The organism is Vibrio sp. NH-UV-68 (genome assembly GCF_042940635.1).
Lineage (GTDB): Bacteria > Pseudomonadota > Gammaproteobacteria > Enterobacterales > Vibrionaceae > Vibrio > Vibrio pacinii.
On the sequence record NZ_CP134976.1, the window covers coordinates 1,268,327 to 1,325,997 of the forward strand.

General features: G+C 44.2%; 53 protein-coding genes and 1 pseudogene (1 of these 54 cut by a window edge). 24 read left to right on the top strand and 30 right to left on the bottom strand.

Annotated elements, in window-relative coordinates; genetic code table 11:
* Positions 1 to 643, bottom strand: partial view of a DUF1566 domain-containing protein gene (locus tag ViNHUV68_RS19910; RefSeq protein ID WP_391090905.1) — the start only. It extends 1,649 nt beyond the left edge of the window; only the first 643 of its 2,292 coding nucleotides appear in the window; its start codon is at positions 641 to 643; the stop codon falls past the left edge of the window.
* 948 nt (positions 644 to 1,591) lie between these two features.
* Here ViNHUV68_RS19910 and ViNHUV68_RS19915 point away from each other — a divergent pair.
* Positions 1,592 to 2,703 (top strand): IS3 family transposase gene (locus ViNHUV68_RS19915; protein WP_391090223.1). Its coding sequence is split into 2 segments (ribosomal slippage): positions 1,592 to 1,844 and positions 1,844 to 2,703, totalling 1,113 coding nucleotides; the frame shifts between segments, so codons are not numbered across the junction.
* A gap of 434 nt (positions 2,704 to 3,137) precedes the next feature.
* Here the strand turns inward: ViNHUV68_RS19915 and ViNHUV68_RS19920 are convergent.
* Both ViNHUV68_RS19920 and ViNHUV68_RS19925 read right to left on the bottom strand, forming a co-directional pair.
* Positions 3,138 to 4,244 carry an outer membrane beta-barrel protein gene (locus ViNHUV68_RS19920; RefSeq protein WP_391090907.1) on the bottom strand — a complete coding sequence of 369 codons (1,107 nt, stop codon included), beginning with the start codon at positions 4,242 to 4,244 and terminating at the stop codon, positions 3,138 to 3,140.
* A gap of 627 nt (positions 4,245 to 4,871) precedes the next feature.
* On the bottom strand, positions 4,872 to 6,020 hold the full coding sequence (locus tag ViNHUV68_RS19925; protein ID WP_391090909.1) for a hypothetical protein: 1,149 nt from the start codon (positions 6,018 to 6,020) through the stop codon (positions 4,872 to 4,874).
* A 477-nt stretch (positions 6,021 to 6,497) separates the two neighbouring features.
* Between ViNHUV68_RS19925 and ViNHUV68_RS19930 the strand changes: the two are divergent.
* Positions 6,498 to 6,614 (top strand): annotated as a pseudogene (locus ViNHUV68_RS19930) (site-specific integrase); the annotation flags it as partial.
* Between the two features lie 64 nt (positions 6,615 to 6,678).
* Here ViNHUV68_RS19930 and ViNHUV68_RS19935 read toward each other — a convergent pair.
* The 3 genes from ViNHUV68_RS19935 to ViNHUV68_RS19945 all read right to left on the bottom strand — a co-directional run bounded on the left by ViNHUV68_RS19935 (position 6,679) and on the right by ViNHUV68_RS19945 (position 10,600).
* Entirely contained in the window at positions 6,679 to 7,722 is a 1,044-nt protein-coding gene (locus ViNHUV68_RS19935; RefSeq protein ID WP_038175970.1) for a GMP reductase, read from the bottom strand.
* A gap of 449 nt (positions 7,723 to 8,171) precedes the next feature.
* Entirely contained in the window at positions 8,172 to 9,800 is a 1,629-nt protein-coding gene (locus ViNHUV68_RS19940) for a methyl-accepting chemotaxis protein (protein ID WP_038175971.1), read from the bottom strand.
* 359 nt (positions 9,801 to 10,159) lie between these two features.
* Positions 10,160 to 10,600 (bottom strand): Lrp/AsnC family transcriptional regulator, encoded by a 441-nt coding sequence (locus ViNHUV68_RS19945; protein WP_038175972.1) that lies wholly within the window; start codon positions 10,598 to 10,600, stop codon positions 10,160 to 10,162.
* A gap of 144 nt (positions 10,601 to 10,744) precedes the next feature.
* Between ViNHUV68_RS19945 and ViNHUV68_RS19950 the strand changes: the two genes are divergently transcribed.
* From ViNHUV68_RS19950 to yghU, 11 genes are all read left to right on the top strand, one after another.
* Positions 10,745 to 11,329, top strand: coding sequence for a LysE family transporter (locus ViNHUV68_RS19950; RefSeq protein ID WP_391090911.1), 585 nt, complete (start codon positions 10,745 to 10,747; stop codon positions 11,327 to 11,329).
* Between the two features lie 73 nt (positions 11,330 to 11,402).
* Positions 11,403 to 13,082, top strand: a complete 1,680-nt coding sequence (locus ViNHUV68_RS19955) for a pseudouridine synthase (protein ID WP_391090913.1) — start codon at positions 11,403 to 11,405, stop codon at positions 13,080 to 13,082.
* Between the two features lie 113 nt (positions 13,083 to 13,195).
* Entirely contained in the window at positions 13,196 to 13,942 is a 747-nt protein-coding gene (locus tag ViNHUV68_RS19960; RefSeq protein ID WP_391091878.1) for a transporter substrate-binding domain-containing protein, read from the top strand.
* 78 nt (positions 13,943 to 14,020) lie between these two features.
* Complete coding sequence (locus tag ViNHUV68_RS19965; RefSeq protein ID WP_391090915.1) at positions 14,021 to 14,497, top strand: OsmC family protein; 477 nt, start codon at positions 14,021 to 14,023, stop codon at positions 14,495 to 14,497.
* Positions 14,498 to 14,591: 94 nt separating this feature from the next.
* Positions 14,592 to 15,791, top strand: coding sequence for a DEAD/DEAH box helicase (locus tag ViNHUV68_RS19970; protein WP_391090917.1), 1,200 nt, complete (start codon positions 14,592 to 14,594; stop codon positions 15,789 to 15,791).
* A complete protein-coding gene (yqfB, locus tag ViNHUV68_RS19975; RefSeq protein ID WP_157631177.1) occupies positions 15,785 to 16,102 on the top strand; it encodes a N(4)-acetylcytidine aminohydrolase in 318 nt (105 codons plus the stop codon). Before ViNHUV68_RS19970 ends, yqfB begins: the two co-directional genes overlap by 7 nt.
* Before the next feature lie 118 nt (positions 16,103 to 16,220).
* Entirely contained in the window at positions 16,221 to 16,805 is a 585-nt protein-coding gene (locus tag ViNHUV68_RS19980; RefSeq protein WP_038175980.1) for a TetR/AcrR family transcriptional regulator, read from the top strand.
* A gap of 75 nt (positions 16,806 to 16,880) precedes the next feature.
* Positions 16,881 to 17,912 (top strand): zinc-binding dehydrogenase, encoded by a 1,032-nt coding sequence (locus ViNHUV68_RS19985; protein ID WP_391090919.1) that lies wholly within the window; start codon positions 16,881 to 16,883, stop codon positions 17,910 to 17,912.
* A 9-nt stretch (positions 17,913 to 17,921) separates the two neighbouring features.
* On the top strand, positions 17,922 to 18,539 hold the full coding sequence (locus tag ViNHUV68_RS19990) for a glutathione S-transferase N-terminal domain-containing protein (protein ID WP_391090921.1): 618 nt from the start codon (positions 17,922 to 17,924) through the stop codon (positions 18,537 to 18,539).
* Positions 18,540 to 19,060: 521 nt separating this feature from the next.
* On the top strand, positions 19,061 to 19,711 hold the full coding sequence (locus ViNHUV68_RS19995; protein ID WP_038175984.1) for an HAD family phosphatase: 651 nt from the start codon (positions 19,061 to 19,063) through the stop codon (positions 19,709 to 19,711).
* Between the two features lie 165 nt (positions 19,712 to 19,876).
* Positions 19,877 to 20,734, top strand: coding sequence for a glutathione-dependent disulfide-bond oxidoreductase (yghU, locus tag ViNHUV68_RS20000; protein WP_391090923.1), 858 nt, complete (start codon positions 19,877 to 19,879; stop codon positions 20,732 to 20,734).
* 138 nt (positions 20,735 to 20,872) lie between these two features.
* On the opposite strand, the gene ViNHUV68_RS20005 is transcribed toward yghU, so the two are convergent.
* Positions 20,873 to 21,805 carry an endonuclease/exonuclease/phosphatase family protein gene (locus ViNHUV68_RS20005; RefSeq protein WP_391091879.1) on the bottom strand — a complete coding sequence of 311 codons (933 nt, stop codon included), beginning with the start codon at positions 21,803 to 21,805 and terminating at the stop codon, positions 20,873 to 20,875.
* Positions 21,806 to 22,080: 275 nt separating this feature from the next.
* Here ViNHUV68_RS20005 and ViNHUV68_RS20010 point away from each other — a divergent pair, with 275 nt between their 5' ends.
* The 5 genes from ViNHUV68_RS20010 to ViNHUV68_RS20030 all read left to right on the top strand — a co-directional run bounded on the left by ViNHUV68_RS20010 (position 22,081) and on the right by ViNHUV68_RS20030 (position 30,563).
* Positions 22,081 to 24,570, top strand: coding sequence for a cache domain-containing protein (locus ViNHUV68_RS20010; protein ID WP_391090925.1), 2,490 nt, complete (start codon positions 22,081 to 22,083; stop codon positions 24,568 to 24,570).
* A gap of 198 nt (positions 24,571 to 24,768) precedes the next feature.
* On the top strand, positions 24,769 to 25,014 hold the full coding sequence (locus ViNHUV68_RS20015) for an EF-hand domain-containing protein (protein WP_391090927.1): 246 nt from the start codon (positions 24,769 to 24,771) through the stop codon (positions 25,012 to 25,014).
* 490 nt (positions 25,015 to 25,504) lie between these two features.
* Positions 25,505 to 26,146 (top strand): TetR family transcriptional regulator, encoded by a 642-nt coding sequence (locus ViNHUV68_RS20020; RefSeq protein ID WP_391090929.1) that lies wholly within the window; start codon positions 25,505 to 25,507, stop codon positions 26,144 to 26,146.
* A gap of 5 nt (positions 26,147 to 26,151) precedes the next feature.
* Positions 26,152 to 27,465, top strand: a complete 1,314-nt coding sequence (locus ViNHUV68_RS20025) for an efflux RND transporter periplasmic adaptor subunit (protein ID WP_038175990.1) — start codon at positions 26,152 to 26,154, stop codon at positions 27,463 to 27,465.
* Positions 27,462 to 30,563, top strand: coding sequence for an efflux RND transporter permease subunit (locus tag ViNHUV68_RS20030; RefSeq protein WP_391090931.1), 3,102 nt, complete (start codon positions 27,462 to 27,464; stop codon positions 30,561 to 30,563). The genes ViNHUV68_RS20025 and ViNHUV68_RS20030 overlap by 4 nt, the downstream gene beginning before the upstream one ends.
* A gap of 122 nt (positions 30,564 to 30,685) precedes the next feature.
* On the opposite strand, the gene ViNHUV68_RS20035 is transcribed toward ViNHUV68_RS20030, so the two are convergent.
* The 5 genes from ViNHUV68_RS20035 to ViNHUV68_RS20055 all read right to left on the bottom strand — a co-directional run bounded on the left by ViNHUV68_RS20035 (position 30,686) and on the right by ViNHUV68_RS20055 (position 38,558).
* Positions 30,686 to 33,829 (bottom strand): efflux RND transporter permease subunit, encoded by a 3,144-nt coding sequence (locus ViNHUV68_RS20035; protein ID WP_391090933.1) that lies wholly within the window; start codon positions 33,827 to 33,829, stop codon positions 30,686 to 30,688.
* Between the two features lie 3 nt (positions 33,830 to 33,832).
* The gene (locus tag ViNHUV68_RS20040) at positions 33,833 to 34,978 is read right to left on the bottom strand and encodes an efflux RND transporter periplasmic adaptor subunit (protein WP_038175994.1); all 1,146 of its coding nucleotides are present in this window, start codon (positions 34,976 to 34,978) and stop codon (positions 33,833 to 33,835) included.
* Between the two features lie 450 nt (positions 34,979 to 35,428).
* Positions 35,429 to 36,037 (bottom strand): YitT family protein, encoded by a 609-nt coding sequence (locus ViNHUV68_RS20045; RefSeq protein WP_391090935.1) that lies wholly within the window; start codon positions 36,035 to 36,037, stop codon positions 35,429 to 35,431.
* A gap of 156 nt (positions 36,038 to 36,193) precedes the next feature.
* Complete coding sequence (locus ViNHUV68_RS20050; RefSeq protein WP_038175996.1) at positions 36,194 to 37,558, bottom strand: diguanylate cyclase domain-containing protein; 1,365 nt, start codon at positions 37,556 to 37,558, stop codon at positions 36,194 to 36,196.
* A gap of 4 nt (positions 37,559 to 37,562) precedes the next feature.
* On the bottom strand, positions 37,563 to 38,558 hold the full coding sequence (locus ViNHUV68_RS20055; RefSeq protein ID WP_038175997.1) for an ABC transporter substrate-binding protein: 996 nt from the start codon (positions 38,556 to 38,558) through the stop codon (positions 37,563 to 37,565).
* A gap of 230 nt (positions 38,559 to 38,788) precedes the next feature.
* On the opposite strand from ViNHUV68_RS20055, the gene ViNHUV68_RS20060 reads away from it, so the two are divergent.
* Entirely contained in the window at positions 38,789 to 39,496 is a 708-nt protein-coding gene (locus ViNHUV68_RS20060; RefSeq protein WP_038175999.1) for an SDR family oxidoreductase, read from the top strand.
* 6 nt (positions 39,497 to 39,502) lie between these two features.
* Here ViNHUV68_RS20060 and ViNHUV68_RS20065 read toward each other — a convergent pair whose 3' ends face one another.
* Positions 39,503 to 39,667 (bottom strand): DUF2256 domain-containing protein, encoded by a 165-nt coding sequence (locus tag ViNHUV68_RS20065; protein ID WP_391090938.1) that lies wholly within the window; start codon positions 39,665 to 39,667, stop codon positions 39,503 to 39,505.
* A gap of 243 nt (positions 39,668 to 39,910) precedes the next feature.
* Here ViNHUV68_RS20065 and ViNHUV68_RS20070 point away from each other — a divergent pair, with 243 nt between their 5' ends.
* Positions 39,911 to 40,390 carry a peptide-methionine (S)-S-oxide reductase gene (locus tag ViNHUV68_RS20070; protein ID WP_038176001.1) on the top strand — a complete coding sequence of 160 codons (480 nt, stop codon included), beginning with the start codon at positions 39,911 to 39,913 and terminating at the stop codon, positions 40,388 to 40,390.
* A gap of 17 nt (positions 40,391 to 40,407) precedes the next feature.
* Here the strand turns inward: ViNHUV68_RS20070 and ViNHUV68_RS20075 are convergent, their stop codons facing one another.
* Positions 40,408 to 41,097, bottom strand: coding sequence for a flavin reductase (locus ViNHUV68_RS20075; protein ID WP_391090940.1), 690 nt, complete (start codon positions 41,095 to 41,097; stop codon positions 40,408 to 40,410).
* A gap of 74 nt (positions 41,098 to 41,171) precedes the next feature.
* Positions 41,172 to 41,654, bottom strand: coding sequence for a fasciclin domain-containing protein (locus ViNHUV68_RS20080; RefSeq protein ID WP_391091880.1), 483 nt, complete (start codon positions 41,652 to 41,654; stop codon positions 41,172 to 41,174).
* A 290-nt stretch (positions 41,655 to 41,944) separates the two neighbouring features.
* Between ViNHUV68_RS20080 and ViNHUV68_RS20085 the strand changes: the two genes are divergently transcribed.
* Entirely contained in the window at positions 41,945 to 42,820 is an 876-nt protein-coding gene (locus tag ViNHUV68_RS20085; protein WP_391090942.1) for an AEC family transporter, read from the top strand.
* Here ViNHUV68_RS20085 and soxR read toward each other — a convergent pair.
* The 9 genes from soxR to ViNHUV68_RS20130 form a co-directional block, all read right to left on the bottom strand.
* Positions 42,791 to 43,258: a redox-sensitive transcriptional activator SoxR gene (soxR, locus tag ViNHUV68_RS20090; RefSeq protein WP_391090944.1), complete on the bottom strand. Its 468-nt coding sequence runs from the start codon at positions 43,256 to 43,258 to the stop codon at positions 42,791 to 42,793. The genes ViNHUV68_RS20085 and soxR overlap by 30 nt on opposite strands.
* A gap of 270 nt (positions 43,259 to 43,528) precedes the next feature.
* On the bottom strand, positions 43,529 to 45,442 hold the full coding sequence (locus ViNHUV68_RS20095; protein ID WP_391091881.1) for a methyl-accepting chemotaxis protein: 1,914 nt from the start codon (positions 45,440 to 45,442) through the stop codon (positions 43,529 to 43,531).
* Positions 45,443 to 45,824: 382 nt separating this feature from the next.
* Positions 45,825 to 46,115: a YkgJ family cysteine cluster protein gene (locus tag ViNHUV68_RS20100; protein WP_084185996.1), complete on the bottom strand. Its 291-nt coding sequence runs from the start codon at positions 46,113 to 46,115 to the stop codon at positions 45,825 to 45,827.
* A 201-nt stretch (positions 46,116 to 46,316) separates the two neighbouring features.
* Positions 46,317 to 46,796, bottom strand: coding sequence for a DUF1456 family protein (locus ViNHUV68_RS20105; RefSeq protein WP_038176010.1), 480 nt, complete (start codon positions 46,794 to 46,796; stop codon positions 46,317 to 46,319).
* Between the two features lie 306 nt (positions 46,797 to 47,102).
* A complete protein-coding gene (locus ViNHUV68_RS20110) occupies positions 47,103 to 47,942 on the bottom strand; it encodes a PAAR domain-containing protein (RefSeq protein ID WP_391090947.1) in 840 nt (279 codons plus the stop codon).
* A 152-nt stretch (positions 47,943 to 48,094) separates the two neighbouring features.
* Entirely contained in the window at positions 48,095 to 48,946 is an 852-nt protein-coding gene (locus ViNHUV68_RS20115) for an IS3 family transposase (protein ID WP_391090949.1), read from the bottom strand.
* Positions 48,943 to 49,251 (bottom strand): transposase, encoded by a 309-nt coding sequence (locus ViNHUV68_RS20120; RefSeq protein WP_038887895.1) that lies wholly within the window; start codon positions 49,249 to 49,251, stop codon positions 48,943 to 48,945. Before ViNHUV68_RS20120 ends, ViNHUV68_RS20115 begins: the two co-directional genes overlap by 4 nt.
* Before the next feature lie 310 nt (positions 49,252 to 49,561).
* Positions 49,562 to 50,137 (bottom strand): hypothetical protein, encoded by a 576-nt coding sequence (locus ViNHUV68_RS20125; RefSeq protein ID WP_258428509.1) that lies wholly within the window; start codon positions 50,135 to 50,137, stop codon positions 49,562 to 49,564.
* 138 nt (positions 50,138 to 50,275) lie between these two features.
* On the bottom strand, positions 50,276 to 50,563 hold the full coding sequence (locus ViNHUV68_RS20130; protein ID WP_391090951.1) for a YciI family protein: 288 nt from the start codon (positions 50,561 to 50,563) through the stop codon (positions 50,276 to 50,278).
* 182 nt (positions 50,564 to 50,745) lie between these two features.
* Between ViNHUV68_RS20130 and ViNHUV68_RS20135 the strand changes: the two genes are divergently transcribed.
* The gene (locus ViNHUV68_RS20135) at positions 50,746 to 50,982 is read left to right on the top strand and encodes a winged helix-turn-helix transcriptional regulator (protein WP_391091882.1); all 237 of its coding nucleotides are present in this window, start codon (positions 50,746 to 50,748) and stop codon (positions 50,980 to 50,982) included.
* A gap of 139 nt (positions 50,983 to 51,121) precedes the next feature.
* On the opposite strand, the gene ViNHUV68_RS20140 is transcribed toward ViNHUV68_RS20135, so the two are convergent.
* Complete coding sequence (locus tag ViNHUV68_RS20140; RefSeq protein ID WP_391090953.1) at positions 51,122 to 51,604, bottom strand: tetratricopeptide repeat protein; 483 nt, start codon at positions 51,602 to 51,604, stop codon at positions 51,122 to 51,124.
* Between the two features lie 1,217 nt (positions 51,605 to 52,821).
* On the opposite strand from ViNHUV68_RS20140, the gene ViNHUV68_RS20145 reads away from it, so the two are divergent.
* Both ViNHUV68_RS20145 and ViNHUV68_RS20150 read left to right on the top strand, forming a co-directional pair.
* Positions 52,822 to 53,106, top strand: a complete 285-nt coding sequence (locus tag ViNHUV68_RS20145) for a type II toxin-antitoxin system RelB/DinJ family antitoxin (RefSeq protein ID WP_038177585.1) — start codon at positions 52,822 to 52,824, stop codon at positions 53,104 to 53,106.
* Positions 53,103 to 53,381: a type II toxin-antitoxin system mRNA interferase toxin, RelE/StbE family gene (locus tag ViNHUV68_RS20150; RefSeq protein ID WP_038177584.1), complete on the top strand. Its 279-nt coding sequence runs from the start codon at positions 53,103 to 53,105 to the stop codon at positions 53,379 to 53,381. The genes ViNHUV68_RS20145 and ViNHUV68_RS20150 overlap by 4 nt, the downstream gene beginning before the upstream one ends.
* 137 nt (positions 53,382 to 53,518) lie before the next feature.
* On the opposite strand, the gene ViNHUV68_RS20155 is transcribed toward ViNHUV68_RS20150, so the two are convergent.
* From ViNHUV68_RS20155 to ViNHUV68_RS20175, 5 genes are all read right to left on the bottom strand, one after another.
* Positions 53,519 to 53,995 carry a GNAT family N-acetyltransferase gene (locus ViNHUV68_RS20155; protein WP_391090956.1) on the bottom strand — a complete coding sequence of 159 codons (477 nt, stop codon included), beginning with the start codon at positions 53,993 to 53,995 and terminating at the stop codon, positions 53,519 to 53,521.
* 146 nt (positions 53,996 to 54,141) lie between these two features.
* Positions 54,142 to 54,426: a YciI family protein gene (locus ViNHUV68_RS20160; RefSeq protein WP_391090958.1), complete on the bottom strand. Its 285-nt coding sequence runs from the start codon at positions 54,424 to 54,426 to the stop codon at positions 54,142 to 54,144.
* 73 nt (positions 54,427 to 54,499) lie between these two features.
* A complete protein-coding gene (locus tag ViNHUV68_RS20165) occupies positions 54,500 to 55,351 on the bottom strand; it encodes an IS3 family transposase (RefSeq protein WP_391090960.1) in 852 nt (283 codons plus the stop codon).
* A complete protein-coding gene (locus ViNHUV68_RS20170; protein ID WP_038887895.1) occupies positions 55,348 to 55,656 on the bottom strand; it encodes a transposase in 309 nt (102 codons plus the stop codon). The genes ViNHUV68_RS20165 and ViNHUV68_RS20170 overlap by 4 nt, the downstream gene beginning before the upstream one ends.
* Positions 55,657 to 56,907: 1,251 nt before the next feature.
* Positions 56,908 to 57,303, bottom strand: coding sequence for a DUF3465 domain-containing protein (locus ViNHUV68_RS20175; RefSeq protein WP_391090962.1), 396 nt, complete (start codon positions 57,301 to 57,303; stop codon positions 56,908 to 56,910).
* Positions 57,304 to 57,671 lie beyond the last annotated feature (368 nt).

The window sequence follows — 57,671 nt, forward strand, 5'->3', positions numbered from 1 at the left end:
TGATGCCATCTCCATCACTGTCGAGATTGCCTTCTTGCACGGGGTTGTTGGCATCGTTGTCATCCCAATTATTGATGCTTTCCTGACCTTTTTTGATGCCATCTCCATCACTGTCGAGATTGCCCCCTTGTACTGGGTTGTTGGCATCGTTGTCGTCCCAGCCTTCTACCGTTTCCTGACCATTGTTGATGCCATCACCATCACTGTCGAGATTGCCCCCTTGCACTGGGTTGTTGGCATCGTTGTCGTCCCAGCCTTCTACCGTTTCCTGACCATTCCTGATGCCATCACCATCACTGTCGAGATTGCCCCCTTGTACTGGGTTGTTGGCATCGTTGTCATCCCAACCTTCTACTGTTTCCTGACCATTCCTGATGCCATCACCATCACTGTCGAGATTACCTCCTTGCACTGGATCATTTGGGTCGCCTGGGTTAGTGCCATTATCAATTTCTTGTTGATCACTGATACCATCACCATCACTGTCACATGCTCTATACGTTGAACAGACAGAGCCTTCCCCTTCTCCCTTAATTTGCTGCTGAGTAAGCAAACTATTCCCATCGTTTCGACAAGCACTCATTAACAACGCCACCAATAACGGCGCCATCATTTTCATTTGTTGTTGATTAATGAATTTCATACTAAAACCTTACTGCTTATGGGTGGTTTAAATCACCACCTCTGAAATGTCCACTTCAATTCGAATCTGAGTGCTACCACTCAAGATTTAGTTCGAGGTGGTTTAATCTAGATGACCATCTAAGACATATTGCTTCCGATTGATTGTTCACAGCTTGTGAAACTGACTTTATGTAGGCGTCCCTGCTTAACTTGAAGCCCGTTTCCACTAAGCTGACTAAATTTTCACAGGATAATGACACCCTGCCAATCAAACAGTATGTTTAATTGATAGAACTAAAAATAGATTGACAATGACGTTAAAAGTTCGCTTTTCAAACACTGAGGCAGTTATAGGCAAAAGTAGTTAAATCATATTTAAAATATAAATAACAACAACTTAATGAAACTGCATATTGAGATGACATGACTCTGGTATTGTTAATTCACCGATAAAATGAATTGGCTACAAGGCAAGCTGAATAAGCATGATGCAAATCAATAAATAATCATAGGGAGTGAAAAACACAGTGTTAGTTGGCCGAAACTCCCCAAAATATTATGAGCGCGTACTAGGTCGCTAATAAAAAACCCTACTTACAAGTAGGGTTTATTTTTGATCTGTGGCAAACTTGAACTACCGCTTTATTTTTAAATTAATACTTAAAGGCATATTTAGGTCTTTCTATTACTGATTTACAAAGCTCTAAAACTATACTCAGATTGTTGACAACCAGTAAAACTGACTCCAGTTACACTTACTGAAGCCAGGCCCGTTTTTACCTCGTAACGAAACTGTTACAGGACCGAGGCAGCTTGACTATTGAACAAAGCGTTCACTGTTTGGAGGGGCAGTTTTTACAGGGTCATTTGGGTCTTTGGGGTTAGTGCTATTGTAACCCTCCCCAAAAAACTGGTCATTAGCTATTAGAGTTTTTCCGTTTACACTGAAACAAACGGAGAACGCATGATGAAAAAATCACGCTACACAGAAACGCAAATCGTAAAGATCCTGAAGGAAGTCGAAGCAGGACGAAAGGTTAACGAAGTCTGTCGTGAATATGGCATCTCTGATGCGACATACTACAACTGGAAGTCCAAGTATGGTGGTATGGAAGCGTCAGATGTTAAACGGCTCAAAGAGCTCGAGGATGAGAATCGGAGGCTCAAGCAAATGTTTGCAGACCTCAGCCTCGAGCACCGTATCGTTAAAGATATCCTGGAAAAAAAGCTGTAAGGCCAGCGGTTAAACGCGAGCTCGTCGATTACGCTCGCAAACACTATCAGGTCAGTTTGCGAATGGCCTGCCGCGTAGTTGGCATTAGCGACTCAGTCTATCGCTACCGACCAGAGCCTCATCGAGATGATGAGGTTATCGCTAAATTGCAAGAGGCAGTAGAGCGGTACCCTGCATACGGTTTTAGCAAATTATTTAAAGTACTTAGGCGCTGGGGACACCGATGGAATCATAAACGAGTCCATCGAGTGTACTGTTCGCTCAAGCTAAACCTACGGCGCAAGGGCAAAAAGCGCCTACCTAAACGAAATCCAGCGCCACTGGTATGCCCAGAGTCGATCAACAGTTGCTGGTCTATCGATTTCATGAGTGACGCATTGCTCTGCGGCAGACGCTTTCGTACGTTCAATGTCGTGGACGATTTCAACCGTGAGGTGCTAGCGATTGAAGTAGATCTCAATCTGCCTGCACCACGCATTATAAGGGTGCTAGAACGCATTATTGCCTGGCGAGGGTACCCCAGTAAGCTGCGCATGGATAATGGCCCTGAATTTATCTCGACCACTCTGGCTGAATGGGCTGAAGAAAACGCAGTTGAACTGGAATTTATTCGCCCAGGCAAACCAACGGAGAACTCCTATATAGAGCGATTTAACCGAACTTATCGGACAGAAATACTCAACATGTACGTGTTCAAAACCTTGAGCGAAGTCCGAGACCTGACAGAAAAATGGATGAAGGAATACAACGATGAACGCCCTCATGATTCACTCGATGATCTGACTCCTTGGGAGTATTTAGCAAGGCATGAAAGTAGGAAAAACTCTAATTTAGAGTGCCACTAAAACAGGGAGGGTTACACTATTAGCAATTTCTTGTTCATCCCTGATACCATCGCCATCACTATCACATGCTTTGTAAACGGAGGTTGAGCAGGCGCCTCCCCCTCTTCCTGTGAAGATAAGCCACTTCCACCCAAACTAGGTGTGAAAATACAGAGAGGCTAAAATAAAAAATTAATAATCCATTGAATTATATTTACAAAGCAAAAAATTAAATTAATAAACCAATAAATAGTATTAACCTAGTAATATTAAGTCTATGAACCAATAGAAAGGTGTATATGCACGCTAAATGAACATGGTGTAAATCAAGAAAAGAGGCATCGTGGGTGTAAAAAAAGGGCTCTAGCCATAATGCTAGAGCCCTTATATTAATTTCTACGATAACTGCTATGCCACGATACAATGGCATACTAAAACCTAAACTGGTATGTTTGTTACTGAACTGGTTTAGTGGTTTCGGTTTCGATCACCACTTCTGGCATAACGATTTCAACACGGCGATTGTGCGCACGGCCACTGACTGTCTTATTCGACGCAATAGGTCGCAGCTCACCAAAACCTTTCACTATGATGCGAGAACGGTCAATTCCTTGAGCGGCCAAGTAATCCGCCACGCTTTGCGCGCGTACTACCGATAACGATTGGTTGTAGTTAGCGTCACCAACACTGTCAGTATGGCCTGTGACCTCTACCGTCGTATCTGGATACTTCTGCAAGCGCGCCAACACTGGCATCAACTGCATTTTTAGAGCTGGAGTAATTTTTGTACTGTCACTCTCAAACAAAGCCTCACTGTTTGTAGCGCTCAGTATCTGAGTATAGGTCTCTATTACCTGTTGCTTAGGTGGCGACACGGTTTCCTTCACCTCTGGTTTTACTTCTTGTTGCACCTTCTCAACTACAGGCTCACTAACAACGAGAGGGGTATGTGTGCTCGATGCACCAAAGCGGTAATTCAAACCTAAACTGACAAAGTGAACATCCGATGAACCAGTCACATCATCACCTACCCCATTGATGTATTGATACTCTAATCGAGTGGTCCAATTCGGTGACAAACGGTATTCCGCTCCTGTTCCCAACATCAATGATGCTCCAGTGCCACTATCACTTACCGAACCCACTACTGGCTCATTAGCCTCCTTGTCTAACTGCCACAAGAAGGTACCGCCTTTACCAAATACGACCACTCGATCATTGAGTGCATAATCCGCCTTTAGGCCTAGCTCAATCCCCTGAACCAGCGCGTCATAATCCACCGAACTCGAGGGTTGGCCAATGGCTGGATACGTCGCCAATGGGCCACCTAAATAGTCATAGCCACCTTCAACCGCTAGCCAATCATTGAGCTGATAGCCACCATATACACTGGCTCCTCCACTAACGTCATCACACGACAAACTGTTCGCCGAACAAGGATCATCAAATATAGCCGCTCCCAATTTGCCGCCAACATAAAATTCACCCGCTTCGGCAAAACCCACCGTAACCCCTGTGGACAGCAAGACACTGACCAGTATTGCAATTTTGTTTTTCTGCATTTCCACTACTCCTTGTTATAGCCACCCATAACGTTTGGCTATAAATTTAAATTTATGCGATGTGATTACTTTGTTATTAATTAATGACCGACAGTGGAAAAACTGTGCAGCCACCGGACTTAGACCGCCCAAGGAATACATCTGTGATAATCTCTGTTGAGTATCCCAACCCATATGTGTACGTTTGCGCTAAATCTTGTGAAAGTATTGCAAGCTAACGGACACCTGCCAATTAAACAAAATGTTTCATTGGTAATGAGTTTTGTGCCCAACAGCTGCGGTTAGACGTGAAAATGCCGCGAGTTCAGAGGCAAGACTCGCTTATTAAATGTAGTTGTCTGATGAAAAACAACGGCTTTTAAAAACCGTTATTTGTTTGTTGTAGACATGAGTCTCTACCGGCAAAAGTCGGTTGTAGGTATTCTTGCTTATACCGATATCAGTATGATAATGCGCTATGCTCACTTGCACCCGATCACCAATCGTAATTTGTCGCCACTCTGTCGCCACTTTCCATTTTTTAGGCAAAAAAAGAGCCACTAAAGGCGTATTCCCGATCAGTTAAGCTGACTGGCATTACGCTAAAAAGCGGCTCTTATACTGAAACTATATCTTCAAATTTTATGTTTACTTGCTCAACTCTAAGATGTCTTGAACAAAATTCTTAGATAGGCTTACTTTATAATCTGTAACCATTTTCTTCTTCTTGGCTTCTTTAAGGGCAGAGTTCGTGGCATCTAGTGAAATTTGCTCATACTTATCTGCCCCTTGCACCAATCCATGATTGTTTGGTCGTTTAAACTCTGCTTCAATCTTCCCATCTTCTTTAACTTGAATGGACTCTAGCTCAACTCCAGTAGGACGTAAAAAGTTAACTATGTGGATCCTCATCATTTGTTGAAGTGTGTAAGCTGAGGTCTGTGCAGTACGATTAGCAATTCCTTTTACAAACCATTTTAACCACGGTGTAGCCATTAGTTGATTTTCAGTAGAATCTTTTGCTGATTTTCTGGTCATCAGTTCAACAAGTGTTGCATGAGAGGATGTTAAGTTTAAGTGTGATTCAACTAAATTGTTTAGCACATTTGAGCTAAGCATTAAGCTCGGCGCACCTGGCTCTATATCCCATGTTCCATCAACACGCAGAGTTACGGTGCACTCATTTCGAATATCGAAATCCTTTTCAGTTACATTAGCTGCCTCTTTAGAAATTTGGTTCATGTCTGCGAGCACGTTACTTTCAAACGAACCAGTACTAACGTAGAAACTTACTTTAGGAACAATATCGTACTCGTCACTCGGATCTGGCACCCATGAGTAACCGATAAACCCACTCTCGCTTTCAACGCCAAAAGTCATACAGTTGTACCAACTAAATCTCATTTGATCATCTGGGTCGAATGCATTTGTCTTAACCATAACTTCCTTAACATCAGCTTGATCACCAGCTTCAATGAGGTGGGGGTTCCGATGCTCTTCACCAGGGAAAAACTCTGCATCCCAACTCATCCCCAAATCTGTATCTGTCATGGCTCGAGTCATTATTTTTGTGTCCAGTCCTACAGCGTGGTTTGATGCACTGGCTTTCAACTTGTACTGTAAAGGAATGGTAAAGTTACTTAGGTCTCCAGGGCCTGTCTTATCTAATGTCATATATGCAGAGGAATTCGCGAAAACCTCCTTTCCGGCCGCTTTTTCTGGTTCACTTAGGAACAACCAAAATTTACGAGATTTAGACTGTTCATTTACGATATTGATCTTGTATTCTGTAGTCATGTTTTAAGCCTTATATTTAACTAGTAATATTTAATTTATCAGTATAACTATCTAACTGACCGGTTCAGTGTAGAAGCAATCACTACATGCACAATATGAATCATATTGCATTTATCATATATTAAGCATGACTCACACAAGCCATGAATCCAAAGAGACTTCTCAAATTTTATTTGTGATAACAAAGGCACATTTAGAACGTTTCAATGCTAAAAATTCAATCCTATACTACTCACGTCCAAATTCAGCTCTGCCCCCTTCTCGCTCTTAGCTTTGTATACTGTGACAGGCTTATCTGACTTAATTCGGAGTTCTACTTCGGATTTGCTTTTTAAGGTTGACTCGTTAGTGGTTGGTTGGCTTGGTATTGCTTTGGCGTAGTCAGATTTCCTGACTGATAAGCATGGTATTGTGAGCTAGTCGTTTCTCGGCGGTTTTGTCTTTAATGCCATCCAGTTTATTGGCATGGATGGTTAGATTTGTTTTGTCGATTTACGTTGGCAGAAAGGCGCCCCTAGTATTGCGACATTGAACTCTGAGTTCGCCCGATTTAAAGCCATGTTTAGTAAGTTGAAAGAGCTAAAAGAATGGAAAAGGCAAAAAAAGGAGCCGCAAAAAGCGGCTCTTAATCATTCGGAATTTACGAAACGTTCTAGTTTCACTCTTTACCGAATACGTTGTTCTCTTGCTCTTGTACACGGATAAAAGTCGTACGCTTAGTTAGCTCTTTAAGCTTTGCTGCGCCTACGTAGGTACACGTTGAGCGGACACCGCCGAGGATGTCAGAGATCGTCTCATGAACGCTACCACGGAATGGCAATAGTACGGTTTTTCCTTCAGCTGCGCGGTACTTAGCCACACCACCAGAGTGCTTCGCCATGGCTGACTGAGAAGACATGCCATAGAACTTCATGAACGTTTGTCCATCCTTTTCGATACGTTCACCGCCCGCTTCTTCGTGGCCAGCAAGCATACCGCCAAGCATAACGAAATCAGCGCCGCCACCAAATGCTTTAGCTACATCGCCAGCACAAGAACAGCCACCATCACCAATGATCATACCGCCAAGGCCATGCGCTGCATCACCACATTCAATGATTGCCGAAAGCTGCGGATAACCGACGCCAGTTTTGACTCGCGTGGTACAAACCGACCCTGGGCCGATACCGACTTTGACGATATCTGCGCCCGCAAGGATAAGCTCTTCACACATATCCCCTGTCACGACATTGCCCGCTGAAATGACCTTATCAGGGAACGCCGCGCGAACTTTTTCTACATACTCAACAAGGTGCTCTGAGTAACCGTTAGCAATGTCGATACAGATAAAGATCAGCTCATCACTTAGCGCCATAATATCTTGGGTTTTCTGAAAATCCGCTTCAGACGTCCCCGTTGAGACCATCACATGCTTTAGCGTCGCGCTGTCGGCCCCTTTAACAAAGTCGGCCCAATCTTCAACGGTATAATGCTTATGCACAGCCGTCATGACATCATGCTCTGCAAGTGCTCGCGCCATTTCAAAACTACCGACTGAATCCATATTAGCGGCGATTACGGGGGTCCCTGACCATTGACGCCCGCTATGCTTGAAGGTAATATCGCGGGTTAATTCAACTTGAGAGCGACTTTTTAACGTTGATCGCTTAGGGCGAAATAGCACGTCTTTGAAGCCTAACTTAAGTTCTTGTTCGATACGCATTAATACAGTTCCTTTCTCGTAAAAATCGGAGTGTCGGTGCGTTTTCAGTCAGCGTTGGCAGACGCTTTACTGAGTTTCGGACACAAAAAAACCGGAGCGTTGGCAGACGCTCCGGTTTTCAGCATTATAGGTCGCAATTTAATTCTCGCAAGACTGATATTCCTCATTTTTTTATGCTACAGTTCGGTTAAGTTGCATACCTACACAACGCCCCCTTCCTGATTCAATCTCACTAAAAAGATAATAAACAATTACTTACCGTATATTTTAGCAAGCGTTTGCGCACCCTTTCACGATTTGACTGCTGACGTCTATTTGACCTATTCAATGACTAAAGTGAGTATCTGTGAGCCAAAGCATCACTTAATCATGATTTTTATCGGTTTTTAAATGAGATAAATAAACAAAAAAGCAGCGATTGACGCTGCTTTTTATCTAATAAGCTTAGATTACAGCTTAAAGAACGCCAGTTGTGCTTTTTGCTTTTCAGCCAGAGTCGATAGCTCTTGGCTCGCACTGGCACTTTGGCAAATACCTGATACGTTTTGATTTACCAGTTCTGACATATTAACAACGTTACGGTTAATATCTTGCGTCACTTGGGATTGCTGCTCGGCCGCTGTCGCGACCTGCGCATTGGCATCATTAATGTTGGCTACCGATTCAGTAATCCCCAGTAACGCACTATTAGTCTGCTCTGCAAGCTGATTGTTCTTAGCTAGAACGTCTAAGCTCACCTGCATACTGTCGTTAGCGCAACCTGACTGTTTTTGCAGATCTTCAATAATGGTCTGGATTTCACCTGTCGATTCTTGCGTGCGCGCCGCAAGCATACGCACTTCATCGGCGACAACGGCAAAACCACGCCCCGATTCACCCGCACGCGCGGCCTCAATAGCGGCGTTCAATGCAAGTAGGTTCGTCTGTTCAGAGACACTGCGAATAACTTCAATCACATCACTAATCTGCTCTGATTGCTGTTTCAGATTCATCACAACTTGCGCCGCCTCATTCAAGGCATTGCCCATCTGCACACTGGTCTGTTTGCTTTCTTCAAAAATATTCAAACCTGACTGAGCAAGCTGATCGGCCTCACGAGCTGTTGAATCAGCAATTTGAGCATTATCACTCACGTTATCAGCGGTACTCGATAGCTCGTTCACCGCCGAGGCGACTTGCTCAATTTCAGCCAACTCTTGCTGCGCGTTAGCTTGGGCTTGCGTCATTACTGCGGCCAACTCGGTTGAGGCCGAGGCCACTTCTTCACTAATTCGGCTCAGTTGTTCAACCGTGGTGTGGAGCTGTTGTGCCGTCAGATTGACATCTTGACCCAATTTGGCAATTTCATTTTGCCCCTCAACATTGGCGCGAATAGAGAGATCTCCTTGTGCCAGCTTACGCATCACTTCTTGCAACGCAAAAATTGGGTTGACGATAAGTCCAGACAAGATCCAAGCCACCATCAAAGAGATAAACAATACCACCAGCACCAATATCATCGCGGTCGTTTTAACTTTGGTGTTTTGCGCGTCACTGCGAGCCATGGTATTTGCCGCGTAATCGTTCACTTTAACCGAAAGTGCGTTGAGCGCTGCGATCATCTCGATACCCGACTGACGATATTGACTGATGAAACGGTTGTATTCCTGATCGGTCACTTGACCAAGATCGCGTCTAGATAATGTTTCAACCGCTCGATGGGAAAATTGAATGTAGTTTTCAATGACACTGCGCGTTACGCTAACGTCTTGACGAAATTCAGCGTTATTCGCCATAAGATCAAGAGCTTTATCAATACTGCTTAGCGTTGTTTGCAATTCATCAACGAACTGCTTACGTCTTGATGAGTCATAAATCGCATAAACCGCACTGATTCGTAAAGGATAAAGCTGATCACCAATTTCAGCTAATGTATCTTTATAGACAATCAACGAGTCGATACTCGCATTTACCGTTTTTTGCTCTTGTTCGAGATTCACTTTGGTTATCCACAGGGTGACAAGTAAGGTCAACGTGGTGAATAAGACAGGTAAAAGTACCTGAGTACGTATTGATAAGTTTTTCAGGGAAATATTCATTATTTTGTTCTCATGACGTCGTTGCTGCCGAATTATAATCAACGGCTTTTCTTGGGATAATCGAGTCAAAGAGTGTAAATCTCATTCGACTACTCGCGCTGCAGTGATCGATTAAGTTACATAATCCATAGACTGAGTAAGGATACTCAAATCAAACTATGCAATCAATTTATAAAATAGATGCAGAGCACTAAAGTGACTATATACTAATCAATCAGTTAGGTATTTCTTGTCTGGAATGCAGAGCACTAATAAAAACAGCGGCAAAGAGCCACAAACTTTAGCTATTATTTGGCTGCTTAATCTCAATGAAGGCTGTCAGTAGATGCTATTTAACCTGAGGGGACAAAGGGACTGTGTTATCGCTCGTCTTTTGGTGAGTCCATCACGACCATGGTTGTGATCGATTGCACTTGAGTACACTCACCGAGCACATCAGCATGAAACTTTTTATAACTGGCAAGATCTTTAGTTTCTACCCTCAACAGATACTCATTAGCACCAGTAATGTTATGACATTCAACTACCTGTTCGACAAAACGAACGTGGTCTTCAAACTCTTGCTGAGACTGCTTTTTGTGACTACACAACCCGATAGAAACATAAGCGATAAAACCAACACCTAGCTGTGTATTATCCAATACCGCACGATAACCTTTGATCACCGCGCGCTTTTCTAGCTCTTGCACGCGTCTTAACGTCGCCGAGGGCGATAACCCAATGCGCTCAGCAAGCTCAACATTCGACACTTTTCCATCGGCTTTAAGCTCGTGCAATATTCTTTCGTCAAACTTATCCATAATTAACCTTTGTTGTGCAAATACGTAAAATCATGCAAATAAAAGCACATAATTGCCCAGCTTTCTACATAAGATAATCATTATTCAGTTATCCGCTATTAGCACGCAATATTATTGCGCTTACTTTGACATTAGGAACATGCCATGGAATTTGAACAGCTCGGTGCTTTGATTGTCTTTGCTTTTGTCTCAACGTTTACCCCCGGACCGAACAATCTAATGTTAATGACGTCCGGAGCAAACGTGGGGTATCGCCGCACCCTTCCCCACATGTGTGGAATCGCGTTCGGCTTTGCATTTATGGTGCTACTGATTGGGCTTGGGTTATCAGCACTGTTTAATACTTATCCAATTGTTCATATGATATTGAAATACCTCAGCTTGGCTTACCTTGCGTATTTGGCGATAAAAATTGCACTAAGTGGTCAGGCCAAAGATGTCGATAATTTTACACCTATGACGTTTATGGGTGCAGCCAGTTTTCAATGGGTCAATCCTAAAGGTTGGTCAATGGCACTCAGCTCTGTGGCCTTGTACAGTAATAGCGGTGGTTGGGTTGAATTGATGATCATTTCTATCACGTTTCTGGTCGTCAACTTCCCATCCGGCACCTTTTGGATTTTGGCCGGAAGGGAGTTACAACGGTGGCTGACAAGTGCACTGCGTATCAGAAGTTTTAACATCATCATGGCGTTACTACTGGTTGGCTCGACACTACCGATGATTTAAAGCTTCACTAGTAATCCACCGCTAAACAGGTAAAATCACGCTTTGTTGAGTTTACCTGTTTATGAATGACCAGATGCACCATCCAGACCGCTTATTTACCCGTTTTAACACATCGATAGAATCTTATTCACTGCCAGAAAAGTTTACCTATCCGTTTTACTATCAACCACATCCCTTGTGCGTTGAGGCAGCGAAACAATTGCAAGATTACCTGCGACAACAACAAGAGTGGCAGCATAATTTCGGCCTATCTAATGACGCGTCAGCAAGTGGCAAAATGTTCGGTGTATTACTGGTTGAAAGCCCCCAAGGTGAAGTAGGCTTTTTGGCTGCATTTTCTGGTAAAGTCGCCGACAAAAACCTATTACCCGGATTCGTTCCACCAGTGTTTGACATGCTCACTGAACAAAGTTTTTTTCGCCGCGAGCTGGCCGAGATCACCGATTTGAATCATGAGGTTAACCAGCTAGAAACCAGTCTCGAATTAGCGCAACTTAAACAGGCGTTAAGTACCCTACAGCAACAATATGCGATTGAGGAGTCTCAACTTCGAGAGCAGATGATCAACGCACGAGCAACACGTAAGGCGCAGCGGCAAAAAGCGCAACAGAACATGACCCCACAAGCCTTTACTGAGTTCAATGTTGAACTCAGTAAGCAAAGCGTGGCCGATAAAAATTCACTGAAGTACTTAAAGCTTGAGTGGGAACAAAAAATTGCTCAAATACAACATCAATTCGATAAACTCGACACAAAGCTTTCAGCGTTTAAAAATCAGCGCGCGACGCTTTCCAACCTACTACAAAATAAACTGTTCGATCAATACCGTTTCTTAAATGCACTTGGCGAGCATCAATCACTGAAAGCTATTTTTGCAAACACCAATTCGCCTACCCCTCCAGCAGGCGCTGGTGAATGCGCGGCACCTAAACTGCTTCATTTTGCCTTCAAGCATGGCTTTAAGCCGCTTGCCATCGCTGAGTTTTGGTGGGGGGCATCACCTAAGTCAGAAATTCGACAACACGGACAGTTTTATCCTTCGTGTAACAGTAAATGTCAGCCAATATTGGGTCATATGCTGAAAGGGCTTAACGTCGACGATAATCCTTTAGAAGATAACTGGGCGCAAGACAAAGAGCTCGAGATCATCTACCAAGACGAGGCAATCGTGGTCGTCAACAAACCTTCTGGGCTGCTTTCTGTTCCGGGCAAGGTGATCAACGACTCGGCCTATACTCGCTTGCAAGCGCGTTACCCAGACGTTGAAGGGCCGTTTGTTATTCATCGCCTCGATATGGCGACCTCGGGGCTGTTGGTGTTTGCACTCACCAAGCGTGCCAACAAAAGCTTACAACAGCAATTTATGTCTCGCAGTGTTGAAAAACGTTATGTCGCTCTCCTTGAAGGGACGCTAGAACACAGCGAAGGCGAAATCCATTTGCCGATGCGTGGCGACCCGATTGACAGACCTCGTCAACTGGTGTGTTTTGAACACGGTAAACCTGCCCAAACTTCGTGGCAGACCATTGAACAGCAACAAAATCGCACCAAACTTTATCTGTATCCCAAAACGGGCCGTACCCACCAATTGCGTGTTCACTGCGCGCATCATTTAGGACTGGCGACGCCCATGGTTGGGGATACTTTATATGGTGAAAAAGCCGATCGTTTGCATCTGCACGCCGAACGACTAGAACTTTTTCACCCCTACAGCAAAGAGCGAATGACGTTTCAGGTTGCAGCGGAGTTTTAAGTCACGACAAAGAGTGAGTGGATAACGGTGAGTATGTAAACTTTTTGCTGATAATTTCATCATCATCTATCCTTTATACAATATGCAAGACAAACAAGGATAGAAACATGCTCATGAGAATCATTTCTTTACTTTGTATTACTGCTATCGCGTCACTCAGCAGTGTTGTTAGCGCCAATACCATCACCCTCGCCAATGGTGAGTGGGCACCTTACATGTCAAAATCACTCAAACAAGGTGGCTTTATGACACAAATAGTCAAAGAAGCTTTCGAAGCAGAAGGATACCAAGTTGAGTTTACTTACCTACCTTGGAAACGTGGTTTTGAAGAAGCCAAGGCTGGCAAATTTGATGGCTCGCTAATTTGGGGCCGTAATTCAGAACGCGAGCAATTCTTCCACTTTACTGACCCTGTTATTACCTTAAGTACCGCCCTATTCCAACAAAAAAACAACCCTATTTCATGGAGCGACCCTAGCGATCTCGGCAAGCTCAAAGTTGGTGGTGTCACTGGTTATGCTTATGGTATTGAAGAATATGAAAAGTCTGGCCAAGTTAAGATTCAACGAATTGCCAGTGCAGACAACAACTACAAGAAACTGAGCGCAGGTCGCTTAGACGTGGTACTAGAAGATAAAGATGTAGGCATGGAACTGATTACCCAATTGAACCTAGCCGACAGTATTGAGCCAAATGCAAAAACGCTCTCAGACCGTGATTATTTTGTGATTATTTCTAAGCAATCGCCTCGCGCTCAAGAACTGATTGACGCTTTCAACCGCGGCCTAGCCAAACTAAAAGCAGAAGGGAAACTGGACGCTTACCGTGACGCATCATTCCGAGGTGAATATAAGATGTAGCGCACGACGTTAGAGGTGAATTTTACAACTTGGGTCGATAAAGGTTAACCTCCATGGCAACACTACATGGAGGTTAATATGTCTGATTATCGTGCAACAATACAATGGCAACGTGCACACAACGAAGCGTTCAATGACAATCAATACAGCCGAGGCCACACATGGCACTTTGATGGTGGGGTTGTCGTTCCAGCCTCATCTTCACCTCATGTCGTTCCATTACCTTTTTCGGTAGCCGAAAATGTTGATCCAGAAGAGGCCTTTATTGCCGCTATATCCAGTTGTCATATGTTGACTTTCCTTGGCATTGCGGCCAAACAACGCTATGTCATTGATCGCTATATTGATAATGCCGTAGGTGTAATGGAACAAGACCAACACGGTCGAACGGCAGTCACCAAAGTCACCCTAAGGCCCGAAATTGTCTTCGCCGGTGAGAAACAGCCAAACTTAAAACAGCTTGAGAAACTGCATCACCTTGCTCACCAACACTGCTTTATTGCTAACTCAGTGAAAACCGAAATTACCACAGAAATAGTGACTCAGCGACCATAAACAAAGCTGCTCATTATCGTCATCTTCATGCTACACTCTGCTTCAATTAAGGGTGTTATTTGCCCTCGTCACTATCAAGATCCAGAGTGTAATCATGTCATTCGCAAAACTTGGCCTCAGCCAACCTATTGTCGACGCTATTTCCCAGCTTGGCTACCCAAAACCGACCTCCATTCAGAACCAAGCGATTCCCGTTATTCTCAAAGGAGAAGACCTAATCGCAGCGGCGCAAACAGGAACCGGTAAAACCGCGAGCTTTGTCTTGCCTATCTTGGAGAAGCTAAGCCAAGGCGAAACTCAGCGCAAAAAACGCATTCGTGCGCTTATTCTTGTACCAACTCGCGAACTGGCGGTACAAGTTGAACAGAAAGTGCAAGAGTACGGGCAGCATCTGCCTTTAACCTCATTGGCAATGTACGGTGGCGTTGATGAAAAAGCACAAAAACAAGCCTTGATCGAAGGCGTTGATATTTTAGTCGCCACTCCGGGTCGACTGCTCGACTTGTATGGCAAGCGAGCGCTGCATTTTGATGAAGTCGAAATATTAGTGCTTGATGAAGCCGATCGTATGTTGGATATGGGCTTTATCGATGACATCAATAAAGTGTTGGATCGATTACCAACTGACATCCAGAATTTGCTGTTCTCTGCGACGTTATCGAATAAAGTTCGCGATCTCGCTAAAAGTGCAGTCCACGACCCTTACGAAATCTCAATTGCGGCCAATCAAGCTTCAAAGAAAAACATTGAGCAATGGCTTATCACCGTCGATAAAGATCAAAAGTCTTCACTGCTCAGCCATATGATTAAAACTAATGACTGGGATCAAGCGCTTATTTTTATTGAGACCAAACATGGTGCAGCAAAACTGGCTGCTCAGTTAGAGAAGCGTGGCATTGTTGCAGAAGCATTCCACAGCGGTCGTAGCCAAGCAGTACGTTCACAGTTATTGGCCGACTTCAAAGCAGGAAAAATCCAATATATGATTGCAACTGGGGTTGGTGCTCGTGGTATCGACATCGAAGGGTTATCACGTGTCATCAATTACGATCTTCCTTTCCCAGCGGATGAATACGTTCACCGGATTGGGCGTACTGGCCGCGCCGATGCCAGTGGTGAGGCCATCTCATTTGTGTCTAAAGATAATTTCAAAAACCTGTGCATGATTGAAAGTCGTCTAGGTCATTTGATTGAACGTCGTGAAATAGAAGGGTTTGAGCCGCGTAAACCCATTCCGGTTTCCGTACTTAATTACGTTCCCAAAAGCAAACGTCAAAACCAGGAGGAATCATGAGCGCACCAAGCAAAATTACTTTTTTTGAGTTTTTGACGCCGTTAATCACCTCTGGCCAAAAGACCATTACCATTCGAGACGAATCGGAGTCGCATTATGTGCCCGGAACCACGGTCGAAGTCTATACCTTAGAGACCGACCAAAAGGTATGTAACATTCGTATTTTGTCGGTAAAGCCCCTTCGCTTCGATGATATCAATCAGTTTCACGCTAAGCAGGAAGCGATTGAACTGCCAAAACTCAAGCAGCTGATCCGTGAAATCTATCCAAATACCGATAGATTATTTGAAATAAGCTACGAGCTAATTTAACGTTCAAGTTCACCAACCAAGCGATCATTAAACGATCGCTTGGTGTTTTGATTAATCATCCTGTTGGTTTGTTTTTTAGCCACTAGACGACTGGTCTAATTTAATTTATAGTCTCGCCATGAACGCAAAAACTCAAGACACTCGCCAACACATACTCGCCATTGGTTACCAGTTAGTGGTGACCAAGGGCTTTACTGCGGTTGGTTTATCTGAACTACTTAAAACGGCCAATGTACCGAAAGGCTCTTTCTATCACTACTTCAAGTCAAAAGAGCAGTTTGGTCAGGCATTAATTGAAGAGTATTTCCGCACCTATATCGCTCGTCTTCATTCAGTACTCAATACTGGGCAAGACACAGGCTTAATACGTGTATTAGACTATTTTTCAAAATGGCTTGAGATAGAAAATGGGGTATGTAACGCCAACAAGTGCTTAGTGGTTAAGTTAAGCGCCGAAGTCTCGGATTTATCCGACACCATGCGTATAACGCTCGCGCAAGGTGCAGAGAAAATCATCAGTCAGTTAGCCACCAGCATACAAGTGGGTGTCAATGACGGTTCCATCCAAGCCCTTGATGCCGAGATGACGGCAAGACTCTTGTATCAACAATGGTTGGGTGCCAGTTTGCTCAATAAACTCAATCAAGATCAAACCAACTTACAACACTGTTTTGTGGCAACAAAACGTTTATTAACCGCTTAATAACTCCCGTCAAATACAATGACGGGATTTTTTAAAGACCATGCTAGACGACTGGTCTAATAACGAGGAATAACCATGACAAACTCTACTAATCGACGCATTGTGCTTGCTTCACGCCCTGTAGGCGCACCGACAGACACCGATTTTCGTCTCGAAAACAGCGACAAACCAGCGCCTGGCGAAGGTGAAATGCTGCTGCGCAGTGTATACCTATCACTTGACCCTTACATGCGCGGCCGTATGAGTGATGCTAAATCTTATGCTGAACCCATCGCCATTGATGACGTGATGGTCGGCGCTACCGTCTGTCAGGTTGAAGCCTCTAATCACCCAGAGTTCGAAGCAGGAGAATGGGTTCTTGCTTACACAGGTTGGCAAGATTACGGTATTTCAAATGGTGAAGGTCTGATCAAATTAGGCAAGACCCCAACTCATCCATCGTATGCACTTGGTGTGATGGGTATGCCTGGTTTCACCGCTTACATGGGGCTACTTGATATTGGCCAACCAAAAGCAGGGGAAACGTTAGTCGTGGCCGCAGCAACTGGCGCAGTCGGCTCTATGGTCGGTCAAATTGGTAAACTTAAAGGTTGCCGTGTCGTTGGTATTGCTGGCGGTGAAGAAAAATGTCGTTTTGCTAAAGAGCAACTTGGTTTCGATGAGTGTATCGACCATAAAGCTGACGATTTCGCCGAACAACTAGCGAAAGCCTGCGACAACGGCATCGATATCTACTTTGAAAACGTCGGTGGTAAGGTATTTGATGCAGTCATGCCACTGCTGAACACCAGCGCACGAATTCCGTTGTGTGGCCTGATCTCACAATACAATGCAACCTCACTACCTGAAGGCCCTGACCGACTGTCAATGCTGATGGGACAATTGCTCGTTAAGCGTATCAAGATGCAAGGCTTTATTATTTTTGATGACTATGCACATCGTTACAACGAGTTTGCCAACGATATGGGTCAATGGTTAGCAGAGGGTAAAATCCACTACCGTGAGCATTTAGTCGAAGGGCTAGAAAATGCACCACAGGCATTTATCGGTCTGCTTGAAGGGAAAAACTTCGGCAAGTTAGTTGTTCAAACCAACCAGCCACTATAGGAAACCAACATGATTAAACTTCATCACCTCAACCAATCACGTTCAATGCGCATTATTTGGTTGCTTGAAGAGTTAGGCCTTGAATATGAAATTGTGCCTTACAAAAGAGACAGTGTCACTTTTCTTGCACCGCCAGAACTTAAGTCCGTGCATCCATTAGGTAAATCACCTGTGATTGAAGAAGACGGCCGTGTGATCAGTGAATCTGGTGCTATTACCGAGTACTTAATTGACAAGTACGCTCAGAAAAAATTAGCACCTGAAAAAGAAAGTGCAGCCTATATTGACTACTTGCAATGGTTACACTTTGCTGAAAGCTCAGCGATTTTGCCTTTGCTGTTAAAAGTTTTTATTGCCAAAGATGGCGCTCCAACTAACTTTATCGCCGATTACGCCGATGCAGAAATCAAAAAAGTGATGAGTTATGTTGAACAACAACTCGAAGGAAAGACATATCTGGTTGAGGAGCGTTTAACTGGCGCGGATATCATGATGTCATTTGTGTTTGATATTCTCGCTAAATTTGGGTTACTTGAGCACTATCCGAACATCCATCGCTACAGCAAGCAACTGGCTAGTCATGATGGCTATCAAAAAGCACAAAAACTAGAAGCGCAATACGGTTAATATCAAGGGGAGCATCACGCTCCCCTTATTGATTGTTCTCACCTATCAATTTAATACCAATAAGCGATTATTCTAAATACCTTTAGCCTTGTATCGTGTTTGTAAAACATCTACCAATCTTGTGGCGCAATAATCAATCATGCACTAACTTTAACAAAGGTAGTAAAAATACGAGCAAAGGTGCATATCGGCGCTTTGCTAGATGAGCATAATGATAGAAGGAACTGGCAATGAGCGACTTTAACTTCTTTAAGCTATTTGATACCAAAGAACTGTTTATTTTCTACTAAGGTCTTACCAAGCCTTCAATACATACTGAGGTGTCAATTTTAATAATCAAGTGCCGCGCCATTTTCAGCGCAGCCACTGTTTACTCACCTTACAAACTAGGATTGAGTATGCGAATATTCCGAAGCGAAACCATCACCTTAACCCAGTAGATAACTCAAATCGGGAGCTTTTACTATCGCGAGTAAGTATGCCAAAATGCGGTAACTTTTGTTGTAGATGAAGCTGTTGCTATGAAATTCCAAGCCGCTATCTTTGATATGGATGGCCTATTACTCGATACAGAGCGCCTATGTATGCGCGTATTTAAACAAGCCTGTCAGAGCGTCAATGTCCCCTTCTACCAAGAGACCTACCTCTCTATTATTGGCCGTAATTCTGCCGGAATTGAAACGATTTTTCGCCAAGCTTATGGGGATAGCTACGACAAACTTCATCAAGAGTGGCGCACCCAGTACGATGCAGTCGTTAAGCATCAAGCGATTCCGGTCAAAGCAGGTGTTGTCGAACTACTTGAGTGGCTAAAAGCCCAACATATCCCCGCCGTGGTTGCGACATCGACGCATAGAGAAGTGGCGCAGGTAAAGCTTGATTTGGCAGAACTGAGCCACTATTTCAGCGGCCTAACCTGTGGATGTGAAGTCTCTAATGGTAAACCAGATCCTGAAATCTATTTATTAGCGGCGAGCCGACTTGGGGTTGATGCTAAGCAGTGCATTGCCTTTGAAGATTCTAACAACGGCGTTCGTAGTGCCATTGCAGCCAATATGGCCACCTTCCAAATCCCTGACCTGGTCGAGCCTTGTGAACAGGTCAAAGCGCTCAACCCAATGATCATGCCGTCGCTGCACGATGCACTTAGCTATTTAAAACATCCAGCATAGCCAAGATAAGCATGGCCATCCGACATGCTTTTAACTTTTCTTTATTCCGCTTTGTCGCTGACCAATAACCAAGCGTTCTAATAAATCCGAGCAAAACGGGGTTTTATCTGCTTTATTGATCCCAATATCAATAAAAGAAAGATAATAACTGCAAAAGGATTCACAATGACAAACCAATACGTACCACCGAAAGTTTGGGTTAATGACATCAGTGGTGGCAACAAGTGGGCGAATATCAACAGCCCAGAGTCAGGTGCCCGCTTCGAACGTGATCTCCCCGTAGGCAAGCACGCGCTGCAACTTTTTTCATTGGGCACACCCAATGGCCAAAAAGTAACCATTATGCTTGAGGAGCTGTTGGCATTGGGCATTAAAGAAGCCGAGTATGATGCCTTCTTGATTAACATCGGTGAAGCGGACCAATTCTCATCCGGCTTTGTGGGAATTAATCCAAATTCGAAAATACCCGCTTTGCTTGATAAGTCGGGAGACGAAGAGGTGAATGTATTTGAATCAGCGTCTATCTTGGTTCACCTCGCTGAAAAGTTCGGCCAGTTTTTACCGAGCAGCGGGCCATCGCGCACTCAAACGTTTAACTGGTTATTTTGGGCACAAGGTTCAGCGCCTTTTCTAGGTGGCGGTTTCGGCCATTTCTACGCATACGCAGATGAAAAGCAACAGTATCCAATCAATCGCTTCGCCATGGAGGCCAAACGCCAACTTGACGTACTGGATAAACAATTAGCCAAACATAGCTATGTTGCGGGAGAGGAATATACCATTGCAGATATGGCCATATGGCCATGGTATGGCAATCTCGTTCTTGGCAAGCTCTATGACGCCGCTGAGTTTTTGCAAGTCGACGCCTACACTCATGTTGTGCGTTGGGCAAAACAGATTGAAGCTCGAGAAGGTGTACAGCGTGGTCGTATCGTCAACCGCACGTTTGGAGAAGAGTGGGAACAGCTGGCTGAACGTCATGATGCTAGTGATATTGATGAAGTGCTAAAGCGTAAACCTTAATAGTTGAAAATTAGCACACTCCCTTGTGTGGTGTGCTAACTCCAAACGAGAGAGCAGCAAAGATAGCAAAGCCAACAAAGGCCACTTTGCGGCTCTACTCCTTCATACTGCATAACTCCAAACACAAGTTTGGCATTTTTAGTAACCTATCGTCGTTAACACGAATTTATGATCCGAGCCTTTAGGCAGCGGATCACTGTGGCGTTGGCAAATTTTACGCCCCGTTTGAATAGCTTTTAGCCACAAGTGATCGATCGCGATTTGACTAAAGCTTGGTGTATCGATGCTACGATGCCAATTGGGCCAGCTAGCAACTGGGGCTGTTTGGAAACTCGGTAATATCTTGCTAAAACGTAAACTGACGGATGATAGGTTAAAATCGCCGACCACCAGCATTTCATCATTCGGGTAAATATCGATGAGCGATTCAATGGTTCGAATCAACGCATTACGCCGATACCATAAAGCCTTTGTTCTTGGTGATGGTGGGTGAGCGGCGATAAAAGCGAGTGCCTTTTGGGTATTTGGGTACCATAAACCACGAATAATTGCTTGCTGATCGGGCGTCATGTAAACGGATACCTGCTTTAAAGGAAAGCGGCTCAAAATCATCTGACTGGATGGGTACCCGACCCCTTCTTGCCCACCGTAATAATATGGATAAACGTCGTCGAGTGTTTTTAGTTTTTCTCCTACTTCTGGGGCCACCTCTTGCAACACCACCAAGTCACTGGGTGAGGTAAGCAGACGATTAACCAACGCGTTGATATTTGGGTTCTGGTAATAAAGGTTGTATTGCGCGACCGTAATAGAGTTCACGCAGTTAGCGACTAAGTGGTGACTGCGGTGTGGGCTGAGCAGTAAAAAAAACGACAGCAATACACCACACAAAATCAACGGTGCCCAAGCCTTTAAAAGTAACATCCCCACGGCTAACACAATGTAAGTGACAATAAATAGCGCTGGGAATGCGACGATGTTTTCGATCCACCACACCGCTTCATAAAAGCTTAAGCTCACCCAGATTACAGCAGGGCTAAAAACAACCAGCCAAATAAGTCCACGTTTAATCAAATGCCATCTCCTAACTTATTCACTTCAGTATGGGTCAAAAATGACGTGGAGAAGAGGATATGCTGCACAATGATGGGCAGAACTTATCTATCATCCAACCCACTCCGCATCTCATAGTTGAGACGCTGCACAAAAGTGACACATATTATTGCCCTTTACTTCAAGTTCTTAAAACCAATCGCCTACATTTAACAAATAATGTAATAATGTAATAATGTAATAACTCACTATTACAAAAATCGACGACTTATCTTTCATCTTCATGGAGCTCTATGACCAAACTCACCGACAAGAAGTTGCTCAACCTCATTACTTACGCTCCAGCGTTGATTGTCGCCGTTTTTACTTTGGTCTGGGTTTTGGTTGCCGCACGAGATCAAGTGCTCAGTTCCCAACAAGAGCTGCTGTCACTAAGAGAGGAAGCAAGGCAGCGCCAGTTTGTTACGTTGACCAACCGAGTCGATTATGTCCAACAACAGATAACCCACGCACGCGCTCAAACAGAGCAACAACTTGAGAGCACCATTCAAGCGCGCATCTACGAAGCACACAACATCGCCACTCGGTTGTATCAAAACAACAAGCACTTGCCAGAAGAGCAAGTCACTAAGCTTATCACCGACGCTTTACGTGATATCCGTTTCAATAATGGCCGTGGTTACTTTTTCATCTATAAAACTGAGGGTATGAGTATCATGCACCCTCTTCTACCACGAGTCGAAGGCACCTCTCTGTGGGACTTTAAAGACGTTCGTGGTAGTTATATTGTTCGTGAAATGGGTGAACAGGTAAAATCAAGCGGTGAAGCCTTTTATCGCTGGTGGTTTGTTAAACCGGACAATAAAAATAAAGAGTTCGAAAAAATAGGCTTCGGTAAGTACTTCGAACCCTATGACTGGTTTATCGGAACCGGTGATTACGTGGTCGACGTGGAAAACGACATCAAGGCAACGGTGCTTTATTGGTTAACGAATCTTCGCTTTGGTGAGTTTGGCTATATTTTTGTTTTAGACAAAGATGGAACGATTCTCTCGCACATCAATCAAGACCTATTAGGTCAAAACGCATTGCAAGTGGGAAGTGAAGCCAATATTAGCGGTGTAAAGAAGCTCATGTCAGCCGATCAGGAGCTGGTCCATTACATAGCACCGATAGGCCCAGCGGAACTGACCAACCTAGCGAAGACCAGCTATGTAATACAAGACCCAAGCTGGGGCTGGACTATCGGCGCTGGTGTATATGATGAGCTCAGCCAGCGATATCTTGCACAACGTGAAGAAATCATCAAGCAAGAGCAGCAGCAAAGCATGCAACAGATGATCGCAATTGGACTGGTGACGATACTGTTTGTCGGCGTATTTTCTATTGCGCTGAGCCGCATGATTGCCGCGCGCTTTAAACGTTTCGAAATACGTATCAACCGCGACTTTGCGCGCCTTCAAACCACCAAAGACAAGCTAGAGTTTTTGGCCAATCATGACGAACTGACTGGTCTGCCCAATCGTTCTCAATTACACCATAAAATCGTCCAAGGCATAGCGCATTCTAGTCACAACTGTCAGCAACTAGCGGTTATGTTCGTTGACCTTGATGACTTCAAAAAAGTTAACGACCTCTACGGCCATTCTGCCGGTGACAAGTTACTAAGTGAAATAAGTCATAAATTTGAAGCCTTCATCGGCCCTAATGATTATGTCGCCCGATTTGGCGGTGATGAGTTTATTTTCTGCTTTGCGGGTTTAAATAATCTTGCCGAAGCCAAAGTGAAAGTTGAGCAAATAAAATCCGTCTTTAAACAACAATTTGTCATCGATGGCAAAGTCTTGTTTGCCAGTTGCTCAATTGGTGTGTCAATGTTTCCAAGCGATGGCGATGATCCAGAGGCACTAATCTCTAAAGCCGATATTGTGCTCTACAAATCGAAAGCTCGTCAAAAAGGCGATGTTCTGTTCTTTGACTCATCCATTAACAAACAAGTTCAGTATGATTTCCTATTAGAAAGAGAGCTACGCGGCGCGATAGAGCGTAATGAGTTATCTCTTGTCTACCAACCTCAAGTTTATGCCGACAGCGGTGAGATCTACGGCGCAGAGGCATTAGTTCGTTGGTATAACCGTCAATTGGGCCATGTCTCTCCACTTGAGTTTATTTCATTGGCTGAAGAGATTGGCTTAATTGGTGAGCTTGGTCGCTTCGTCCTCGATAAAGCGTGCGAGGAATTCAGCCACATGTTTCCATCTCCACAGCATAACTTGATGTTGTCTATCAATATTTCGCCTGCTCAGCTGATGTGTGATGGTTTTGTCCATGAGTTGAGTACTGTGGTTGCCAAACACAAACTTGCTAATCGTAGGATCACCTTAGAGATAACTGAAAATGTTTTAATTAGTGACTTACCCAAAGCAGGCCCTATTATCAACCAACTTAAAGAGCTTGGTTTTACCATTTCACTGGATGACTTCGGCACTGGCTACTCATCACTCAGTTATTTGAGCAGTTTGTCGTTAGATGAGCTCAAAATTGACCGCGTCTTCGTTGATAAAATGCTCAGCTCAGAGCATAGCGACTCCTTGGTTAAAGCCATTATTGCCATCGGGAAATCAGCTAAGATGAGGATCGTTGCCGAGGGGGTCGAAACTGAAGCACAAAAACAGGTTTTGATCGATTATGGTTGTGACGTGTTACAAGGCTATCTTATTGAGCGCCCGATTAACGCAGATCAACTTGCGCAAAAATATTCTCCGATCAACATAGAGACATAATGTGTCTTACTATTAAGAGAATGGGCACGTCAATGGCACCTTTACATAACCTTACACTTTTAATGGTTATTTGAGCGTATACTTAAAGTGAAACCTAAATGACCGGAGGATGCCATGAAACGCTATCTCGTATCTGCTTTGCTCGTCACTGTCTCACTTTCAATACCGTTTGCGCTCCAAGCGAAAGGGAACGGCCCAATGAGCATGCAACAACCCCCTGTATTCACTGATATTGACCTTAATCAAGACGGATTCATTTCTCAGCAAGAATTTGAACAATTCCTGCAAGCAAGACAACAAGCGCGTCAAGCCGAGGGGCGTTTAATGAAAAACGCGACTCAGAGTGAGCAAATGTTTGAACTGATAGACACCAACCAAGATCAGTTGATTGATATGCAAGAGTTCCAATCTCACCGTGGGTTTATGAGACGTCCAAATTCATAACCCTATGACAGAGAGGCCAAACACGCCTCTCTGCCTTATTATCTCTGCTTGAATATCAGTTATCACGACTCACTGAGATAGGCGGTGTCAGCACAGCTTTGCCCTCGGTTATCGGACCAATGCTGTAGCCCGAACTTACAATTAATGAAAGTTATCTTTCCATTTTTACTATTTAACCACTCGTGACAAAAGTGTTACTTTAAGCAGCATTGGTTACACTGATATAAACTTCCTTTAAAGACCGAAGTGAGTTGATAACAGTTAAGATAAGGATATTGGACCAACAATCTCCAAACAATCATAAAGAATTGTTGCCCATTTTTTGCCCATACGGTTGCCCACTGTATGGGTTTTTCTTTCTTGAGCGTCACATTTTAGCCACACACACTAGAAATTAATCATTTGATTAAATATCGATTAATTTATGTCATATCACACCGCTCAAGCGCACACTATAATTAACCATCGATTAATATTTGAGAGCAATACCTTGAATCGCAAAGTAGGTCGCCCCAGCAAACCAGTTGATGTCAGACAAGCGCTTATTCACCACGCTCGCGAACTCTTCATGGTCATGGCCTATGAAAAGGTTTCCATCCGTTTGATCGCGAATCGAGCCGAGGTCAATGCCGCCATGATTCGCTATTACTTTGGCAGCAAAGAAGGATTATTTGAAACTATGCTGCGTGAAACCTTAGCACCGATGAAGCGCCAGATGCAGTTGCTAGTCAAAGAGAGTTCACAAAAGAATTTTTTAGACCTGATGAAAACTTATTATCACGAGATGGTGAAGGTACCTCAGTTCCCGCGCCTTATTGCGCAAGTGATGAATATGAACCCTTCAGAAACCCAACGTAAGTTGCTTGAGAAAGTATTCATCGATATCAGCCAACCGCTGCAAAAAATGATGTTCGAACATTTTATTGGCAGCGGTATTCTCCGAAAGGATGCAGACCCACAATTGTGTCGGGTTTCTTACATTAGCTTAATGGTGTTTCCCTTTATTGCCCCACCGGCTTTGTTAGCGATTCATGGTATTGAGATAAACGAAACCTTTCTTAACCAATTGCTTGAACACAATATTAAATTAATGACCCATGGATTTCTTCAAACCGGCGACAACCAGGAATAGTCACGATGAAAATAAATAAAAAGCTACTGTTTTTCCCCGCCGTCACTATTGGCGTTGTGGTTTTACTCACTGCTGTCGCATTAAAACCGGATCTACCCGTTAAGCCAGCTAGCGATCGCGCTCGGTTAGTTGAGACCATACCGCTGAATTTACGCGCCATCGCACCAGTAGCAATTGGCTTTGGTAAAATCACGCCAAAAATTGAGTGGAAAGCCATCGCCGAGGTGAGCGGAAAGGTGGTTTACCGTCACCCTGAATTAGAAAAAGGTCAGGTACTGAAAGCAGGCACCGAGATCTTACGCATTGATCCCCTCGACTATGAACTTAAGCTAGTTCAGGCTCAGGCAGATTTGACCTCGGCGCAAACATCTCTGGCAAAGTTGAGCCAAGAAGAGAGCAATCTTAAACTGACCTTAGAGATTGAACGCAATCGACTTGAGATCGCAAACAAAGAACTGGAGCGAAAGCTCAACCTGCGCAAGAAAGGGCTCAACTCACAATCGGATGTCGATCAACAACAACAAAGCGCATTATCACAACGCAAATTGGTCCAAGATATTGAAAACCAAATCGCCTTGCTTCCCGATGAAAAACGGGTTGCCCAAGCACTCGTAAAAGTGAACACCTCCAAAGTCGATGAGGCAAAGCGCTCATTAAGCAAAACCATTATTACCCTGCCCTATGATCTGCGTATCGCGTCTGTCGATATTGAGCAAGATCAGGTGGTTAATCTTCAACAAACCATGGTCAGTGCGCATGGGATGGCGGTCATGGAAGTCGAAGCACAGCTCTCTATTCATGATATGCAAACCCTCGCGTCAAGTTTGGGTGAAATTAGTCGCGATGAGTCTGGCATTCCTCGACCTGACATGACTTTTATTAACGCCAGTATTGATTTAAGCAGCGGTAACTTACACGCAACCTGGCCGGCGAAAGTAAGTCGTATTAGTGAAACGGTAGACCCTAATCAAGCCACCGCAGGAGTAATTTTAGAAATCGCCCAAGATTATCGCCATCTTGATCCGACCAATGCACCGCCGCTAGTGAATGGTATGTTCGTTCGCGCCACTATCGAAGGTCAAGCCAATCCAAGCTGGGTGATCCCTGAACGTGCTTTGCATGGTGACACCATTTATCTGATGGACGCGGACAACCGCCTCGTATTCAAATCTGTTGACGTGTTATATCGCCGAGATAATCACGTGATCATTGACGGCGAGTTAGAGCAAGGGGACAAGCTAATTATCAATGACTTGTTGCCCGCGATTGAAGGTATGTCACTGAAAGAAGCGACCGACAACGGGGAGTCACCGCAATGATTCGATTCTTCGCAAAACACCCGACCGCCGCTAACCTGCTGATGCTTGGGCTATTGGTACTAGGGGTCACCTCGCTAACTAATATTAAACGCGAAACCTTTCCAGAATTTGATCCCCCATACATTATGGCGGGCGTGGTCTATCCCGGCGCTTCACCACAAGAGGTCGAAGAAAGCATTTGTGTACGCATGGAAGATGCCGTCGATGGCTTGGCGAATATTGAAGAGACGCAATGTGAAGCCACTGAAGGTTCTGCTCGCCTGATCCTCAAACTTAATCAGAAAGCAGACATCGGTCGCATGCTGGTCGATGTGCAAACCCAAATTAATTCGATCAACGATTTTCCCCAAGAGATTGAATCACCCATTGTACAAGAGCTTGACTGGAATGAACCTGTGGTCGATGTTGCGATTACCGCCGAAACCACTTGGCCTGAATTAAAAGCATACGCAGAGCAGCTTAAACAGACGTTAAAGTTAGACTATGACGTATCACTGGTGAGTGTTACAGGGTTTTCCGATCATCAATTTAGTGTTGAGCTTGACTCGCAAGCCATGCGCCAACTTGGCTTGAGTGTCGGAGACATCGCCGACCAAATCGGACGACAGAACATTAAATTACCCAGCGGTAATGTTGAAACGCCAGACAAAAATTTCCTTATTCGCTTTGATGAACGTCGTATCACTCCACAGCAACTCGAAACTATCGTGGTAGCGTCTGGCGCTAACGGTTCATTAATTCGCTTAAAAGATATCGCCACTATCACCGACCGCTTCGAACTTGATGAGCAGAAAGTATTGTTTGATGGGCACCCATCGGCACTGCTCAAAGTGAGTAAGAACAAAGAAGATGATGCACTCAGAATCAAAGAGCGCGTCGAACAGTTTGTTAACGACCAACAAGCACTGGCGCCAATGGGAGTCAAACTAGAACTGACCAACGATTTATCATCAGTGCTCTGGGATCGCTTAACTATGATGGTTCGTAATGGTTGGCAAGGGATCATCTTGGTGTTTGCCACCATGTGGTTATTCTTTTCGCTGCGCTACTCGTTTTGGGTGGCGGCAGGTCTGCCGGTAGCTTTTCTTGGCGGCCTATTTTTAATGGCGCAGCTTGGCCTTTCGATCAATATTATGTCGTTGGTTGGCTTACTGATGGCTATCGGGATCATGATGGATGATGCCATTGTGATCGCCGAATCTATCGCCGCCCACCTCGACCGCGGTGAAGAGATCGATGACGCAGTCGTAAAGGGCGTAAAAAAAGTACTTCCGGGTGTGATTTCCTCGTTTCTTACCACAGTTTGTATTTTTGGCAGCTTGTTATTTTTAGAAGGCGAGATGGGTGCGGTGCTCAAAGCCGTTCCCCAAGTATTAATACTGGTGTTAACGTTGAGCTTGGTCGAAGCCTTTTTAATTCTACCAAACCACTTATCTCACTCATTACACAAACAAAAAAGCGACAAACCGACAGCGAAATTCAAGCAAAAATTACTCGATAAATTTGAGTACTTTCGCAACACCACCTTAGTCAATGGCGTTGAACGAGTGGTTGAGTTTCGTTATGCGTTTTTAGGTAGTGTTGTCGCGCTGTTGCTTATCTCTATCGCAACGATTGCTAGCGGCTTGCTAAAGTTTCAACCCTTTCCCGAACTGGATGGTGATATCGCAGAGGCTAGAATTATTCTACCGCCAGGCTCATCGTTATCGCAAACAGAAGCTGTCGTGAATAAGATCGTCTTATCGGCAACCGAGCTTGGCCGGGAGTGGTCAACAAGGATTGAAAATGGCGCACCGCTCATTCAACACATCACCAGTCAATTCAATACCAACGCGGATGCCAACGAATCGGGCCCACACATTGCAACCGTTAGGCTTGATCTGCTCGGCGCAGAAAGCCGTAACACTGTGATTGATGACTTTATTACAGCGTGGCGCAATGACGTGGGTGAATTAGCCGACCCAATCTCATTGGTATTTAAACAACCGACAATGGGCCCTGGCGGTCGTGCGATCGAGATTCGAGCTAAACATCATGATCTTGATCAACTCAAGGCCGCTTCTATAGATATCCAACAATACCTTAATCAGTTCGATGGTGTTCACGGAATCTTGGATGATATGCGAATGGGTAAAGAGGAAGTGTTGGTTAAATTGCGCCCAGGAGCAGAGAGTTATGGCGTCAACGGACAGATGATTGCCAGTCAGCTTCGGGCGGCATTCTTTGGTCAAACCGCAGACGAAATACAAGTCGGCATTGAAAACATCACCATTGATGTCCGCCTAGATAAGATCCAAGCTGGCGATCTACAACAACTGGCTAACTTCCCTATTATTATGACCAGTGGCAGCCAGATTCCACTGGCGACCATCGCAACATTGAGCTTTCAACGTAACTACGTGCGAATTCAACGGATAGATGGATTACGTACCATTAGCGTTTTTGGCGATATCGACAACAGTAAAGCCAACTCCACCGCGATTATTGCTCAATTTCAACGTGAAGAGGCGCCCAAACTTCTCGCCAAATACCCAGGGTTACGTTTTGATTTTGAAGGTGAAGCAAAAGACACCGCAGAAACTGGCGCTTCAATGGGCAAAGGCTTTTTGTTAGGCCTATTTGGTGTCTTTGCTATTTTGAGTTACCAATTTAGAAGCTACCTAGAGCCAGTGGTGGTTATGCTTGCCATCCCGCTCGCCTTTATCGGCGTAGTTTGGGGACATATTTTGCTCGGACATTCGCTGAGCATGCCGAGTATGATGGGGTTTGTCTCACTCGCCGGGATCGTCGTCAACGACTCAATACTGTTAGTTCAGTACATCCGCCATCACGTTGATGAGGGAGACAGCGTCCATGACTCTGTCGTCAAAGCCAGCCGCGAACGTTTTCGAGCGGTGTTTTTGACATCAATGACAACCGCAGCAGGTTTATTGCCACTGCTGACTGAAACCAGTTTGCAGGCACAAGTAATTCAACCACTGGTCATCTCGATCGTGTTTGGCATCTTCGCCTCGACACTGCTGGTGCTGTTTATGATCCCAGCCGCGTACGCCGTGCTGGCCGATTTTGGCTTAGTCCATAAGCATCAAGAGATTTAAATCAAAAGAGCCAGAATTTTCTGGCTCTTTTGACCTCACGGTTGCGATTTGACAGCCTAATTTAAAGTCATCCGTTTCCCTTAAAGAACCCTTTAAAAAACATTGCTACATAACCAGTGGGTCTACTGACCTGAGGATTGATCTAGCGTTTGTTGCGTCGGGTAACGACGACGCAACATAAGGCTCTTAAGCTTAGTGAACAGTGCTTTGATGTCTTCTAAGATCAGATACAAACAAGGCACCAACACCAATGTCAGCAAGGTGGCGAACAACACTGCAAAACCAAGGGCGACTGCCATTGGGATGACGAAACGTGCTTGCAGGCTAGTTTCAAACATAATCGGCAACACACCAACAAAGGTCGTAATCGATGTCAGAATGATGGCCCTAAACCGCGCGCAGCCCGCCTCAATAACCGCTTGCTTAGTGTTGACGCCCTCTTTTCTAACCTGATTGACATAGTCAGTCATCACTAATGAGTCATTAACTACCACCCCGGCGGCAGCAATCAAGCCAAAGGTCGACATCATGCTCAGATCAAGACCAAACCAATAGTGACCCCAAATGGCTCCAGTTAAGCTAAATGGAATCACTGACATAATAATCAGTGGTTGTGTGTAGCTTTTCAGTGGCACGGCCAACAAAATGTAGACCAAGATCATCCCAGCGACGAAGAAGATAATCTGTTCGCTTTGCTGCGCTTGTTGCTCTTCAATCGTGCCGCCAAGCTCACTTTTAACGCCCGGATAACCAGCCAGAATATCAGGCATAATTTCGCTAGTCACTCGCTCGACAATCGCGTTAGGCTCCACTCGTTCTTCATCAATGGATCCATAAACGTAAACACTGCGATAACCCTCTTCGCGTCGAATACTACTCACGCCCGGCTTTTGTTTGATTTCAACCACGTCACCGAGCATGACCTTTTTGCCATCGGGAGTGGTTATCACCGCATAACGCAGAGACGAAAATGCCTCGCGCGTTAATTGAGGGTAACGAACCATCACTCTGACCTCTTCACCATCACGCAGTACTCGTTCCGCCTCACCGCCGTAAAAACTGCCACCAACTTGAGTCGCAATATCAAACAGATCTAAGCCAAGATTATAAGCCACTGGCGCTAATGAAAGTTGCACCTCTTGACTGCCAGTATCAATCGATGAAGAGATATCAAACAAGCCTTGCTGCTGTTGCAGGGCAAGGATTAACGCGCGCCCAGCTTCATTAAGAGAGTCAATATCTGAGCCGTACAGCAGGAATCCAAACTCATCACCTTTGCCATTATCGTTGACGTTATCGGACACGGTGAAAGTCTTCATTCCGGGTATGGTTGGAATGTTCTCGCGCCAGCGTCTTGCAAGTTCAAAAGTGTCAAATGGTCTCAGTTCTTCATCCACCAAAGGTATCACTAACGACCCCTCTTTGCGGCCTTGGCTGAAAGTCAGAATATCACGCACCATTTTTTGCCCGGTCTGTTGCTCTATCTCTTGGTCGACGGCCATGACAGTTGACTCAATCAGCTTGAGTGCTGCGATGGTTTGTTGGCTAGAAATATTGTCATTCATCACCAGCTTAATGCTCGGAAAATCATGCGGCACTTTCGGCGACGGGACGATACGCACATAATTCGCCATCACTAACGCCACGCTAAGCACAAGAATGGCAGTAAAACTGGCTAACACACTCCAGCGCCAATAGGTACACAGTTCAACGAAGCGTTGGTATGGCCCATAAACAAAGCTAAAAAAGCGAGTGTTAAATCGGTCGCGCCAACTGCCTTTCTTAATCGGACTAAAATGAGAATGCGCTAAATGTGCCGGAAGAATCAATTTCGATTCAATCAAACTAAATAGCAGACAAAGGATCACGATCGCGGCAATACCGAAGAAAAATGCCCGTTCAATGCCTTTCGACATCAGAAATGGTGCAAAAACGGCCATGGTGGTTAATACGCCAAAAGTCGCTGGTGTGGCTACCCGCTTGACACCACGCACGACATTTTCGACCCCGCCACCCTTTTTCTCGATTTCACTGTAGGCACTTTCACCAATTACGATCGCATCATCGACAACAATCCCAAGAACCATGATAAAAGCAAACAACGAGACGATGTTAATGCTGACACCGATCGCAGGCATGATCATCACCGCGCCTAAGAAACAGACTGGTAGTCCTATCATTACCCACATCGCCAGTTTAACTCGCAAGAACAAGCTCAACATCAATGCAACCAACACCGCCCCTTGCAGCAAGTTCTTCAACATCATGTCGAGACGGGCATTCAAGTAGTAGGTCATGTCGACCAACGTTTTGATCTGTAAGTCCGCTGGCAAGGTTTGATTTTTTTGTTCGATATACGCTTTGACGGTGTCTGCAACCGTGACCATGTTTTGGTCCTTGGTCGCCTTCACCGATAAATACATCGCATTTTGACCCGAGTACTTAAAATAGCGGTCATCTTCAGTAAATCCGTCTTTTATCGTTGCGATATCTTGCAACAGAACTTTGCCACCATTGGCACCGATTTTGACCGGAATATCGCGAAATTGCTCACCGCGATAAAACTGATTCTCGATACGTACAGAAATCATGCCGGCATTAGTTCGCACTTCACCTGCCGAATAGTTAGCAGAATAACGTTGAATAGCATTGACCACATCATTCAATGTGAGGCTATATTTTTGTAATACACGCGGCTCTACTTCAATAGCAATTTCATAATTTGGTGCGCCAAGCTCCACCAACGCTACATTGCCCAGCTGTAATAACTCGTCTTCAATCTGTTTTGCAATCGGTTTTAACTCAAGTAGACTGCGATCGCCCACCAGCGCCATTTCTATGACATCTTGACGAAATTCATACTGATAAACTTGGATCGGCTCCATACTCGCTGGCAAGTTCGAGACCGCGTCAATCTTCTGTTTAACCTTGACCAATACATCATCAATGTCTTCATCAACGTTGATTTCGAGTTCAATATTGCCGCTGCCACGGTTAGCACTCGAGACCGCTTTCTTAATTCCGGTAACGTCTTTAAGTGACTCTTCTAACTTAATTAATATGCTCTCTTCGACCTCTTGGGGAGACGCCCCTGGGTATTGAGCACTGACATTGATGTAGTTCACCTCAATGTTGGGAAACATTTGCCTTTGAATGAAGAAGAAACTGACGGTACCAACGATCAATACGAACACCATCAGCAAATTTGCCGCGACTGGGTTATTGGCAAAATACGCGATTAAGCCTGTTTGTTTGGTCTCGTGCATACTTTAGTCCTGATTAGTACTGACGATATCGGCAACAGTGACTGCTAGCCCTTGCTGAGGATACTCGGGAACGGTAATCACTATCTGATCGTCATCACTCAAGCCTTGATTGATCAGCATGAACTCTTTTTCTGCTCGCAATACATTGACGGTCCTTGGCTCAAGTTGATTGTCTTGATTGACCACCCAGACTTGGCGGTTATTGACCAATTCTTGCGGCAATCGGTAGATGTGCTTGAGCTCCTTACCGGTAAATTGCACTTCAACATAAGAGCCAAACTGGATGGGAAACTGCTCGCTATTGACCGCATAAGGGTCATCAACGCGTATCACCAAACTTGTCATACGGGTGCTACTATCGACAATCCCCAAATCGCGATCGATAACACCTTGACGTTGAGTGCTACTGATCCCTCGTTGAATAACACGTGCGGGTAAACCAGCAAAGTTGGTTGGCAGAAACGCACTGTCAAAGCCCGCAATAGGGATATGCACCTCTCCGGCTTCAACATTATTTAACGTCGCAACGTGTCCTCCTGCTGAGATAAACTGACCAACTCCAATCGATTTCTCAACCACCAACGCATCATAAGGTGCCACAACCTCACAGTTGGCTAAATCACGCTTGGCGCGTTTAAGTGACGCTTGAGCCGATTTAAGTTGCGCTTCAGCACTCAATAGTTGCGGTTTTCGTAGATATAGATCCGTGACCTGATTTTTAGGGAGGTTTTGCGCTTGGCGTTTTGCCACTTCTGCACGCGCTCGCTCTTCGATTAGCGCCGCTTGTGCACTGGCAAGTTCGGCTTGTGCTTGAAGTACCGCAGCTTGGTAGTTATCACTTTCGATAGTAAAGAGCACTTCACCACGTTCGACAACACCGCCAACAAGGAAATTAGGGTGCCAGCTAATTACCTCGCCAGATACCTGCGCTGAAAGTTGAGTGACTTCAACAGGCCTTAATTCACCATGGCCGGTAATCACTACTTTATGATTGCTTGATTGTGCTTTGGCAACTTGAACCACTGGTGGCGCTTTGGGTGGTTTACTCTTCAGGGGATCAGGTGCACTGGAGGCAATCGCTGAATAGCCTGCATAAGCGCCGCCCAAAACAACAAAAGGCAGTAGCCAACGTAACGACTTACTCATCATGTGAGTTCCTTATCTGTCTGTAATGCTTGTAAAATGCCGCCTTAAGTAGCGGGCTCTAATAGTATGGTTATACGAATGAACTTACGTGTGACACCAAATCAGACCAATTTATCCATTGACCAGGATGATTTTATACAATCAGTTTATCCATTCTCATTATCGAGCAAGTAATTTTTAAAACAAATAACACAAAGTCACCCAAGCAAGTCGTAGACCAACTATTTGTCCAACATTTACAGCTACTTAAGAATAGGCCTCGACTGGTCAACTAATTCACATGGTGAATGTAGTCATTTGTTAGTCAAATTTACCTTGCGATTATTACAAACAATTTAAGGGGTATGACACTCAAGATGGGGGGCGTTGCTCTAGAAGCGATGTGGTTGAAACTCCAGAGCGCTCGTCAAATAAAAAGGCTTAGCAATGCTAAGCCTTTTCAACGATGGCCGCTTACGCCGCGGACGGCTTGGGTTGATAGCGGCCTGGTTTGTGATTCATGGCCAAAATTAAATTCGTTACCACAGCGCCCATCACCGATAGCAAAATCAGTGAAAGATCAACGATAAACAGTGATAACACCACGATGGTACAATCGAGCGCCATTTGAACCTTACCCGCTCGAATACCGAAACGTTCTTGAAGGAACAATGCCAGAATATTAAAACCGCCTAAACTCATCTTATGGCGGAAAATAACCAACATCCCAATCCCGATCAGCCCACCACCAATCAGTGCCGCATAGAAAGTATCAATACGGGCGATTTCAATCACGTGGTGAAGATGATCGACAGCGAACGAAACGATCGACACCGCGATAAAGGTATTAATGGTAAAACGCCAGCCCATACGAGCCACAGAAAGAAGGTAAAATGGCAAATTCAAAGCAAAAAAGATCTGACCGAAACTAAAACTGCTGACCTTAGTGAGAAAAATCGCGAGGCCGGCGGTTCCACCTGTCAATAACCCCGCTTTGTTAAAAAATATCACGCCCAGTGAAACTAAGGCACTACCCAACAATAACGCGAGTAAATTTTCGCGCATACTATGTTCTTTATCCATTTTAGGCTTCCTATCCCTTAACGACTCACCAAAAAGGGTGAATCAAACCCGGATAAGATGTCTATTATTGATATTGATGTCGAGAGTGAAGTCGAAATGGCAAGTTAACAACAGTGTTAACTAATATTTACACTTTTGTGAGCCAGCGCCAATTTGTTAGTGTTTATTTAGCGAAATACTGACCACCTTAGCCTCACCTTCATCATCTTCAAGCGGAGGATCTTGAGCTTGATGACGCTGATTGCGTTCCTTAGCACAGTACATCGCTTCATCTGCAATACTCATTAATGTGTCTTTGTTTTTACTGTCATCCGGATAGCGGCTGATACCAACACTGACGCTAACCTGCAAATATCGTTCGTCATAATAGATGGGTTGATTGACCAATTTTTTTATCTGTTCGACCTTTTGCTTAACAACATCGAAACTGGTCAGCAGATCTAAACAGACGACAAACTCATCTCCCCCTAAGCGGCCAACAAAATCAGATTCACGAATACAATCGGTTAACCGCTGTGCAACGGCCGTCAAAACCATATCGCCTGCATTATGTCCATAAGTATCGTTAACCTGTTTAAAATCATTCAAATCGAGGAACAGTAACGCCAATTTTCGCTCAGTACGATTGGCTTTAATTAATGCGCTCTCTAACTGTTTATCAAACGCTCTGCGGTTCATCAAATTAGTTAAAGGATCGTGTTCAGACAAAAATAGTAGTTGCTGCTGTTTTTTATGTAACTGCATGGTCTGACGCTTGACCTCTTCTTCTAACTCTTGCTTGGTAACCGTAGACTGGCGTAAAGATGCCGTCATCTGATTAAAGAATCTCGATATCACTCTGAATTCACTGTCCATTTTGACATTTTCTACTTTGGTATCTAGTTGCCCACTCGCTAAGTCGAGGATCGCTTTCTTCATTGCTCCGGCTCCCGCTCTAAACCTAAATAGAATCAACCAAGCGACCCCACTGACCAGCAAAGAACAGGCAATTAACCATACCGCAGCCGTGCCCATCACGTTTTGTAAATTGATGGTATTCTTGTTGAGCACTTGCCTATGAATATAAGCGAGTTCTTCCGTCATATTCTGCATGATCATGTTATAACGAGATTGCAGCAGTGCTCGAGTATCTAAAGCCGTTTGTATGGCTGGGCTACTATCATTGAAATTGTTAAAAAACAACGCCTTCTCTTGGCCTAGAAGATTAATCAAACTGCTATTCATTCGCTGCAAGTTATCCAATTGGATGTGTTTATTTTTGTAGGCCGTAAACTTAGTCGCCAGATCCGCTTGGGCAAGCTCGACCTGATTTAAACTCGGCTGATCTCGAAACTGCATAAACGCCCATAGTTGGCTACGTAATAAATCGACACTAAGCTGCAGATCAATCACTTGATCCAAATCGGTCTTGGTTGCTTTATGCTCGGCATGAATTTTAGTAAACGACACCACAATAAAAAGCGTCAGTAGCATCGTCGTCGTCGACAGAACAAACATCTTCTTAAACATCGAATCAAGCATGACGTCAGTTCCTTTCTGCTAACATTTGTTGATATGGGTATGAGTAAAACACTCGCCTAAAATCTGGCGGAGACTTACTGACCAAACCGCTATTTATCGCCCAGCGTGCTTGCAATTGTAGGTTGGATAACAGTGAGTTACCTAGCGATAGGCGAAAAACATAGTCGTCCCAAGACCAGTCAATCTGTTCTACAGGCACCTCAAGTCGTTGCGACACTAGCGTGATGGCTTGCTGCGGGTGAGTTTTAATCCAATCGATTGCCACTTGGAGTGCTTGCAGTAAACGAACCGGTTCATCCCCTGCAAATTCAAGATGAGAAGGCCGAGAAATAAGGTTAAACGAGAGCTGATAGACCCCATTGATACCCAAATTGTGTACTTGCGCCACTGAAAGTAAGTCAGTTTGGTAACCCATTGGTTCCCAAGCAGAAATGGCGTCAACTCGGTATGAGAGCAATGCCGGGACAAGCTCTTTGTCAGACAAATAGACTTTCTCCACAGGCAATTCGCGTAAATCACTACCAATCAGCACAGAGTCAAAATAGAACTCACTCGCCGACCCTTTCACAATACCCACTCGTTTATCTTTTAATTGAGCAACGGATTTAATTTTTGACGGACCTAAGCTGAGCAATTTGAGATCATTATCCGACTCAACAAAACTCGCCAAAAGCAAGATATCATCCTGCTTGAAGCTCTTAAACATCACCACCGATTCCGAGGCGGTCGCATAATCGACATCGCTATTAAGCATAGAATCTGCGCAACTCACCCCACTTGAGCAGGGCAACAACGCAACATTGAGTCCATATTGTTTAAACAACCCCAGTTGCTCGGCGACAAAAAAAGGTGAAGAGAGCGGCGTCAATGAGACTCCGATCTTAACTTGATCCGTTGCAACGGTCATCGGCATTTTCCGTTGATAGAGGTAGAGTGCCGATATCGCCAGCACAACGATAACACTCCACATCAATCCGTTTTTCTTTGACCACACCTGCATCTGACCACGTCCAAATTTAAGAAACCTAGCTCATATAAATCTAGACCACTATTGACGCACTATTGGCTTAAGCTAAATTTGATAGCCGATTGGGCCTGATAAACATTGAGAATCTTGCGATTGATCACACATCTCGGTCTATATTGAGTCGTGTAGCCCTTTTTTTCGTAACTAATCACACTCCAAGTTCATTTGAACGACAGGTTCTTACATCAGATTGAGACATAAAAATGAAAATATTAATCATTGGTGGGCGTGGCGGTATCGGCAGTGCCATTTTACAACTTTGCCAGCAACGTTACCCTAGCGCTGAGTTGCACGCGACCTATCGACAAACTCAACCTCAGTCGCAACCCGATGAAGTGACTTGGCATCAGGTCGATGTCAGTAACGAAAGCCAAGTGCATAAGTTAAGTGAGCAGTTGACTCATATTGACTGGATAATAAATTGTGTTGGATTTTTGCATAACAAGCATCAAGGCCCGGAGAAAAGTTTAGCGAGTGTATCGAGCGACTTCTTTAGTGAAAACATCCAGCGTAATACGCTACCAACGTTGCTACTGAGCAAGTACTTTACTCCAATACTGAAACGCAGTGAGGCGGGTAAGATGGCAATACTCTCAGCCAAAGTAGGCAGCATTAAGGACAATCGATTAGGAGGATGGTATAGCTATCGCGCTTCAAAAGCGGCGCTCAATATGATTGTAAAAACAGTGTCCATAGAATGGCAACGCACCTGCCGAAAGGCAACCATCATTGCCCTCCACCCCGGAACAACAGACACTGCGCTGTCAAAACCATTTCAAGCCAATGTACCAACTGGCAAACTGTTCACCCCGGACGATGTCGCGCGTGATCTGATTGCCATTATAGAGCGCAGTACACCAGAGCATAGTGGCCGATTTTATAGCTACAGCGGTGAGGAGCTACCATGGTAGCCTTCGTTAGCCGATAGTATCACAGCGCTGAGCACCAACTGAGCGACAGCGTTTTGAACAATAACGTACCTCATCCCAACAGCGCTGCCACTTTTTACGCCAATTAAAGGGCCGCTGACAAGCAGCGCAAATTTTCTTAGGTAAGTACTGCTTTTTTACTTTATTCGGCATGCTAAATCTCGAAGTAAGGCGAAAAACTATTAGTCCGATTTTTAACCTCAATCAGACATCTTGCCATACTTTTATTTGTTTCTTTTTTGCCAATCAATACTCTTTTACGCAGTAATCCTCGCTTGAGAGCAAAATGCCAACTCAAAAACAGCATCATCAATGCCCTTTGGTCAGGGTGGACTCGACTTTCAAACAGAGGCAATATACCAAGCGTTCCATGACTAAATAAGAGGAAAGACTAAAATGCAACAAGAGGTCTATTTTGCTGGTGGATGCTTGTGGGGCGTACAAGAGTTTTTCAAACACCTACCGGGGGTTGTCAATACCGAAGCGGGACGAGCCAATGGCACCAGTGACTCGACTCAAGCAGAGTACGATGGCTATGCAGAATGCGTCAAAACAGTATTCAATAGTGACGTTATTTCACTCGAGCAGCTCATCGGCCATTTGTTTGAAATCATCGACCCTTACAGCGTCAATCAGCAAGGACAAGATATTGGTGAAAAGTACCGAACGGGTATCTATAGTCATGACCAGCATCATATTGCCAAAGCCAAAGCGTATATTCTCAACCGACCAGATGCAGACAGGATTACCGTTGAAGTGCTAGCGCTCACCAACTACGTTAAAAGTGATGATGAACACCAAGACAGATTGACACGTTTTCCGAATGATTATTGTCATATCCCAATCGACCTGTTACACAAATATCGAGCTAAATAGCAGGCACGATGATTACCTTAAGAGTACTTATCGTGAGCTCTCGGCCATTGACTCTCTGCGCCGTCAACCGTTAGTGGCGACAGCTTTTTATCAGGCTTTGCATACTCGAGGCGAAACAAGCGCTGAGTCGTATGGTAACTATCAAGTCCACTGAGGGTGACTAAATCCATCGCTTCAACATCAAGATATCCATCCGCTTTTAATGCGTCAGAAGGAAGATGTATCTGTTCAACTTGGCCAATCACCATTTCAGTCTTGTTAACCTTAATCCTATGATGCTCTTTGAGAGTTAACGCCATTTTAAGCTCGCTCTCCAACACAAACGGGGCATCGAAACCGGTTTCGAACTGTGGGGTTAAGCCAACAGCATCAAATTCACTTTGTTGCTTAGCATAACGTGCTGAAGTTTGGTGCGCCAAAGGGGCAAAGTCAGCAGCAACCGAATTGAGGGTAAATACGCCAGTCTGGAGAATATTCTCTAAGGTATGACGCTCAACAGAATTGGGACGGTTGATAAACCCTAACAGCGGAGGGTTTGACCCAATATGAATGACAGAGCTGACTATCGAAAGATTTGTTTGCCCTTGCGCGTCAATAGTACCGACCAAGTTGGCACTTTTGAAACCGCTTAAGCTGTTAATAAGCCTCGCACGGTAGCGGCTCTCCATTTGTGCGAGCTGTTCACTGGTAAATTTGCGTTGTTGCATAGCTTTTCCCAATAAATAAAAAACAAGGGCAAAGCGCCTTGCTTTGCCCAAGATTAACCATAATGTTGTTCGAATTATTTAGGTAGTATCACGGTATCAATGACATGAATCACACCATTGCTCGCCTTGACATCTGTCGCTACAACATTGGCATTATCTACCATCACCTTGCCATTCATCACTTTGATCGTGATATCCTGACCTTGTACCGTGGTTGCTTTATCTAACTTGACAACATCCGCTGCCATAACTTTCCCAGCCACCACGTGATACGTCAACACAGCAATTAGCTTATCTTTATTTTCAGGCATCAGCAGTGACTCAACTGTGCCTTCGGGCAATTTGTCGAACGCATCATCAGTTGGAGCAAACACGGTAAACGGGCCTTCGCCTTTCAAGGTATCGACTAAACCTGCCGCCTTGACGGCTGCGACGAGTGTGTTGAACGAACCATTATCTGCAGCGACATCAACGATATCGGCTTTCATTCCATGGTCATGAGCTTGCACTGGTAGAACAAAAGCGAAAAGTGCAAATAGAGCGGTAACTAGCGACATTGTGTATTTAAACATGATTCCTTCCTTTGTTTTTTCAGGCCAAGCCCTGTTAGGCTTCGCGTTGACTCAAAACCTGTTACGCTGACTTGCGCACAATCGATCACCGACTTCGAAGACCAAGGAGTAAGTATCTTTGTTAGGGGCCTTTAAATACCCTTGGTGTTAATTGCAGTAACTAGGTTTGTTAAAATCGTGATGAGACGTCGATCATTGATCACTATGACGCTGTTTTAATGCACAAAAATCAGGTAATTTGATCGTTAACAATAACAATTACATCAGGGTGAGGCATGTTAGAACAAGTGGTCGGAATACTGTTCCCAGTCTTTGCATTAGTGACCGTTGGCTTTTGTGTGGGAAAGTGGCTCAAACCTGATTTTCAACCCATAAACCGTATTAACATGGACACCTTTACCCCTGCTCTGGTGTTCTCATCGCTTGTGTTAATGCCACTTGATACAGAACAAGTGCCTCTGCTCTCCGCCTCTTTTGTCGCGGTACTACTTCCTGGGTTAGTCATGATCCCATTGTGTAAGCTGTCTGGACTGAGTTTTAAAGCTTGGGCGCCACCCCACATGTTTCGCAACAGCGGTAACCTTGCCATTCCCCTTTTTACTTACACGTTTGGTGACAGTGCACTGGCTTCGGCGGTACTGCTGTTTGTTGTGTCGGCCTGTATTCATATTAGTCTAGGCCTTGCATTATTAAGTGAAGGTAACCCATTTAAGAAGATCATCAAAATGCCGATTTTCCTTGCCGCCATTGCCGCGTTAGTCATTAACCTTGGCGGATTTTCCGTGTGGACGCCGCTCTACGAAGCCACCGCGCTACTCGGGCAAGCTGCGGTCCCCGTCATGTTACTCTCACTCGGCGCTCAGATGTGTCATCTGCGTCTAAGTGGATTGAAAATCGGTTTACTCTGCACCTTGCAATCGTTATTAACTGGCGCCATTGCGTTTGCGGTTATCTATTGGTTTATTCCGCTGCCAACCTTGCAATTGCAAATGATGGTTCTGTTTACTATGCTGCCACCCGCGGTCATGAACTACCTGTTCGCAGAACGCTTTAATATTGAACCGGCGAAAGTCGCTTCGATGGTTCTGTTTGGTAATTTTTTTAGCATCTTAACCTTGCCACTATTGCTCGGATTTGCTTTGTCCTTGTAACCACTCTTCCGGATGAGTAAGCATGGTTTTTCCTTGGAAAGTTTCAGCACGAATATCTTTTGGGTTATAGATAGCGCATGAGTCCATCGATAAGCAACCGCAACCAATACAGCCACCGAGATCTTGTTGTAAGGCTTGCAGTTGCAAAATTCTGTGTTCTAACATCTGTTTCCAACCTGAAGCCATCTGTTCCCATTCTCGTCGACTCGGGGCCTTATGTTTGGGCAAATATGCTAACGACTGCACGATCTCTTCTAACGTTAATCCAACCTCTTGCGCAGCTTTAATCACAGCGATTCGGCGTAATACACTGCGATCATAACGACGCTGATTACCTTGATTACGCCAACTATGAATTAACCCTTTTTGCTCATAAAAATGCAGCGCAGATACTTTGACTCCAGCGCGCTTTGCCACCTCACCAACACTCAAATCCATATTTGTCCCTCGGTGTTAAACACCCTTTTCCTTAAGTTAACTTGAGCTTTTAGATTAACAGTAAGTGAGTAATTTTGCACAAGGAAAGCACAATAGGGGAAGAGACTGCGAAGCCAAATAACCGATAGCACTCAGCACTATTTGAGCGAAATATTTTGATAGTATTGGATTGGGTTATTAATGATTAGCACTTTTCTCTACTTCAGAGTCACATAGCTACAACATCAAAAAGGCGCTCAACGCGCCTTTGATTACCATATAGATTTTGGTTTAACTAAGCTTAAAACGCCTTACAATATCAGTGAGTGTTTGGTTCATCGTTGAAATGGTTTGCGCCTCTTCTAGCGCTTGCTGACCGTTGCTGTCTAGCTCACCAACGATATCGTTGATGGCCGACATGTTGCGACTAAGCTCTTGGGTAACGCTACTTTGCTCTTCTGCCGCAGTGGCAATTTGAGTACTGAGGTCATTAATATCGGTGACAAATTGAGCCATAACATCAAGACTTCCTGCCACTTCGCCAGCACCTTCAGCGGTTTGAGCACATTTCTGCTTGGTCGTCTCCATCGAACTCACAACTGACTGACTGCCACGTTGCAAACTCGCTAGCGCCGTTTCTATCTCTTCAGTGCTAGTCTTAGTACGGCTGGCCAAATTCCGAACTTCATCTGCAACTACCGCAAAACCTCGACCCTGTTCACCTGCACGCGCAGCTTCGATAGCAGCGTTGAGCGCAAGCAAGTTGGTTTGCTCGGCAATATCACCAATAACACCTAAGATGGTGTTGATATCATCCGTTTCTGACGCCATCTTATTAACATTTTCAGAGGCAGCACTTACATCGTCGACCAGTTCTTGCACGTTGGCTTGGGCTTGATTAACTGTTCGTTTTGACTCGTTGCTGGCCTCACTCGCTTTATTGGTCAACTCTGCCGTGTTAGCTGCGTCAGTTGCCATCGAGTCTGCCGTTGAATTCATCTCTTCAATAGCCGTTACCACTTGCTCTGTCTCTTGGACGTGGTTTTGTAATATGATGCTATTGCGTTGGCTTTGGTCCTTCATTCGGTCGACGTTTTCATTGAGATGATCCGTGACCTGACGAATTTCTAGCATCATAGATTGCAAACTTTCAATAAAGGCGTTAACCCCTTGAGAAATCTGCCCGAGATCATCGTTGGTTTTCACTTCAATTCTTTGGGTGAGATCGCCATTGCCTTGGCTCAAGCCAACAATAGTCTCTTTCAGCACCAAAATTGGACGATATAGTACACGGAGTATGATTAACGCTATTACGATACTGACAAAGGTAGCAATCAGAGCCGTGATCACTGCATTACGCTTGGCTGCGGAAAGTTCAGAAAATATGATCTCCTTGTCTAAGCCAACTAAAAGATACCAACTTTTATCCGCTACTTTAATTTTACGAGAGAAAAACAATTTCTCTTGGTTATTGATAGTCGACTCAAAATGGCTAGCCTCTTTGTCTACCACCTGCTTGACCGCGTTATTAAGCCATGCATAACGCTCAGCGTTATCACCAGCTTTCACATTTTGTATTGACGAGGCTAATATCGTGCCGTCATGATTGAGAATTATTGCCGTTTTCCCCGCAACCTCGTTGGCAGACTTAACAATCTCATTGAGAAAGCCCAATTGCATATCCGCCGAAATCATACCGCTAAAAGTTTTGCGTACGATCGACACCCAGAAAATGCTTGAGTCATCAGAATCTGCATACGGCTCTGTGACACTAGTGGATACAGCTTGACGCCCCGCCTGATACCAACTTTGAGTCGTGACATCACCGGCATATTTGTTGTTTGGCCAACTACTGCCTGTTTGGTTCCAGTAGGCATCACCATTGGTAAATGCTACCACTGAACTGTTTAAGTTCATCGCTGCTGCAATCGTATGTGTCATCATAATAAAGTCTTGCGGCCCTCCCTCGATAGGTGCGTTTTGAAAACGCTGGCCGAGTTTTTCTATCCCTGACACTTTCTGTTGTAAGCGGGTCGCGATTTGCTCTGCTTCCGCATCAACATAATTTCGGTTACTGTTAGTAATAAGATCGATCAAAACATCTCGCTCTTTTACATAAGCAACGTAACTTGATGACGATACCGACACCACCACTAAAGCGATAATTGAAATAAGCAGTAGTGTCTTAAATCCTAAGTTTCGCATCACTGATAATTCCTTATACAATATGTGCTAAAGACAATGCCTAAACGGCAATAGAGCCTGACTAAACTTTATAATTAAATTTGTAACTAAGTGTGGCCGTTAACTGGGAAAAATCCAGATCTAGCGTGGAACTATTGTTAATAAGTGATGTTGATGGTGTAAATAAACACTGATTACAAGGGAGATTACACAAGGGACAACATGCCGGACTTCACGGTCCAGTAGAGAATCGCCGCTTAAACGTCGATCCAATTTCATTTGGCGGGTGTGAGATTTCAGAAAGGCTAGAACTGACTTTCTACAACTTGGATCCAACCAAGTTTTTATACTATTAATACTGCTCCAAACATCTCTGTTCTAGCAATCAGAACTGGAGCTATGTTTATAAAAACTTCACTCTTTCATCAATGCACTCATAAGATCCCATTTCAAATTCGCGACATATCCAAGGCCTATTTTCGTAAATAGAGCACATCAGTGTTTCTCTGTCTAGAGCCGCACACCAACCATCATTTAATCGTCTCATTGTCTCGCCACCATATTGGTCACGTAAGATAAACTCTTCAGGTACGCCCGTGTCTGAAATAATCATAACTTCAAGACGACAACAGCACGCTTTGCAGTTTGAACACGAGACATCAGAGGGATAAGTGCTTTTAATTGGTATATTCATGGGTGATTAATTTTTACTAATTGGCTGTGATATCTTAAATCTAATATAACTATCTTAAACTGCTACAAGTCACGCGATTTTTGAACCAAAATACCTAAACTTACGGTGTGCATATTGGAGTTTGTCCGGTATCAAGTGAGAAACCAGCTCCTAGAACATGGGTTATCATATCCTAGGGGCTTAATTTGCCTTGCGAGAATACTAAGACTCTGATTCGTCGTCATTTGGGCGCAGTTGGCGTTGAAGTCCTAACAAAAAGTTTCGTAGCACTTGATCTTTGCATTCTCGATAGTGCTTGTTGTCAGGTTTACGGAAAAACGCACTGAGTTCATGCTTGCTTAAACGAAAATCGATAAGCTGTAACACATCAAGAATATCTTCGGCTTTCATGTTCAACGCAATTCGTAATTTTTGAAATACGATGTTATTGCTCAATTTATCTTCAGGCTTAGGCTGTTCACCTTCGCGTTTGCCACGTTTAAAATTGATAAAACCATTGAGAAATATCGCCAATTCAGTGTCGCTCAGTTCAACAAAAGATTCATCATCTTCTTTTTTAAGCCAGCCAGTGATCTGTACATCTGTCACATTCAGGTCGGCTAAAGAGAAGATTTCGCTCATTGCGTTATCTTTTAAATCAAATGTATAGCGTATACGGCGTAAAATATCATTATTGGTCAAAATAGTTCCTAGTCTTAGGTAAATCCAGTGCTATCAACGTGATTACTGGAAGACGTGGATTCTATCAGACATATGGTCAACCCCCTACCAATTGTGTCATTCGGCTAACTGGTATAACGCCGCGTTAAGTAGTGAGCAACATTGCCACCTAACCTAAACCATTGTGCCGTAAACACTAAATTCAAAGCAAACCGAAAATGCCTAGCGTTGCGAATCTGCCTTAAACGCCTTGTTAGTGTATTTCGCTTCATCACATTTCGTATAGATTCCGATTTTAGAGCTGTTAACAAATGTAATAAACATTTTTTAATAGCCTAGAGGACACTCTCCAATCCCAACAACTTCTAGTTGACAAAATGCATTGTAATAAACATGCAACATTCGTCCATTGACCGCTTGAACGTTAAAGTGAGCAATCATTCCGTTATTAATGCCACGCTCGTGCGCCCAAGGTTCAAACCCCTCATGCCATTGTCCTATAATTTGATATTGGCCTTGTTGGATTGGGGATAGATTTATTATTTGATTCAAAAGCTGAGGATCCACTGGGGTACCATTAGCGATACGCGGTTGTTGCCCCTGAGGGACAAAGACTGGTGCATCAACATCTAATCCTTGTGACGATTGCTGCTGTTGTTGCCACTGAGGGACAAAGACTGGTGCATCAGCATCTAACCCTTGTGACGATTGCTGCTGTTGTTGCCACTGAGGGACAAAGACTGGTGCATCAGCATCTAACCCTTGTGACGATTGCTGCTGTTGTTGCCACTGAGGGACAAAGACTGGTGCATCAGCATCTAACCCTTGTGACGATTGCTGCTGTTGTTGCCCCTGAGGGGCAAAGGCTGGATTTTCTTCGCCGCTAGCTTGCGCAGCATCAACTGAAACCGAACTGGAGCCGACTAAGACATTAGAGTTTGGTAGGCAACCACAGTCAACATAATCCCCTATTCTTGCCGCTGGCCCTGCCGGTAAATTTGCATCCCTTGGGCCAACAGGCACAATAGGACCACTTCCATTACATTTCTTACAAGTGGCTTGATGATCTATTGAACTGGCAACAAGGCCATTGAACTGAATGCCTGCATTTCCCTCTACAACTTCACCACCTGTAGAGGTTTTTGTACCTATACCAACACTGTACATACTTATATTTCTTTTTTGAGATAAATATGCAAGCAGTATAACGGATTGGAATCACACGCTTTTCACAGAGAGTCACACTATCCGGTCTATTGACAAAATTTTGATATTTTCGATTAAACTAGTGTACCCCACGAAAAGTGGACACAACATAACTACACACTTTCAAACGCAACTGGACTTACGTAGCCCAACGCTGAGTGCTTTCTATTTCGATTGTAATAGATCTCGATGTATTCAAAGATCCCCATTCGAGCTTCTTCGATATTCTGGTAATCTTCTGCATATATCAGCTCGACTTTCAGTCGACTGTAAAACGACTCCATCACCGCATTATCCCAGCAGTTGCCCTTACGGCTCATGCTCGGCACGCCACCATGCTTACGCATGAAGTCCTGATAGTCATGTGCTCTGTATTGTACACCACGGTCTGAATGGATTATGACGCCCTTAGACGGCTTACGTGACTTAAACGCCATTTTCAGGGCATTCGTAATCAGTTGAACCGTCATCGTCGTATCTAACGACCAACCAACAATACGGCGTGAATGCAAGTCCAGAACCGTCGCTAGGTAGAGCCAACGGCTCTTCACCCAGATGTACGTAATGTCCGTCACCCATTTTTGATTAGGGCGCGCTGCTTCAAAGTCTCTACGTAATAAATTATCAGCTACATTCGTCATCGCGGCAACATCCTTAGTGTATTTGAACCCTTTACCGTTGCGCGCTTTGATACCCTTTTCTTTCATAATATCAGTAACATAGTTAACGCAACAGGCATACCCTGCTTCGTTCAACTCATCGGTAATTCGCACAGAACCATAACGAGCACGATGCTTTGCAAAGGTGCACATGACTAACTGTTCAAAACGGCACCGCCGCTTTGAGCGTTCACTTAGCTCTCGATTCAACCACTTGTAATAACCACTTGGCGATACATCAAGGGCGTGACACATATGGGTAACTTTGTATTCCCCAACATAACTTTCGATATACTCGTACTTCACTCTTGGTTCTTCGCGAAGTACGCCGACACCTTTTTTAGGAATTCCATCTCATCACGTAGACGCTTGTTCTCGCGCCTTAGCGCTCGGAGTTCTTCGGACTCTTTCTTCGAATAATCGACACCGTCTAAGGTGTTAAACTGTTTATCAGATAGGCGTGTGAACTGGCGCTTCCAGTTCCGGATTTGCTGGGCACTGATGCCCAGTTCCTTAGCAACGGAGACTGCTGTTCGGCCAGGAAGACTGGCCAGGCGCACTGCTTCTTTGCGGAACTCTTCGGTGTACGCTGGATTACGATGTTTAGCCATAAATCACCTCTCAATTAGACCCTAGATCTAACTTAGTAAAGTGTCTACTAAACGTGGGGTACTCGATCAGCTAACGCCGCATTAAGGTGTGAGCAACGCCACCACGAAACCCAACCATGCCACCGTAAACACAAAACCCAACGATGGAATGAAAAATGCCAAGCGTTGGGAATCACTCTTAAATGCTTTGTTAGCATTATTTTTTCTTAGGCTTATCTTTTGAACTAGTAACTATGTGGCGGGTGTCATTTTTTATTGGCTGTGGAGGCTTTGGCATTGGTGGTTTTTTGGGTTGAGTCATAAATGCTCCTTAAAAGTAAAAATTTAGTGAGAACACAACAAACGAAACACAAGTTAGTGCTGCAGATACAATAGCCATTATCGAGGCTATCCGTAACTTAACTCCTCGCCCATGGTTTGTTGTACTACCTTGATTACATGCAATATCAACTTTGGAAAGAATATTGCTCAGTTCCGTTTCATATACAAACGAGTTCCCATCCTCCCAGTTTTTATAAGCACTTTCTGTGTAGTCCGCCCAACTATTTGTATATAGCTTCGAGTAATTCCCAATGGACGGGATAGCTAATGCAGCAAACGTAAAAGCGATAGCTCCAGCAACAACAGCCGCAATTGCAAAAAACCAACAAGCTGCTAGCGCACTAACTTTCGCGTTTTCACCAGACAATGAAGAATGAAACCAATCTATTAAAGCAAAGTCGAAACCTATAAGTACAACGAGAAGCCAGAGAATTGTTCGGCTAACCACAACTTGATGACGATTTATATCAACTAACTGAACGTAATACTCTTTCTCGGCTAAAGTAAGGACTTTCTCGAGAGTCTTTGCATAACCGTCTGAATCATATTGAACTTCATCTTCCAATCGTATTATCTCCAAATAATGCTAACGCCCAATTAAGTAGCCCGAAACGCACTGACTCACTTCCCGCATTACTCCATAAACACGAAACCCAACGCAAACCCAAAATGCTAAGCGTTGAGGGTCTGCTTGAATTGTTTGTTAGGCTACTATACCTGCGAACTCTTCAGAAGCCATAACTGGTACAAATTCCGTAATAATGTAACTTACTGCACCACTTGCAACGAATGGGTCAGACTCTAATACTTCAAGTAGCGACTCTTTCGTTCGATGTGCTGAAACTAAGATGCCGCCAGTTCTAGGTACTTTTCTACCTCCGAACATCAATAAACCAGACTCATACTGACCTTCCAAATATTTTTTATGTTGCTCCGTCAACTCCGGAGTAATTCTACTCATATCAGTAAAATTCATATCAACTAAGTACATAACTGCCTCGCTTTGTTAGATGGTTAGTTGTAAAATGCTACTTATTTCGTAGCAAACTATATCGCTACTTATTTAGAAGCACAAGAGTTATGAAAACACCACTACCAAAGAAAGTTGTTCGAGGCTCAAGTTCAGGTGTCGCTATTATGGCTGCATTTGATCTGCTCGGTACAAAGTGGAATATGAGAATATTATGGGAACTGAGGTCAAAACCTCTGAGTTTTAGGGGGCTACAAAGCCAGTGCAACGGAATGTCACCATCGGTTTTGAACAATAGGATTAAACAACTATCAGAAGCAAGGCTCATTTACACCTCTGAGGAGGGCTACCAACTAACAGAGCTAGGTTACTCCCTTATGCAAACCCTTGATCCTTTGAGAGAGTGGGCTTCTTCTTGGGAAGATGCACTACAACAGTAGCCTAACGCCCAATTAAGGGGTGAACAACGCTACCAACTAACCTAAAGCATTGTGCCATAAACACTAAATTTGAAGTAGAAGCAAAAATGCCGAGCGTTGTGAATCCCTCTTAAATTGCTTGTTATAAGCGTGTTTCGTTTTACCACGTTCTATCTAAATCTTCTGCGTATAAAGAAATGGCTCGCTGATACTCTTTAATTGCATCACTGTTCGTGGTTGATACTAAAAGATCGAGTAATAATGATGTTGCTTCTTTATGACGTCCCAAGTTGTAAAGACACATGGCATAGAAAGGCTGAACTTCAATAGAACTAGGATACTCTATTAGAGTTTGCTCAAAATAGCTTAACGCCTCCGAATACATGCCCAGACTTCGATAGGTACTCGCTAGCCCGAACAAAGCATCAAACCTTTCTTCCGATGATAAGAGACCTGAAAGAGATGACTGATAATGAGTAATCGCTTCTTGCTCTTTACCTTCGTTGTCGTATGACCAAGCAATTTGCAAGTGAGCTTTAGCAGAATAAGTTTCATCGTTTAGCAGCGTTTTTAGCAAAGCTCTCGACTCTTGATACTTATCCTGTTTCCGCAATTCAATTGCTTGTTTGATGATGCTTTCCATAATTTTCCTCAAAGCTTATAACGCCCAATTAAGTAGCCCGAAACGCCCTGGCTGACTTTCTGCATGACGCCGTAAACACAAAATTCAACGCAAACCAAAAGTGCTAAGCGTTGAGGGTCTGCTTGAATTGTTTGTTATGTTTTACCACAAATGACTGATTTATTTGGCAAAGAACAGCTTTGTTGACCGCATTTCAAGAAGTCAGTCACACGCTCAAACTCACTTGGCCGCCAAAGGTACGAAACACCAAGCGCATAAGTCCACTTCCCTGCCCAATGAGGCAACCCGACTTCGCCTCAACAAGCGCCCTCTCTTTCCAACCACAGCGCAGAACAATGGCAAATTGCCGAGGCAACTGCCAAGCTAGCATGCTATTTGGCAAATACGCTGAAAGCGACTTAGAGCCAGCGGCACTTAAAACCAGCCGCCACGACCTGATAATGAAGCAACCCACGAATATTGGCATGTTTTATAGGTTGAGAGATTCAAGAATTTAGGCCGACAATGCGGATTTGCTGAAGTACTCAAACGAGCAGCCAAAGGGACAAAGAACATAGATCGAAGAAGTTTTAAGCCACTGAAATACAAGTAAACATAACGCCGCGTTAAGTAGTGAGCAACACTGCCACCCAACCTAAAGCATTGTGCCATAAACACTAAATTCAAAGAAAACCAAAAATGCTTGGCGTTGCGAATCTGCCTTAAACGCCTTGTTAGTTGCCATTCTAAACCGATAATTTCCAGTTCATTTCCACTTTGCCAACACCGTTTTTGAGCGCGTTAAAAAACTCAAATCAGGCGCAGTTTCAAAGCGCCTGTCACTGAAACCACTTGGAAGTAGCAACGCCGTAGAAAGCTAGCTAAAAGCACCAAATAGACCTTTTGGGAAGACAATGTCACAAAGCTCACTTTCAACGAGTACATTCGCGTCTGAAACGGCAAAACAAAACCACAACATTCAAAATCGAACACAATTTCAGCAAACCACATCCAGACAAAATCGAGCAAAACTGAAAATTTCATTAGCCCTAAATTTTCTGCCTTAGTTTCGTTTTTACCACTGGCAACTAACGCTGCGTTAAGGTGTGACAAGCGTTTGCCATACTTGAGCGAAGCGAAACCGGCAAGCGTTTGGAATCACTCTTAAACGCTTTGTTAGTTGCCCTTACCTTATGTCAGTGCTAACATTTGTACACACGCAAGTTTAGGAGCAACTCATGGATACTAGAATTCAATTTCGCGTTGATGACGAAATTAAACGCTTAGCTCAGCAAATGGCTGAGAGCCAAGGTCGCACACTCAGCGATGCTTGCCGTGAACTCACAGAGCAAATGGCAGAGCAACAAAGAAAAACATTATCTCATGACGCTTGGTTAACTGAACAAGTAAACTTAGCATTTGAGAAGTTTGACTCAGGAAAAGCTTCATTCGTCGACCATGAAACAGCAAAAACGAGAATGGCTGAACGAAAGGCTAAAATTCGCAGCCGAGGTCAGCAATGATTTTATGGGAAGAAGAGTCGTTAAATGATCGTGAGAAGATCTTTGAGTTTCTTTACGACTTTAATCCTGACGTCGCTGAAAAAACTGACGAAATCATTCAAGCTAAAGTAGAAAGTTTACTTGAACAACCTTTAATGGGTGTTCAACGTGACGGCATTCGAGGCCGGCTACTCATTATCCCCGATATTTCAATGATCGTTTCCTACTGGGTTGAAGGCTCATTAATTCGCGTAATGCGAGTTCTACACCAGAAGCAAAAATTCCCCATCGATTGACTATGTCCGGTGGGCAAACTAACGCTGCGTTAAGTAGTGAGCAACATTACCACCTAACCTAAACCATTGTGCCGTAAACACTAAATTCAAAGCAAACCAAAAATGCCTAGCGTTGCGAATCTGCCTTAAACGCTTTGTTATAACCGTTTTTCCATGCGTAAAAGACCCCAAACCTCACCGTCGAAAGAACGAGAGCCATTTTCATGCGATGTCACGGTAAAACCAAGAGACTCATAGCAACTTCTCGCAACTATGTTTCGTTCAAATACGGCTAGTGATAGCAAGCTAGCGCTGTATTTTTCTTTTGCTAGCTCGACTAACTGACCAAGCATGAGCTTTGAAATGCCCTTTCCACGAAAGCTGTCCGAAACAAATACGCGGCAAATTCTAAAGTGTGACACTGAAACTTTGAATAGTTCAACATAGCCAGCACTCTGACCTGCAACAACGAAGATAAAGGGAAACACTTGTGCTTGAGAACAATGTTTAGAAATTTGCACTGAATCCAATGGAAACTCAAAGTTTGGACCACCCCATTGATAATTCAATTTATTCGAGTCGATCCACCCGATAAGCAGGTCATGGTCTTCTTTTTGAAATGTTCTAAGTTCCATTTTTCCCTCTAAGGTTATAACGCCCAATTAAGTAGCCCGAAACGCCCTGGCTAACTTTCCGCATTGCTCTGCAACACGAAATTCAACGCAAACCAAAAGTGCTAAGCGTTGAGGGTCTGCTTGAATTGTTTGTTATGTGCCAGATATTAGACTAAGAAATCTAGCTCTTCTGACGCCTTCGTTGGCACGATTTCTGTCACTTCATAGCTTGCTAAACCTTCTCGGTGAAAAGGGTCTTGAGCGATTACGTCATTCAGCTTGTTTCGGTCGCCAATAGTGGAAATGATGACACCACCAGTTCTTGGTTCTTTGCGCCCGGATAAAATAAAATGACCTCTTGCATATTGCTCATTGAGATAATCCACATGCTCAGGGATAAAAGCATCTACTTTCTCTAGAGGCACTTGATAAGTCAAAGAGATGATAAACATACATAATCCTTATATCTTTTACGATGAAACACAGTGGCACTGGTGTACCCCACGAAAAGTGGACACAACATAACTACACACTTTCGAACTCAGCTGGACTCACATAGCCCAACGCTGAGTGCTTTCTATTTCGATTGTAATAGATCTCGATATATTCGAAGATCCCCATTCGAGCTTCCTCTATATCTTGGTAGTCTTCTGCATATATCAGCTCGACTTTCAGTCGACTGTAGAAGGACTCCATCACCGCATTATCCCAACAATTGCCTTTGCGGCTCATGCTCGGCACACCTCCATGCTTACGCATGAAGTCCTGATAATCATGTGCTCTATATTGTACACCACGGTCTGAGTGGATTATGACGCCCTTAGGCGGCTTACGTGACTTAAACGCCATTTTCAGTGCATTCGTAATGAGTTGAACCGTCATCGTTGTATCTAGCGACCAACCAACAATACGCCTCGAATGCAGATCTTGTACCGTGGCTAGGTAGAGCCAACGCCTCTTCACCCAGATGTATGTAATGTCAGTCACCCATTTCTGATTAGGGCTCTTTGCTTCGAAGTCTCTTCTTAACAAATTATCCGCCACATTAGTCATCGCTGCCACATCCTTAGTGTATTTGAACCCTATCCCATTACGTGCTTTGATACCCTTTTCTTTCATGATATCAGCAATATAGTTGACGCAGCAGGCATAGCCTGCTTGATTCAGCTCATCGGTGATTCGAACTGAACCATAGCGAGCACGATGCTTCGCAAAGGTACACATGACTAACTGCTCAAAGCGGCATCGACGCTTTGAACGCTCACTCGGCTCTCGATTTAACCATTTGTAATAACCACTCGGCGAAACGTCCAAGGCGTGGCACATATGAGTGATTTTGTATTCCCCAACATAGCTCTCGATATACTCGTACTTCACTCTTGGTTCTTCGCGAAGTACGCCGACACCTTTTTTAGGAATTCCATCTCATCACGTAGACGCTTGTTCTCGCGCCTTAGCGCTCGGAGTTCTTCGGACTCTTTCTTCGAATAATCGACACCGTCTAAGGTGTTAAACTGTTTATCAGATAGGCGTGTGAACTGGCGCTTCCAGTTCCGGATTTGCTGGGCACTGATGCCCAGTTCCTTAGCAACGGAGACTGCTGTTCGGCCAGGAAGACTGGCCAGGCGCACTGCTTCTTTGCGGAACTCTTCGGTGTACGCTGGATTACGATGTTTAGCCATAAATCACCTCTCAATTAGACCCTAGATCTAACTTAGTAAAGTGTCTACTAAACGTGGGGTACTCGAAAACATAACGCCCAATTAAGTAGCCCGAAACGCACAGCGATAGTATCTGCATAGTGCCGTAACCACTGATATTACTGCAAACTGAAAATGCCAAGCGTTGAGGGTCTGCTTAAATTGTTTGTTATGTTTTACCACAAGCGCGGACTGATTTGGCAATGAACTTCGACGCATAATGAGATTTCGGAGTGTCGTCACACGATGACTGAGCTTGGCCGACAAGTGCGACAGTTTTAAGGCGCGTATTACCACTTCCCTTGCCAATGAGGCAACACGACGAAGCTACAACAAATACCCTCGTGTTTTCCAACCACAGCGCAGGACAAGGTAGAATTGCCGACCTCAATGGCTGATTGGATAAGCTAATTGGCAATGACTTGATAAGCGCAAGATTACGGACAAAACACAAGCGAAACAGTTTGAGTGTTGGTTACTTTGGACTTGAATGAGGCAAGTTCACAGAATAAAAAAGCGCCATCGGATAAGTGTCCAACCGTAGCGCACACGGAACTCAAGTTGCCGAAGGAGAAGAAGTAGGAGAGGGCTAAACTAAGATTAACTCTATGATTTTTTTGATTAAACATAACGCCGCGTTAAGTAGTGAGCAACATTGCCACCTAACCTAAACCATTGTGCCGTAAACACTAAATTCAAAGCAAACCGAAAATGCCTAGCGTTGCGAATCTGCCTTAAACGCCTTGTTAGTTGCCATTCTACACCTTTGATTCCAGTTCATTTCCACTTTGCCAACACCGATTTTGAACGCGTTGAAAAACTCAAATCAGGCGCAGTTTCAAAGCGCCTGTCACTGAAACCACTTGGAATTTACAACGTCGCAGAAAACTGGCTAAAAATACCCAATAAACCTTTTGGAAAGACAATGCCACAAAGCTGACTTTCAACGTGTAAATTAGCGTCTGAAACGGCAAAACAAAACCACAACATTAAATATCGAACACAATTTCAGCAAACCACAACCAGACAAAAATCGAGCAAAGCTGAAAATTTCATTAGCCCTAAATTTTCTGCCTTAGCTGTGTTTTTACCGCTGGCAACTAACGCCGCATTAAGTGGTGAGCGACGCTAAACACCAACGCCTCGACAAACCACTTAAAACGCCAAAACTGAATTTACACTAAAGCCGCCAAGCGTTGCGAATCCGTCTTAAATGCTTTGTTATGTGAATTTTTACTCGTACTTTTTACCGTTGTGCTTTAACCAACCATGCGGATGTTTATTGTTGGGATCGCGATGCGTCCAGTGCATTACACCACCCTTTTTATTCCATTCATACTCGCCGTAAAACTGAACTCGATCGCCGACTTTTAGATTGGGAATTCTTGGTGCCAAGTCGATATTATGAGCAACAAGTAAAGTCTGCTTACTATCTAATTTGAGTATGAATTTTTGATGTCGACTTCCTTTGTTGTCATCTGGCAATAGGCGAATTACTGTTCCTGAACCACGAACTTGAAGGTCACTTTGATGATTTTCAAACGCCTGTTCGAGCTTGTAGTCATTCGCTAGAGCACCAACTGAAACTAAGCAAAAAGCTGCTATAAATATTGCGAATAACTTCTTCATATACTCAATTCTCTCTGATTCATATAACGCCGCGTTAAGTAGTGAGCAACATTACCACCTAACCTAAACCATTGTGCCGTAAACACTAAATTCAAAGCAAACCAAAAATGCCTAGCGTTGCGAATCTGCCTTAAACGCTTTGTTAGTTGCCATTCTAAACCTTTGATTTCCTGTTTATTTCCACTTTGCCAGCACCGGTTTTGAGCGCTTTGAAAAACTCAAGTCAGGCGCAGTTTCAAAGCGACTGTCACTGAAACCACTTGGAACTAGCAACGCCGTAGAAAACTGGCTAAAAAGCACCAAAAAGACCTTTTGGAAAGGTAATGTCACAAAGCTGACTTTCAACAAGTGAATTAGCGCCTGAAACG

What these genes read in the sequence shown, in the direction of transcription:
- ViNHUV68_RS19920 (WP_391090907.1), bottom strand. Translation starts at nt 4,244, where the DNA reads ATGCAGAAAAACAAAATTGCAATACTGGTCAGTGTCTTGCTGTCCACA.
- ViNHUV68_RS19925 (WP_391090909.1), bottom strand. Translation starts at nt 6,020, where the DNA reads ATGACTACAGAATACAAGATCAATATCGTAAATGAACAGTCTAAATCT.
- ViNHUV68_RS19935 (WP_038175970.1), bottom strand. Translation starts at nt 7,722, where the DNA reads ATGCGTATCGAACAAGAACTTAAGTTAGGCTTCAAAGACGTGCTATTT.
- ViNHUV68_RS19940 (WP_038175971.1), bottom strand. Translation starts at nt 9,800, where the DNA reads ATGAATATTTCCCTGAAAAACTTATCAATACGTACTCAGGTACTTTTA.
- ViNHUV68_RS19945 (WP_038175972.1), bottom strand. Translation starts at nt 10,600, where the DNA reads ATGGATAAGTTTGACGAAAGAATATTGCACGAGCTTAAAGCCGATGGA.
- ViNHUV68_RS19950 (WP_391090911.1), top strand. Translation starts at nt 10,745, where the DNA reads ATGGAATTTGAACAGCTCGGTGCTTTGATTGTCTTTGCTTTTGTCTCA.
- ViNHUV68_RS19955 (WP_391090913.1), top strand. Translation starts at nt 11,403, where the DNA reads ATGCACCATCCAGACCGCTTATTTACCCGTTTTAACACATCGATAGAA.
- ViNHUV68_RS19960 (WP_391091878.1), top strand. Translation starts at nt 13,196, where the DNA reads ATGAGAATCATTTCTTTACTTTGTATTACTGCTATCGCGTCACTCAGC.
- ViNHUV68_RS19965 (WP_391090915.1), top strand. Translation starts at nt 14,021, where the DNA reads ATGTCTGATTATCGTGCAACAATACAATGGCAACGTGCACACAACGAA.
- ViNHUV68_RS19970 (WP_391090917.1), top strand. Translation starts at nt 14,592, where the DNA reads ATGTCATTCGCAAAACTTGGCCTCAGCCAACCTATTGTCGACGCTATT.
- ViNHUV68_RS19980 (WP_038175980.1), top strand. Translation starts at nt 16,221, where the DNA reads ATGAACGCAAAAACTCAAGACACTCGCCAACACATACTCGCCATTGGT.
- ViNHUV68_RS19985 (WP_391090919.1), top strand. Translation starts at nt 16,881, where the DNA reads ATGACAAACTCTACTAATCGACGCATTGTGCTTGCTTCACGCCCTGTA.
- ViNHUV68_RS19990 (WP_391090921.1), top strand. Translation starts at nt 17,922, where the DNA reads ATGATTAAACTTCATCACCTCAACCAATCACGTTCAATGCGCATTATT.
- ViNHUV68_RS19995 (WP_038175984.1), top strand. Translation starts at nt 19,061, where the DNA reads ATGAAATTCCAAGCCGCTATCTTTGATATGGATGGCCTATTACTCGAT.
- yghU (WP_391090923.1), top strand. Translation starts at nt 19,877, where the DNA reads ATGACAAACCAATACGTACCACCGAAAGTTTGGGTTAATGACATCAGT.
- ViNHUV68_RS20010 (WP_391090925.1), top strand. Translation starts at nt 22,081, where the DNA reads ATGACCAAACTCACCGACAAGAAGTTGCTCAACCTCATTACTTACGCT.
- ViNHUV68_RS20015 (WP_391090927.1), top strand. Translation starts at nt 24,769, where the DNA reads ATGAGCATGCAACAACCCCCTGTATTCACTGATATTGACCTTAATCAA.
- ViNHUV68_RS20025 (WP_038175990.1), top strand. Translation starts at nt 26,152, where the DNA reads ATGAAAATAAATAAAAAGCTACTGTTTTTCCCCGCCGTCACTATTGGC.
- ViNHUV68_RS20030 (WP_391090931.1), top strand. Translation starts at nt 27,462, where the DNA reads ATGATTCGATTCTTCGCAAAACACCCGACCGCCGCTAACCTGCTGATG.
- ViNHUV68_RS20035 (WP_391090933.1), bottom strand. Translation starts at nt 33,829, where the DNA reads ATGCACGAGACCAAACAAACAGGCTTAATCGCGTATTTTGCCAATAAC.
- ViNHUV68_RS20040 (WP_038175994.1), bottom strand. Translation starts at nt 34,978, where the DNA reads ATGATGAGTAAGTCGTTACGTTGGCTACTGCCTTTTGTTGTTTTGGGC.
- ViNHUV68_RS20045 (WP_391090935.1), bottom strand. Translation starts at nt 36,037, where the DNA reads ATGGATAAAGAACATAGTATGCGCGAAAATTTACTCGCGTTATTGTTG.
- ViNHUV68_RS20050 (WP_038175996.1), bottom strand. Translation starts at nt 37,558, where the DNA reads ATGCTTGATTCGATGTTTAAGAAGATGTTTGTTCTGTCGACGACGACG.
- ViNHUV68_RS20055 (WP_038175997.1), bottom strand. Translation starts at nt 38,558, where the DNA reads ATGCAGGTGTGGTCAAAGAAAAACGGATTGATGTGGAGTGTTATCGTT.
- ViNHUV68_RS20060 (WP_038175999.1), top strand. Translation starts at nt 38,789, where the DNA reads ATGAAAATATTAATCATTGGTGGGCGTGGCGGTATCGGCAGTGCCATT.
- ViNHUV68_RS20065 (WP_391090938.1), bottom strand. Translation starts at nt 39,667, where the DNA reads ATGCCGAATAAAGTAAAAAAGCAGTACTTACCTAAGAAAATTTGCGCT.
- ViNHUV68_RS20070 (WP_038176001.1), top strand. Translation starts at nt 39,911, where the DNA reads ATGCAACAAGAGGTCTATTTTGCTGGTGGATGCTTGTGGGGCGTACAA.
- ViNHUV68_RS20075 (WP_391090940.1), bottom strand. Translation starts at nt 41,097, where the DNA reads ATGCAACAACGCAAATTTACCAGTGAACAGCTCGCACAAATGGAGAGC.
- ViNHUV68_RS20080 (WP_391091880.1), bottom strand. Translation starts at nt 41,654, where the DNA reads ATGTCGCTAGTTACCGCTCTATTTGCACTTTTCGCTTTTGTTCTACCA.
- ViNHUV68_RS20085 (WP_391090942.1), top strand. Translation starts at nt 41,945, where the DNA reads ATGTTAGAACAAGTGGTCGGAATACTGTTCCCAGTCTTTGCATTAGTG.
- soxR (WP_391090944.1), bottom strand. Translation starts at nt 43,258, where the DNA reads ATGGATTTGAGTGTTGGTGAGGTGGCAAAGCGCGCTGGAGTCAAAGTA.
- ViNHUV68_RS20095 (WP_391091881.1), bottom strand. Translation starts at nt 45,442, where the DNA reads ATGCGAAACTTAGGATTTAAGACACTACTGCTTATTTCAATTATCGCT.
- ViNHUV68_RS20100 (WP_084185996.1), bottom strand. Translation starts at nt 46,115, where the DNA reads ATGAATATACCAATTAAAAGCACTTATCCCTCTGATGTCTCGTGTTCA.
- ViNHUV68_RS20110 (WP_391090947.1), bottom strand. Translation starts at nt 47,942, where the DNA reads ATGTACAGTGTTGGTATAGGTACAAAAACCTCTACAGGTGGTGAAGTT.
- ViNHUV68_RS20120 (WP_038887895.1), bottom strand. Translation starts at nt 49,251, where the DNA reads ATGGCTAAACATCGTAATCCAGCGTACACCGAAGAGTTCCGCAAAGAA.
- ViNHUV68_RS20130 (WP_391090951.1), bottom strand. Translation starts at nt 50,563, where the DNA reads ATGTACTTAGTTGATATGAATTTTACTGATATGAGTAGAATTACTCCG.
- ViNHUV68_RS20135 (WP_391091882.1), top strand. Translation starts at nt 50,746, where the DNA reads ATGAGAATATTATGGGAACTGAGGTCAAAACCTCTGAGTTTTAGGGGG.
- ViNHUV68_RS20140 (WP_391090953.1), bottom strand. Translation starts at nt 51,604, where the DNA reads ATGGAAAGCATCATCAAACAAGCAATTGAATTGCGGAAACAGGATAAG.
- ViNHUV68_RS20145 (WP_038177585.1), top strand. Translation starts at nt 52,822, where the DNA reads ATGGATACTAGAATTCAATTTCGCGTTGATGACGAAATTAAACGCTTA.
- ViNHUV68_RS20150 (WP_038177584.1), top strand. Translation starts at nt 53,103, where the DNA reads ATGATTTTATGGGAAGAAGAGTCGTTAAATGATCGTGAGAAGATCTTT.
- ViNHUV68_RS20155 (WP_391090956.1), bottom strand. Translation starts at nt 53,995, where the DNA reads ATGGAACTTAGAACATTTCAAAAAGAAGACCATGACCTGCTTATCGGG.
- ViNHUV68_RS20160 (WP_391090958.1), bottom strand. Translation starts at nt 54,426, where the DNA reads ATGTTTATCATCTCTTTGACTTATCAAGTGCCTCTAGAGAAAGTAGAT.
- ViNHUV68_RS20170 (WP_038887895.1), bottom strand. Translation starts at nt 55,656, where the DNA reads ATGGCTAAACATCGTAATCCAGCGTACACCGAAGAGTTCCGCAAAGAA.
- ViNHUV68_RS20175 (WP_391090962.1), bottom strand. Translation starts at nt 57,303, where the DNA reads ATGAAGAAGTTATTCGCAATATTTATAGCAGCTTTTTGCTTAGTTTCA.